This window comes from Aeromonas sobria (genome assembly GCF_050266975.1).
GTDB classification, from domain to species: domain Bacteria; phylum Pseudomonadota; class Gammaproteobacteria; order Enterobacterales; family Aeromonadaceae; genus Aeromonas; species Aeromonas sobria_B.
Map to the genome: position 1 here is coordinate 1 of NZ_JBKISU010000014.1, position 57,671 is coordinate 57,671.

The following is a 57,671-nucleotide window of genomic DNA, read 5'->3' on the forward strand; positions in this document are numbered from 1 at the left end:
ATGTCCAAATGCAGCAAATCACCCGGTTTTTCATATTCATAGCGTTGTACCGGAGCAGCAGGCTCCAGGTTAGCCAGTCGATTAAGTCCCCTTCGTTGCAGGATACGGGCGACTGAACTGTGCCCCACCCCCAAGGATTGGCTGATGTGCCGATAGGTCTGTCGCTGCTTGCGCAGCTCGATAATCCTCTGTTGCCGCTGGTCATCGATGGCATGGGGGCAGGATGCGGGGCGAGAAGAGCGATTGTGCAAGCCATCAGGCCCCTCCTGACGATATCGATTGAGCCACTTGTAAGCGGTTCGGGTACTGACCCCGGCAGCGTGAGCGGCCTCTTCCACACGCAGGCCCTGTTGAAGGATACGCCGGACAAGAAGCTGTCGACCAAAGAGGGTTAATCGGGCATTTTTATGGTTGTTCACTCGGGCACCTCGGATGATTGGTTTGGTTGGCGCCTCCAATTCTGCGGGAATGCCCCGAGTGAACAACCTACAGAGAGATCACACCTAGGCCGGGATCTTTGTTTTCACTCCTGCTCGCCCCTGTTTGGCGAGGCCTCACTGCCCCTGGCGTTGCAGGAAGTCAGTCGAGGGGGCGAAGAAGGCTGCGCCCGTCACCGCCTTGGTGAAGCGCAGCAGGTGGTCGAAGTGGCCGCCCTCCCCCTTGTACATGCTGGCCAGCATGGCATTGAAGTGCGCCTGGGTGCGGCAGCAGGAGATGAAGTAGAGCCCCTGCTCCTTCATGGTGCCCCAGGGCATGCTCTGGCGCAGTATCTCCATGGACTCGCCCTTGGGGGTCTTGAGGTTGACCCGCTTGATGTGGGAGGTCAGCGGCTTGTCGGCGGACTCGTACTCGATGTTGTCCTGCTTGGTGCGACCTATGATGTCCTCCTGCTCCTTCTGCGCCAGTCGCTCCCATTCGCTCATGGCATGCACCCAGCGCTGGACGTGGACGTAGGAGCCCCCCGCAAACTCACCGCCATCCACCAGCGCCACCTCGGCCCTGTGTTCACCCTGGGGATTCTCGGTGCCGTCGACGAAGCCGGTCAGATCCCGGCAATCCTGGTTGCGAAAACCGCGCATCTCCTCCGCCAGTTCCACCAGACCGCCGAGCAGGGCCATCAGCCGCTGGCCGGCATGGTGCAGTACGTCGACCCGATCCGCCCGCAGCTGCACGAACAGATCGAAGGGGGTATGGGGCGCCTGCTGGCCATTGGCCTCCTGGGCCATGAAGCCGCGAAACTGGGGCGGACGCGCCAGCGGGTAGAGGCTGTCCCAGGCTTCGGAGCCGACCGCCAGCAGGCCGGAGAAGCCTGCGTCGGGAAAATCGGCGCTGACGGACTGCCACAGGGTAGGCACCTTGGCGAGGCGGCGGACCAGCTCGGCGCGGTCGCCGACCCGGTTGAACATCAGATAGAGGGCATGCAGGTTAGGCTCTGCGCAGATCCCGGCTTGGGCGTTCATTCATCTCTCCCATGTGTGAGCATCGGTCGATCATAGAGGCGCCCGATTATAAAGCAATGACTGGCTGGATCCTTGACATGGCGCAGGGCCCGCCCCTCATAAGGGGTCGAACAGCACCAGAGGATGCGGCTCCACCTGCACCCGGGCGCGCCCCCGGGTCAGGGGCTCGCTGATGCTGGCCTCCAGGAGCTGTGCGCCACAGGCCAGCTGCACCCGGCAGTGATGGCCGAGGAACTGCTGCTCCACCAGGGTGAGCGGCCCCGCCTCGTCCCCACTGAGCTGCAACTGCTGGGGCCTGAGCATCAGCTGCAGCCGGGCGCCCAAGGGGCGGCCATGGGGCTCGCTGCCACGTATGGTACCGATGGCCGTGCTCAGGCTCCACGCGTCCACCACCTCGGCGTCCAGATAGTTGACCCCACCGAGGAACTCGGCCACGAAGCGGTTCTCGGGACGGCGATAGAGACGCTCCGGCTCCCCCACCTGCTCGATCTGGCCGGCACGAAACAGCGCCAGCCGATCGGCGAAGGCAAATGCCTCCTCCTTGCTGTGGCTGACGAAGACGGCCCCTATCCCCTGCCCCTTGAGCAGGGCGCGGATCTCCAGGATGAGCTTCATCCTCACCTGGGTATCGATATTGGAGAAGGGTTCGTCCAGCAGCATCAACCTGGGCTTGCACACCAGGGCGCGGGCGATGGCGACCCGCTGCTGCTGGCCACCGGAGAGCTGATGGGGATAGCGATCCCCCAGCCCCTGCAGGTTGACCAGGTTGAGGGACGCCTCCACCGCCTCGCGGCGCTCGCGCCGGCCCTGCCCCTCCAGGCCAAAGCCGATGTTCTCGGCCACCGTCAGATGGGGGAAGAGGGCATAGTCCTGGAAGATCATGCCAATGCCCCTGGCCTCCGGCGCCATGGTCACCCCGGGGCCGTCGAGCAACTGATCGCCGAGCAGAATGCGACCCTCTGCCAGAGGCAGCAGGCCGGCGATGGCCTTGAGCAGCGTGGTCTTGCCGCAGCCGCTCGCCCCCAGCAGGCAGACGATCTCGTTGTCGGCCACCGACAGGGAGAGCTGCTCCAGCACATTGCGCCCGTTGTAACGGCAACTGACGCCCTCAATCTGCAAACAAGACACGGCTCATATCCTCTCGTTCCTTGGGGCCGGCTCTGGGCCGGGCCGCCAGATGTAAAGCGGGCTCAATGGCCCTTGCCATCCAGGCTGCGGTTGACCCAGATCAGGGGCACCAGACCGACCAGCACGATGACGATGGCGCCGAGGGCACCCCGTTCGAGCATCTCGTCCGACACGAACTGGTAGACATGGGTGGCCAGGGTCTCGAAGTTGAATGGCCGCAGCAGCAGGGCGGCGGGCAACTCCTTCATGGATTCGATGAACACCAGCATGGCGCCGGCAAACAGGCCGCGCCGCACCAGGGGCAGGTGCACCCGCCTGAGCATGCCACCCGCCCCCTGCCCCAGGGAGCGGGCCGCCATGTCGAGGCTGGGGGAGATCTTGCCAAGGCTGCTCTCCACCGAGCCGATGGCAATCGCCACGAAGCGCACCAGATAGCCGAAGACGATGGCGGTGAGGGTGCCGGTCAGCAGCAGGCCGGGCCCCTGTCTCCCCAGCCACTCGGCCAGATCATTGATGGCAAAATCGAGGGCCGTGAGCGGTACCAGCACGCCGATGGCGAGCACGGTACCCGGCATGGCATAGCCCAGGGCGGCGAGGCGCAGGGGGATCAGGCTCTTGATCCCGCCATCGAGACGGCGGAAGAAGCCGAGCAGCAGGGCCACCCCCATGGCCAGCAGGGCGGTCAGGGTGGCGATGATCAGGCTGTTGCCGGCGAAGCGGACAAACTCCGGCGTCCATGAGAGGCCGAAATAGCGCACCCCGTAATCGAGCAGGATGGCGAACGGCAGTATGAAGCCCGCCACGACCAGGCCCCAGCACCAGCACCCGGCCAGCCAGCGCCCCATGCCCCCGAGGGGATAACGCAGCGGCTGCTCGAAGCCCATGGACTTCTGGAACACCTGCTGACGGGCCCGGGAGCGCCGCTCCAGCGCGATCAGCAAGACCACCGCCAGCAGCATCAGACAGGAAAGCTTGGCCGCCGTGGCCAGGCTGCCATAGCCGAGCCAGGTGTCATAGACGGCGGTGGTCAGGGTGTTGATGGCAAAGAAGTGCACGGTCGCAAAATCCGCCAGCGTCTCCATGGCCACCAGGGAGACGCCCACCATGATGGCGGGGCGAGCCAGGGGCAGGCTGAGGCGGCGAAAACTCTGCCAAGGGCTGCACCCCAGCAGGCGGCTCGACTGGATCAGGCTGACCGACTGCTCCAGGAAGGAGGCCCGTGCCAACAGGTAGACATAGGGAAACAGCACCAGGGCCAATACCCAGGCGGCGCCGCCGAGGGAGCGGATGGCCGGGAACCAGTAATCCGCCGGGCTCTGCCAGTCAAGCAGGGCTCGCAGGCTGGCCTGCACCGGGCCTGAGTAATCAAACAAGTCGGTGTAGACATAGGCCACTATGTAGGAGGGCATGGCCATGGGCAGCATCAGCGCCCACTGCAGGGCGCGGCGACCCGGCACCTGGCACATGGCGACCAGCCAGGCGGTGGGCACCCCGAACAGCAGGCTGAGCAGGACGACCCCCAGCACCAGCAACAGGGTATTGATGAAGTAGGTGGAGAGCACGGTATCGGCCAGATGGGCGAACAGATCCCCATCCGCCGAGAGCGCGGAAAACAGCAGTGCCAGAACGGGCAAAACCAGCAGCAGGGCGCAGGCCCAACCGCTGGCTATCCAACCAAATCGTTTCATGAGTCCACAAAAATGGATGGGGCACCTGGCCCCATCGGATTACAGATCGAACTGGACTTCGTCGAGCAGCGCCAGGGCATCCTTGCGGTGCTTGGCATAATCGCTGACCGGCAGGGCATCGACCTTGAAATCGCCCCAGGACTTGACCATGGCGGACGGCTCGACGCCGGGCTTGACCGGGTATTCGGCATTCACATCCGCGTACATGTGCTGCGCCTTGTCGCCGGCCAGGAACTCCATCAGCTTCTGGGCTTCTGCCTTGTTCTTGGCGTACTTGGTCATGGCCACGCCGCTCACGTTGACATGGGCGCCGCGATTGGTCTGGTTCGGGAAGTTGATCTCGACCGCGTCGGCCCAGGACTGCTGCGCCGGATCCTTCAACATGGCACCCAGGTAGTAGCTGTTGCCGAGGGAGATATCGCAGATGCCATCCTTGATCGCCTTGACCTGATCCCGATCGTTCCCCTGGGGCTTGCGCGCCAGGTTGGCCTTGACCCCTTCCAGCCAGGTCTTGGCGTCCGCCATGCCGTGATGGGCGATCATGGAGGAGACCAGGGCGACATTGTACTCGTGCTTGCCGCTGCGTGTACAAATTTTCCCTTTGAATTCAGGCTTGGCCAGATCTTCGTAGCTGATGGTGTCGAGCTTGCCCAGACGCTCCTTGCTGGAGTAGATGGCGCGCACCCGGGTGGTCAGGGCGAACCACTGGTTGTCCGGATCACGGTAGGCGGCCGGGATGTTCTCCTGCAGCAGCTTGCTGTCCACAGGCTGCACCAGGCCCTTGTCGACCAGATCGGTCAGGCGGCTGATGTCGACGGTCAGCATCAGGTCGGCCGGTGAGAGTTTGCCCTCGCGCTCCAGCCGCTCGTTGAGGCCCTCTTTGGCGAACACCACGTTGACCTTGATCCCCGACTCCTGCTCGAACTGCTGGATGATGGGTTTGATCAGCTCATCCTGACGGCTCGAGTAAACATTCACCTGCTGTGCGGCCAGGGCAGCCGGCGTGGAGATGGCGGTAAAGGCCATGGCCAACAGAGTCTTCTTCATCATGGAGTCAATCCCTTGAGTGGATAGAGTGAGAACTATTGTTGTTTGCATTCTGCCCCAGCAGCTTGCCCCATCGCAAGACGATCCCTTGCGCTGGCTCACATATTTACTCCACGATGAATAAAAAGGGCCGGATGGAATCCCATCCGGCCCTGCATGACAGCCTTCGTTATCAGTGGCTGGCTTTGACCGTCACGAATTCGGGGTAGGCATCCACACCGCATTCGTGCATGTCCACACCCATCATCTCTTCCTCTTCGCTCACCCGGACACCCAGGGTCGCCTTCAGCACTCCCCACACCAGCAGGGAGGCAAGGAAGACCCAACCGAAGATAACCGCGGCGCCGAGCAGCTGGGCTCCGAAGGTGGTCGCCTCGTTGCTGAAGGGCACGACCATCAGGCCGAAGAAGCCGCAGACACCGTGTACCGAGAGGGCACCGACCGGATCATCGATCTTGACCTTGTCGAAGCAGACGATGGCATAGACCACCAGCACACCGGCCAGCACACCGATCAGGCTCGCGAACAGCGGGCTCGGGGAGGCGGGGTCGGCCGTGATGGCCACCAGGCCAGCCAGGGCGCCGTTCAATACCATGGTCAGGTCGGCCTTGCCCCAGGTCAGCTTGGTCACCAGCAGGGCGCCGAGGGCGCCGGTCGCGGCGGCGGCATTGGTGTTGACGAAGACGGCACCGATGGCGGTGGCGTTGGCCGCATCGGACAGCATCAGCTGGGAGCCGCCGTTGAAGCCGAACCAACCCATCCACAGGATCAGGGTGCCCAGGGTCGCCAGGGGCAGGTTGGAGCCAGGGATCGGGTAGATCTCGCCGTTCTTGCCATATTTGCCACGGCGCGCACCCAGGATCAGCACGGCGGCCAGGGCGGCGGCGGCACCGGCGAGGTGCACTATGCCGGAGCCGGCGAAGTCGGAGAAGCCCGCCTCTTTCAGGAAGCCGCCACCCCAGGTCCAGTAACCCTCGACCGGGTAGATGACACCCGTCATCACCACGCAGAACAGCAGGAAGGACCACAGCTTCATCCGCTCGGCGACGGCGCCGGAGACGATGGAGGTCGCGGTCGCCACGAACACCACCTGGAAGAAGAAGTCAGACTCGAGCGAGTGGCTGGCATCTTCGGCCTGGGTGCCGATCAGGGTGCCGAAGCTCGGCAGCCAGCCGCCGGCGCCGTTGTCGACGTACATGATGTTGTAGCCGATCAGCAGGTACATGACGCAGGCGATGGTATACAGCAAAATGTTCTTGGTCAGGATCTCTGTGGTGTTCTTGGCGCGCACCAGACCCGCTTCCAGCATGGCGAAACCGGCGGTCATCCACATGACCAGCACACCGGACATCAACAGATAAAAGGTGTCCAGCGCAAACCGCAGCTCACTGACACTCTTGGCTAACTCTTCCATGATTCTCTCCTACCAGCTCTCTATCTTGGTTGCTTACAGCGCTTCGGCGTCGGTTTCACCGGTACGGATCCGCACCGCCTGCTGCAGGTCGTATACGAAAATTTTGCCGTCACCTATCTTGCCGGTGTAGGCGGCCTTGCAGATTGCTTCGATCACGCTCTCCACGTTGTCGGCTATGGTGGCTATCTCCAGCTTGACCTTGGGCAGAAAGTCGACCTGATACTCGGCGCCACGGTACAATTCGGTGTGTCCCTTCTGGCGGCCAAACCCCTTGACCTCGGAGACGGTCAACCCCTCGACCCCGAGGTTGGCAATGGCTTCACGAACATCGTCCAACTTGAAGGGCTTGATAATCGCAGTAATCAGTTTCATCTGGTTGCTCCCAATCCATGGTGTGTCGATATAGGGCAATCAATTCTTGTGCCAACAATTTTTAGTGTTATTTTTCATACAGATAACTCGTTCCCCTGTCACAGCCTCCGGCCAGGCTCCCCAAGGGAGAGCAGAGCGCCCCACAATGAGGCACCATCCTTAAACAAGGTTAAAAAATGCACCAACTTGGTTCAGTGACCCCATGCTAGTCATCTCCAACAGCGTGACCCTGCCCTGGCACGAGCTGCAATTCCAGGCCATGCGCGCCCAGGGTGCCGGGGGGCAGCATGTCAACAAGACGGATTCCGCCGTCTGGCTGCGCTTCGATTACCGCCACTCCCCCAGCCTGCCGGACCTCTACAAGGAGGGCCTGGACAAGCTCAGCGACAGCCGGGTCCACGACGGCTTCATCCTGATCCGGGTCGAGACCCATCGCAGCCAGGACATGAACCGCAAGGAGGCCATGAACCGGCTGGTCGAACTGCTGACCAAGGCGGCATGGCGCCCCAAGACGCGGCGCCCCACCAAGCCGACCAAGGGCTCCCAGCGCAGACGGGTCGAAGCCAAGAAACGCAAGGGGGACATCAAGTCCGGGCGCGGCAAGATAAACCTGGAGTGAGGCGGTTCGGCCCGAGGCCGGGTACCCATGACAAGAGCAGGGAGAATGAACACAGGATGAAGGGGCTTCTCAGAAGGGCTTCAGGAAGCCGCTGGCATGATGCGGACGTACCTGGTGGCGTACCACCATGCAGGTGCACCCATGTGACGCTTCCGATCTGTTTTCCCGCGCCTCCCCAGAGGCGCTTTTTTTGTGTCCGCCGCCAGCGCCCCGGGAGGCGGCCATAAAAAAGGCCCGCCGAGGCGGGCCATGACCGGAAGGTGCTAGCTTCAGGGGTCAATCAGAGGGCGAGGAACAAGCCTGCCAGCGCGGCGCTCATCAGGTTGGCGAGCACCCCTGCCAAGATGGCTCGCATGCCGTAGCGAGAGATGAAGGCCTTGCGCTCCGGCACCATGGCGCCCAGGCCACCGATCAGGATCGCCATGGAGGAGATGTTGGCGAAGCCGCACAGGGCGAAGGTGACGATTGCCTTGCTCGAGGTGCTCAGGGTCTGATCCTGCACCAGGGCGATGAAGGCGACGAATTCGTTGATGACCACCTTGGTGCCAATCAGGGCGCCAGCCGCCTGGGCCTGATCCCAGGGCACACCGATGAGCCAGGAGACGGGGGCAAACAGCCAGCCCAGGATGATCTGGAAGCTCAGCTCCCAGCCAAACAGAGCGCCACCCCAGCCGAGCAGGCCGTTGAGCAGGGCGATCACCCCGACGAAGGCCAGCAGGGTGGCCCCCACGGCGACCGCGATATTGAGACCGGCCATGGCGCCGTCGGCCGCCGCCTCGATCACGTTGGTGGCACGGGGGATCTCCACGTCCTGATGGTGATCCTGCTCATGCTCGGCCGGGGGCACCAGGATCTTGGCCATGGCCAGACCCGCAGGCGCCGACATGAAGGCCGCTGCAATCAGGTATTTCAGCTCCACCCCCAGGCTGGCGTAGCCCACCAGGGTGCCACCTGCGACCGAGGCCAGGCCGCAGCTCATCACCGCGAAGAACTGGGAGTCGGACATCTTGGCGAGATAGGGTTTGACCACCAGGGGGGCCTCCACCATGCCGACGAAGATGTTGGCGGTGGCGGAGAGGCTCTCGGCGCGGCCCGTTCTCAGCAACCGTTGCAGGCCGCCGCCCAGCAGGGCGATGATCCGCGGCATCAGACCGATGTGGTAGAGGATGGCGATGACGGCGGAGAAGAAGATGATGACGGGCAGCACGTTGAACGCAAAGATGAAGCCCAGCTTGAACTTGGCGAGATCCCCGAACAGGAAGGCGATCCCCTCCTGACCGTAACCGATGACATTGCTCACGCTCTCGCTGACGGCGTTGAGCACCCGCTGCCCGGCCGGCAACCAGAGCACCAGGGCGGCAAAAATCACCTGCAGGCAGAGGGCGCCACCCACTGTTCTCAAGGGAATACGACGACGGTTATCGGAGCAGAGGGCGGCGAGCGCCAGGATACAGAGCATGCCGAGCAAGGCGATCATGGGGGACTCCATCAGGGATTTTCGATGGGCGCGGATTCTGCGCGCCCCTGCCCGGCCCGGCAAGTGCGCCTGCGTTACAGCCCTGTTAGCAAAAACGTTTGCTCCACGCGGGTTTCGCCAACTGCCTGATTTGGCTCGATTTTGGTATCAGGCGAAAACCATCGTTTCTTGATGGAAACGATTATTCCTCCACACCGGACAATTTCCCCCCGACCCAGGGGGCGAGCCGCCGCGCCCAATAGGGCTCCTGGCCAAACCCCTCCTTGAGAAAATCGATGAACAGACGGATCTTGGGATCCAGGTGTTCGCGCCTGGCATAGACGGCGTGCACCGCCATCTTCTGGCTCGGGCGCCAGTCCGGCAGCAGGGGGATCAGGGCGCCCGATTGCAGCTCCTTGTCCAGCAGGTAGTTGGCGATATAGGCCACCCCCAGCCCGGCCAGGGCGGCGTCGCGCACCGCCTCCGCCAGATCGACCCGATAGTTGCCCGCCACCTGCACGCTCTGGCGCTCCTTTCCCTTGCGAAAGTGCCACTCGTGGTAGCGCCGCTCCCGGCTCTGATAGGTGATGCAGTTGTGGTGCAGCAGATCCTTGGGGGTCAGCGGGGTGCCGTGGCCGAGCAGATAATCGGGCGAGGCCACCAGCACGAAGCCGATGTCGGCCAGGCGCTGCCCTATCAGCCCCTCTGGCTTGTCCTCATAGGTGGTGATCCAGAGATCCAGCCCCTCATCCACCAGGTTGGTCCTGTGGTCGAACAGGGAAACTTCCAGCTCCAGCTCGGGGTAGCGCTGCTGAAACGCCTTGAGCCGCGGGATCACGTGCAGGCGACCAAAAGACTGGCCTACCCCGAGGTGGAGCACGCCGCTCACCTTGCCGCGCCTGTCCGCCACCATGGATTCTGCCTCCAGGGCTACCGCCACCAAGGCCCGGCAGTGGCGGGCATACTCCTGGCCCAGCTCGGTCAGGGCGAAGCGGCGGGTGGTGCGCTGCACCAGCTGGGCACCGAGATCGGCCTCGAGCTGGGCCAGCTGCTTGCTGATATGGGACTTGGAGACGCCAAGGCGCCTGGCGGCGGCGGAGATGCCCTGCTCGCGAACCAGGGCATCGAAGATCAACATCTGCGGCAATCGGTGCAGCACGGGGTCACCAGGTTGGGGGGCGGGCCTCCATTATTCCAGAGCCGCCCGGTCGGGGGTAGGGCCGCGTCCCCCTTGCGGGCGGGCGCCCTGCCCCATGCCGCCATGGTTAACCACCCAGGACTCACTACCAGGCCCCCTGAGCCGTGATGGCGAAGGGTCGGGACGCCCTGCCAGCGACCCTGATGGCTAGCTAGCGGCCGAGGGCCCCCTTGAGCTCCCGCAGCAAGGGATCGGCCGCCGGGCTCTGTCTGGCGCCATAGCTGCCAATCAGCTCGCCATCACGGCCCACCAGGTACTTGTGAAAGTTCCAGTTGGGGGCATCCCCGTCGGCCGCGGCGGCCAGCCCCTTGAACAGGGGCGCCGCATCGGCGCCACGTACCGCCACCCGGTTGAACATGGGAAAGCTGACCCCGTAATCCCGGCGACACACCTCGGCGGTCTTGTTCTCGTCATCAGCCTCCTGCCAGAAGTCGTTGGAGGGGAAGCCCAGCACCATCAACCCCTCCGCCTTGTGGTCCTGATAGAGCCGCTCCAGATCCCGGAACTGGCCGCTGTAGCCGCAATAGGACGCGGTATTGACCACCAGCACCACCTTGCCGTCGGTCAGCTGGCAGAGGTTGTGGCGCTGGGTGCCATTGAGCTCCCGCATCTCCACATTGAAATAGTCGGGGCAGGCGGCGGATGCCATCCCGCTCCCCAACAGCAACCACAGGGCACTCCATTTCATCGCCAGCACTCCTCTATCGGTTTATCCGTCATACGCGGCGCCCGCCGGGTTCACTCTCAATAAAGCGCAATGCCGGTCAGCCAGCCATGGCCCCAGAAGATGAGCAGGGCGCTGGCCGCCAACCCCAGGGCCAGCGTCACCAAGGTACCCTGCCAGTTCGCCTCGGGTCTGGCTACCTGGCCCCAGTCACGAAGCGATATCCAGATGATGCTCACCAGCGCCCAGGTGCCCAGGCCGCCGAACAGCACCAGGGAGCGGGCCTCGGCATTGACCAGCAGGTGGGCACCACTCCAGATCAGCACCCCAAGCAGCTGGGGGTGGCGCAACCAGCGCCGAAAATGGTTCGGCCCCTGGCCGGCGAAGAAGAGGATCAGGGCCAGCGGCATCAAGCCCTGGGCGGCCATGGGGCCCCAGGCGGGCAGGAAGTAGAGCGGCATGGGATAGAGGCTGCGCCAGCCGGCGATGATGAGGGCGATGGCCACCAGCAGCAGCAGGGAGAAACAGCCCTTGTAGCGGTTCTCCCCCAGACGCGCCCTGAGCCTGGCGCGATGGGCCCGGGCGAAGCAGGGGTAGAGGTGTACCAGCGTGAACAGCAGCACTCCCAGGATCAGCATCAACATGGTCACCTCCTCGTCGTCAGGCCATCACTATGACGCAAACGGCCCCGCTGGCCTACAGAAACCACTGGGCCCGCTGGGCAGAACAGAGGTGAAAAAAATACCGGCCAGGTGCCGGTATTGGAAAACGCCACACGGGGTGACGACGGGATCAGAGGCCCAGTCGGTAGAGGGCCGCCACATTGCGGGCCGTGAGTTGCACATTGGTGCTGGCGGTGGCCAGGGCCTCGGGCAGGGACATGGCCCGGTTGACCACGGCGAACACCGCATCGATGCCGTGCTCATGGACCAGGCCGCAGTCGTCGGTGAGGCAACCGGCGATGCCGATCACTGGCTTGCCGAACCGCTTGGCGCAGCGGGCCACCCCTATGGGGGTCTTGCCGTGGATGGTCTGGCTGTCGATGCGCCCCTCGCCGGTAATCACCAGATCCGCCCCGGCCACCGCCTCGGCCAGCTTCAGCGCCTCGATGACGATCTGGATGCCGGGTTTGAGTTCGGCGCCGAGCAGGCCGACCAGGGCGGCCCCCATGCCACCGGCGGCCCCGGTGCCCGGGATCTCCTTCACCTGGCGGCCCAGGGCCTGCTCGATGCAATCCGCGTAGCGGGCCAGATTGGCATCCAGCTCGGCCACCATCTCGGGAGTCGCCCCCTTCTGGGGACCGAACACGGCGGAGGCCCCTTTCGGGCCGCACAGCGGATTGTCCACGTCGCAGGCCACCTCTATGGTGAGCCCGGCCAGACGGGAGTCCAGCCCGCTCAGGTCTATGGTGGCGAGCTCGCCGAGACCGGCGCCCCCCGGTGCTATGGGGGTACCATCTGCTTTCAGGAGCTTGCCGCCGAGGGCCTGGATCATGCCGGCGCCGCCGTCATTGGTGGCGCTGCCGCCGATGCCGAGGATGAGGTGGTTCACCCCCAGATCCAGGGCCGCCAGGATCAGCTCCCCGGTGCCGATGCTGGAGGTGAGCCGCGGATTGCGCCGCTCGGGCGCCACCAGATGCAGGCCGGAGGCGGCCGCCATCTCGATGACGGCGCGCTTGCCATCCCCCAGCAGGCCGAGGAACCCCTCAACCCGCTCCCCCAGGGGCGCCGTCACTTCGACGGTGACGATGCGTCCTCCGGTGGCGTCCACCAGGGACTGCACCGTCCCCTCGCCGCCATCGGCCATGGGCAGCTTGACGTAGGTGGCATGGGGAAATACCTGCCTGAAACCGGCCTCGATGGCATCGGCCACCGCCATGGCGCTCAGGCTCTCCTTGAATGAATCCGGGGCGATCACAATGTTCATATCAGTTCCTCAGGCGAGACCAAACACGCCAAACATCAGGGTGGAGACGGCGGCAATGGTCAGACCGACCGCGGTTTCGTAGGGGATCAGCTTGAGGCGCTCACCGACGCCCATGTGGACGCTGCCCCCGGTGGCGTGGAAGAAGGAGCCGTGGGGCATGTGGTCGAACACGGTGGCACCGGCATGGATCATGGCGGCCCCCGCCAGACCGCTCACCCCCAGCTCCATCAGGGTAGTGCTAAACACGTTGGACGCCACCACGGTACCGGCCGTGGTCGAGGCGGTGGCCAGCGACATCAGGGCGCCCGAGATGGGGGCCAGCAGGTAGGAGGGCAGACCGGAGGCGGTCAGGCCGCTGATGAGCACATCCTTCAGACCCGAGTTCGCTATGATGCCCGCCAGGGTGCCCGTCCCCAGCAGCATGATGGCCACCGGCGCCATGCGGGCCAGACCCGAGACCGCAAACTGGTTCACCTTGCGAAACTTGCCCATCATGAGGGCGCCAACCAGGCCGCCGAGGGGCAGGGCGATGAGCGGGTCCACCACTATGCCGGCCACCGGGCGCAGGGCCAGCAGCAGTATGGCCACCAGGGGGGCGCTGATGGCGGCGGCAAAGCCCGGCAGCTTGCTGCCATTGAAGCTCACCACCTCGTCGGCGGCCACCTTGCTGCCCCGGCTGTTGAGGCGCTTGGCGAGCCAGTAGGCCATCACCAGCCCGAACAGGCCCGGGATGATGCCGGCCGCCATCACCGAGGTGAGGGGCAGGTGGAAGGCGTCCGCCGCCGCGATGGCGTTGGGATTGGGAGACATGACGTTGCCCGCCTTGCCGCCCCCTATCATGGCCAGCAATATGGCCGGTTTGGAGAGATCGGCGCGCCGGGCGATGGCCAGCGCGATGGGGGCGACCGTGATGACGGCCACGTCCACGAAGACGCCGACCGCGGTCAGGATCAGGGTGGCCAGGGCCAGGGCCAGCAGGGCCCGGGTCTCACCGAGTTTGCGGACTATGGTCTCGGCGATGGTGGTGGCGGCACCCGATTCAATCAAGACGCCCGCCAGCACCCCGGCCGCCAGGATCCGCATCACCGCCGTGGTGATCCCCTGGGCGCCGCCGATCATCAGGGCGACGGTCTGGGTCAGATCGGCGCCGCCGATCAGGCCGCCGGCCAGGGCGCCGACTATCATGCCGTAGGCGGGTGGGACCTTCTTCAGGATGAGGAAGATGGCGATGGAGAGTGCCGCGAGGGCACCAAGGGCGGTAACCGGGATCATGACGAGCACCTTGAGCTGTGAAGATGGTCGCCATTATCGGGATCCGGCGCGGGAAAGCTTTGTAATAAATGCCAAAAAAAACAGCTGTGAAAGGATGGTTTTTTGTCTGAACAGACAAATCAGTCGCCGAGATTGAGCCCGAGATAGAGCAGGAACTTGTCGTCTAACTTGTTGAAATACAACCCAGTTATCTGTTCTATCCGGCTCAGTCGATAGCGCAGGGTATTGGGGTGGATGAAGAGCGCCTCGGCGCAGGGATGCAGATCACAATCTTGCAAGAAATAGTGGCGCAGCGTCTTTTGCAGCACCCCCTTGCTGTCCGCCTGCGCCAGTTTTTGCAGCGGCGCCCGCAGCTGATCCGCCTGCCAGGAGTCCGCCAGGCTGCCGAGCAGCACCGGCAGACGGTAATCCTCGAAGAAGTAGACCTGCTTGCGCGGCGCCTGGCCCATGCCACGGCGCAGGGTATCCCGCGCCGTCTGGTAGGAGAGCGCCAGCCCTTCGATCCCGGCGAAGTAATCACCCACCCCGATACGCACCTTGAAGTGGGGGATGCGGGCCAGCAGCTGCCGGATGCGGCTGCGCTCCTGGGACGATTGCCAGACTCCCTGCTCCAGCTGGGCCGGCTTGAGCACCACTATCTCGTCCAGGCCGTTGATGGCCACCAGGTTGTCCCGCTGCGGATTTTCCAGCAGCTCCACCAGCTCCCGCAGGCGGGCGGGCTCGGCCTCCTCCAGCGCCAGCACGGCCACCACCCTGGGCTGGACGAGGTCCAGCCCGAGGAAGCGGGCCGCCTGTTGCAGCCGATCCACCCGCCCCTCGCCGCGGATGAGCTGCAACACCAGCTCCTCCTTGTGGCGCTTGTCCCATTGCAGCTGCTCGGTGAGCGCCGCCTGCTCCAGGATGAGCTCGGCGGTCATCCGCACCAGCTCGGCGTAGGCGCGCACTATGTCCGGATCCCCCGAGATGCCGATCACCCCGAGCAACTCCCCCTGATAGGCGATGGGCAGGTTGATGCCGGGTCTCACCCCCTTGAGCTCCCGGGCGGTGGCCTCGCTTATCTCCACCACCCGGTTCTCGGTCAGGGCCAGCACGGCCCCCTCGTGGCGCTGATGGAGCCGCTCCGGGTTGCCGGAGGCGATGATAAGCCCCCGTTCGTCCATGACGTTGACCGAGAACGACAGTATCTTCATCGCCCGGCTCACTATCTGCCTGGCGAGCTGTTCATTGAGCTGCACATTGGACTCCTGTGACGCGTCCCCCTGTTCGCCTCGCCACCCTGAGCGTCACATCATCAAGACAAGCGAGGAGGGGATCGCTAGAATAGGCCACTTTACTCCAAGTGACGCCGGAATCGGTATCCGCGCCGTCCCCTGGGGAGCCCGCTCCTGTCGAGCGGGCATCCAGCCGCGAGAACACCTCTATGGATTATGAATTTCGCCGCGATCCCTTCGGTGGCTATCGCGCCCGCTTCTCCATGGGCCATGAGGCCATCGGCCAGTGGCTGATCGACGAGGTGGGCAAGGACGAGGAGAAGCTCGACGAGCTGTTCGGTGTCATCGACCAGCTATCCAATCGCAGCCTGGCGGAGTACAGGCTGCTGGGGGGCGACTATTCGCTGCTGCTGACGGTAGAAGAGGCCGAGGTCAAGGCCAACGTGCTCAACATAGCGTTGGATGAGGATCTCAACGATCTCGCCTACTACGATGATGAACAGCTGGCCATGTGCGGGCTGGAAGACTTTGCCCAGGTATTGACCTCCTGGCGTGCCTTTATCCGCAACGAGGATATGGGCTGACACATTTCGGGCACAGTGCCCATCGCAACCAACAGGATTGACCATGTCCATTTACGATTTTGACGACGAACTGCCGGAAGACGAAGAACAGGAATCCAGCCAGAAAGCCGCCGTGCCTGCCAAGAAGAAGGGCAAGCAGGTGATGAACACCCAGGTGAACCTGAGCCCGCGCGATGCCAGCCGCCTCAACGGCCTGCACGTCGAAGCCATCACCACCCTGGACGATGTCAGCCTGCCGAAGAACGTCATCTTCAAGGCCGGCCTCATCGCCCTGGGGGAGCTGGAAGCGAGCAAGCGTGCCGACATCATAGCCCGGGTCATCGCCGAGTCCGGCCGATAAGCCTCCGGGCCATAAGCACCTGGACGAACCGGCAGCCTGCAAGCGCATCGATACCATCGCCCGGGTCATCGCCGAATCCGGTCGATAAGCCTCCGGGCCATAAGCACCTGGACGAACCGGCAGCCCGCAAGCGCATCGATACCATCGCCCGGGTCATCGCCGAGTCCGGTCGATAAGCCTCCGGGCGAGTCGGCAGCAAACGGGCCGATATCATCGCCAGGCTCCTCGCGAGTCAGACCCGATCCCAAAGCCGGAGCCTCAGCTCCGGCTTTTTATTGCCCGGCGCGCGCCGCCGGGAGCAGACGAGAGGCGAAAAGGGATCCGACCAGTTCCTCCCGCCTTGTGCCGGGGACGAAGGATCGCTAAGGTGCGCCCCTCGCACAAGGAGACTCAATGCTGCCACTACCCGACACTCTCATCTGGGGCGCCCTGGGGCTGGCCGTGCTGCTCTGCCTCGCCCGCCAGCGCCTGTCCGGCCTCATGCTGCTGGGGGTATCCCTGCTGCTGGCCCTCTGGCTGGAGCGCATCACGCCCCCGGCCCTGCTGTTTACCCTGGTGGGCCTGGTGCTGGCCTGGCCCGCCCTGCTCGGCCCGGGTGGCACTATGCGCTGGCGACCGCTGGCCCTGCTCATACTGCCGCTGGCGGCCCTGCTGATCACAGCCTGGCAGCTGGAGGCCCTCAGGCCCGAAGCAGGGCTGCCCCACTGGTGGTGGCTGTTTGCGTTCAACAACCTGCTGTTCACCTGCGTGGCGGAAGAGGCGCTGTTTCGCGGCCTGATCCAGCAGGGGATAGCGGCACGCAGCCGGGTCTGGCTCGGCGTGCTGGTCGCCAGCCTGCTGTTTGGCGCCGCGCACTTGGCCGGTGGCCCGCTGCTGATGCTGTTTGCCGCCCTGGCGGGGGCCTGCTACGGTCTGGCGTTCCAGCTGAGTGGCCGCCTCGCCGTCGCCATCGTCCTCCATTTCCTGTTCAACTTCGCCCACCTGGCCCTGTTCACCTACCCCCTGGCCAACCGCTGATCCCCGGCGCCCTCTGCCCCTATCTTGATGGCGACCCCTGCTCCCTATGACGCGGCCCTTGGCCTGGCTGCGGCGCGCGCAGCCTGACGGGTCACCGAGCAAACCTGCTTGGAGTGCCCTGGGTTACTTGCCCTTGAACTGCTTGACGCTGCGCTTGGCCTGGGTGCGGCGATTCGCCTGCTTGTCCCGCGGGGGGCGCTTGCCCTCTCCGCTCGCAGGCTGGTCGGTGACCGGGAAGCCTTCAAGCTCGGCCAGTGGCAGGGCGCGACCGGTCAGGGTGCGGATGGCGGCGAGGGTCTGGGCCTCCCCATGGCAGACCAGGGAGAGGGCGAGGCCTCTCTGCCCGGCGCGGGCGGTGCGGCCGATGCGATGCACATAGACGGGGGCATTGGCGGGCAAGTCCAGGTTGATCACCACGGGCAGCGCCTCCACGTGGATGCCGCGCGCCATCAGATCCGTGGCCACCAGCACCCGCACCTTGCCCGCCTTGAAATCGGCAAGCGCCTGCTCCCGCACCCCTTGTTCCTTCTCCCCGTGCAGGGCCGCCACCGCTATGCCCGCCTTGGCGAGCTTTCTGGCCACGGCGTCGGCATCGTCCCTGGCGCTGATAAACACCAGCACCTGGGGCCAGGCCTGCCCCTTGAGCAGGCTGATGAGCGCCGGCACCTTGCTGCTCTTGTTGACCAGATGGAGCCGCTCCTCGATCTCGCTCACCAGGCTGTTGAGGGGATTTGCCTCGATGCGCACCGGATCCTTCAGCAGATCTGTGGCCAGTGTCTCGAGCTCGGGGGGCAGGGTGGCGGAGAACAGCAGGGTCTGGCGATCGGTCGGCATGGCGTTCATCAGCCACTGGATATCGGGCCAGAAGCCCATCTCCAGCAGGCGATCCGCCTCATCCAGCACCAGGGCGCGCAGGTTGCCGAACCCCAGCCGTCGCTGGGCCAGCAAGTCCCGCAGCCGCCCCGGGGTCGCCACCAGCAGTTGCGGCCCCAGGGCCAGTGCGGCCTCTTGCTGCTCCTGGGCCACGCCGCCGCACAGGGTCAGGAGACGCAGCCCTAGCGCCTCGGCACCGCCCAGCAGCGCGGCGCTCACCTGGGTCGCCAGCTCCCGGGTCGGCACCAACACCAGCCCCTGCACCCGGTCGGAGGCCCCATCCAGCCCCTGTAACAGCGGCAGGCCGAAGGCCAGGGTCTTGCCGCTGCCGGTCTGGGCCAGGGCCAGCAGATCCTGGCCCATCAGCGCCGCCGGAATGGCCAGCTGCTGGATGCGGGTCGGGGTGTGCAATTCGGCAGGCAAGGTGGCCAGCAGGGCGGGATCGAGGTGGAGTTCGTCAAAGGTCATGGGGCTACGCGGCAGGAAGAAGTGGGAGGCGAAGTCTAGCCAGCCTGACCCCATAAGTAAAAGGCCGGTGAGAAGAAGTGGGGGTATATGGGCCAGCGAGTCTGATCACCTCAACCTTGAGGGCCACGGCGCCCGCAATAAAAACGGCCTGCATCAGCAGGCCGTCGGCAATCAGGGCAAGACGAAACTTACAGGGCGGCCAGGGCGGCGGCGTAGTTCGGCTCGTCGGCCACTTCGGCCACCAGCTCGCTGTGCAGCACCTTGTCGTTTTCATCCAGCACCACGATGGCACGGGCAGCCAGGCCCACCAGGGGACCGGAGGAGAAGGCCACGCCGTAGTCCTGCAGGAAGGAGACGCCACGCAGGGTGGAGAGGTTCACTACCTTGTCCAGACCCTCGGCGCCGCAGAAACGAGCCTGGGCGAACGGCAGATCGGCGGAGATGCACAGCACCACGGCGTTGTTCAGGGCGCTGGCCTGCTCGTTGAACTTGCGCACTGAGGTGGCGCAGGTCGGGGTATCGACGCTCGGGAAGATGTTCAGGATCTTGCGCTTTCCGGCGAAGGTCGCCAGGGTCGCATCGGACAGATCGCCAGCAACCAGGGAGAAGGGCTTGGCCTGCTCACCGGCAACGGGGAAATGGCCGGAGACGGAGACGGGGTTGCCTTGCAGGGTGACGGTATTGCTCATGTTAGGTCCTTGATTATCGATGGGGGATCCAGGGTTCCCAGTATAGGCCCAGCGGCGGGGGACAAACACCCGCTAACAAGAGGGATTTGTTGCCGCCTTGTCTCGCCCGTCCCGCTGAGATGGTGCAAAGAGGGGCTTGACCTTGGACTTAACACCAAGGTTTACACTGGCCTCAGACATAAGGGATCCCGCAGGGGCGGGATCCACTCAAGAGGGACTCATCATGAGCAAATCCTGCTGCAGCCATTCCCATGCCGCCCCCATCAAGGCCATCGACAAGGCCGCCCCCCATCGGCACGAGCATGACAGCCACTGCTGTGACAACAAGGCCCAGGCCAGTGACTGTGCCAGCCCGGCGCCCCAGGATCACCAGGCGCAGGGGGGCGACGAGGGCTCCCGGGATGAAGACCCCCCCAGGGGTCGTGACGCCGAGCCGGCTCACCCTCACGGCCATGACCATCACCCCCATGGAAAGGCGGCCGACGGTCCCCTGCCCTCCCCGACCCGGGACAGTCGCCGCCACAGCTGGCAGGTGCTGGGCATGGACTGCCCCAGCTGCGCCCGCAAGATAGAGACGGCCGTCGGTCGGGTGGCCGGCGTGCAGCAGGCCCGCGTGCTGTTTGCCACCGAGAAGCTGGTGGTGGATCTCGCCCCCGGCCTCTCCCCCGACCCCGTCACCGCCGCCGTGCTGGCCGCTGGCTTCCGGCTCAAGGGCGAGGCCAGTGCCAAGGCCGCCGATGACAAGCATCGCAGCCCCTGGCTGACGACACTGGGCAACTTGTTTGGCAAGTATGGGCAACCCCTGTCGCTCGCCGCCCTGATGTTGGTGGCCGCCCTGCTGCCGAGCCAGCTAGGCCAGCCGCTCTTTACCCTGGCGACACTCTGGGGGCTCTGGCCCGTCGCTCGCAAGGCCTGGGCATTGACCAGAAGCGGCTCCCCCTTCGCCATCGAGACCCTGATGACGGTGGCGGCGCTCGGTGCCCTCTTCCTCGGGGAGACCGCCGAGGCGGCCATGGTGCTGCTGCTCTTCATGCTGGGGGAACAGCTTGAGGCCTACGCCGCCGGCCGTGCCCGCGCCGGGGTCACCGCCCTGATGGCACTGGTGCCCGACCAGGCGCTGCGCATTCGTACCACAGCAGAAGGTGAAATACGGGAAGAGGTGGCCGCCGATGCACTGCGCCCGGGCGACATCATCGAAATCGCCCCTGGCGCCCGGCTGGCCGCGGATGCCCGATTGCTCGACCCGCTCGGGGCCTTTGACGAGAGCGCCCTGACCGGCGAGTCCATCCCGGTGGAGCGCCGCCAGGGGGACAAGGTGCCCGCCGGCAGTCTGGCGGCGGATCGGGTGCTGCGCCTCGAGGTGGTCTCAGAGCCCGGCAACAATGCCATCGACCGCATCCTGCACCTCATCGAGGAGGCCGAGAGCCAGCGCGCCCCCATAGAGCGCTTCATCGACCGCTTCAGCCGCTGGTACACCCCGGCCATGATGCTGGTCGCCCTGCTGGTGATGCTGGTGCCCCCGCTCGCCTTCGGCCAGGGCTGGGACGAGTGGATCTACCGGGCCCTGGCGCTGCTGCTCATCGGTTGCCCCTGCGCCCTGGTGATCTCCACCCCGGCGGCGGTCACCTCGGCCCTGGCGTCGGCCACCCGGCAAGGGGCATTGATCAAGGGGGGCGCCGCGCTGGAGCGCCTCGCCCACATCGATACCGTCGCCTTTGACAAGACAGGCACCCTGACCCTGGGCCAACCGCAACTGACCGAGCTGACAAGCCTGGATGGCCGGCCACAGGACACGCTGCTGGCCCTGGCAGCCGCCATAGAGCAGGGTTCCCACCACCCCCTGGCCCGCGCCGTGGTGGCTGCCGCGAGCGAGCAGGGGCTGACCCTGGCCAAGGCCCGGGATCTGCGCGCCCTGCCCGGCATGGGGGTGGAGGGGCACATCGACGGCGCCCTCTGGCAACTGCTGGCCCCGAGCCGGGTCACCACTCTGGATGACGCAACACGGGCCCAGGTCGCCACCTTGGAGCGCCAGGGCAAGACGGTGGTGGTGCTCGGTCAGCCGGGCGCAGCGCCGGCTGCCCTGCTGGCCCTGCGGGATCAGATCCGGCCCGAAGCGGCAGCCGCCTTGGCGGAGCTCAAGGGGCTGGGACTGAGCAGCATCATGCTGACCGGGGACAACCCCAACGCCGCCGAGGCGATCGCCAACGAGCTCGGCATGGAGTGGCGCGCCGGCCTGCTGCCTGAGGGCAAGGTGGAAGAGATTGCCAAGCTGGCCGAACAGCAGAAGGTGGCCATGATAGGGGATGGCATCAACGACGCCCCCGCCATGAAGCGAGCCAGCATCGGCATCGCCATGGGAGGCGGCACCGACGTGGCGCTCGAGACCGCCGATGCGGCCCTGACCCACAACCAGCTGGGTGGCCTGGCCGCCATGATCCGGCTGTCCCGCGCGGCGCTCGCCAATATCCACCAGAACATCGCCCTGGCGCTGGGGCTGAAAGCCATCTTCCTGGTCACCAGCCTGCTCGGCATCACGGGTCTGTGGATTGCCGTGCTGGCCGATACCGGCGCCACCGCCCTGGTGACGGCCAACGCCCTGCGCCTGCTGCGCAGGCGCTGAGGTTCAGCCAGCAACACAAAGCCGTCACCTCGGGTGACGGCTTCTCTCTTTCTCTTTCCCTTCCCCTGCACCAGCAATAAAAAAGCGCGGCTGCCGGTTGGCAGTCGCGCTTTGCTTGCTCTCTCGGCGTTATCCCACCCTTGGCAAGGTGGAATTCAACCCCGGGCTGCCGAGCCAGCCCGGAGGCGCTATCGCCTTGCTTATGGGGTAGGCGCGGTGAAGCTGACGCTCAGAGTGGGTTTGTCCTTGCTCATGGCGGTGAAGACGAACTGGTAACTGCCCGCCTTGTCCAGCGCCAATCCGACGTTACCGGTTGAACCACCGGCGCACAGGGTCAGCGGCGTGCCTACCACCAGCTTGTCACCGGCGTTGCAGGTGCCGTAGTTGACCGGCCCCCAGCTGGCGTCCGCAATCTTGACCTCGGTGTTCCCCAGCTGATCCGCCGCCACCTGGGCGGTGAACTCGTACATGAAGTTGCCAGTGAAGAGCATCTGATTGACCTCGCCCCATTCGCCGAGCAGCCCCTTCAGATAGACGGCCGTGTTGCCAAACGGCGGCACAGTGCTGAGATCCGTCTTCTTGCCCACCGGCAGACCCGCGCCCTGGGCGCCACTCTGGGGCTTGACGAACACGGCGGCAGACCAGGCCCCCAGGGTCAGCTGGTCCCCATCCACGGCGGCGCCACTGGCGATGCTGTCACTCCCGCGATGGGCCGAGCTCAATACCATGCCGGAGAGATCGATGGGCTGATCCTTGCCGTCACGGAAATCGCCGATGCGCTGGGGCGCATTGGTGGCGTTGATCATCACCACCAGGCCGTCGATGGCCGTATCCAGATCCGCGCCTGCCCCCACACCGTCATCCACGCTCATCACGATGAGACCCGGAGTCTGATCCGGCCCGGTATTGCGAAAATCGACCCGCTTGATCACCTCAGACCCGCTGCCCAGACGCAGCAGACGGGAGGATTGACGCAGCTCGGCCAGTTCCTGGTAGAAGCTCACCATCTGCGCCATCTCGGCCGGCCCCGGCTGGGCGTGCTTGCCGAGCACCAGATCGATCAGCGGGTAGTTGTCGCCATCCTTGTCCTTGCGCGGCATCCCTTGGTCGAAATTATTGTCACTCAAGCCGTAATCGACCCGGTTGTACCAGTCGCCGGAGTCATAGCTGTCCCGCTCCATGGACTTGGAACGCAGCAGCTCGCTGCCCGCATGGGTGAAGGGAATGCCCTGCCCCAGCATGGCGGTTGCGAGCGACACCCCCTGCATCCGCACCAGGTCGGCCCCCATCGGTGCCTTGTAGACGTTGATGTCAAACAGGGTCTGGTTGTCATGCTTGGAGACATAGTTCTGCACTTCGACCGGATCCTGGGCATAACCGGCGGCCTGGCCGTTGTAGTCGATGTCGGCGCCCTTCTTCGGGATGCCGTCCTTGTCGGTCAGCACGAACTCCTTGAGGTTGCCGGCCATGCCGAGGCGCACCAGATCGGACTGGTGCAGGGCGGTGGCGAGATCGACGCCATCCAGCTCGTTGGCACCCACCAGGGCGCCGTTGCCAAAGCCCTGGGTCTTGCGAATGGCTTCGCCGCCATCGAACGGACTGCCGCCGCGCACCGCGTCCCGCAGCCGATCGGAGAAGGAGCCGATGCCGGTGCCGGCCAGGTGTTTCTGGGTCGCCTGCACGAAGCGCTTGTCATTCTCCACCTCGCCGAAGTTCCAACCCTCGCCGTAGAAATAGACCTCGGGGTTGGCCTGTTTCACCGCGGCCAGGGCCTGCACCATCTGATCTTTCGGGTGGTGACCCATGAGATCAAAGCGGAACGCATCTATCTTGTAGTCCCGCGCCCAGGTCACCAGGGAGTCATCCATCAGCTTGGCGAACATGGCGTGTTCGGGCGCCGTGTTGGAGCAGCAGGTGGAGTTCTCGACCGCGCCCGTCTCCGGATTGAGGCGCTGGTAGTACCAGGGCACTATCTTGTCGAGCACCGACTTGGAACCCAGACCCGCCTCGTTGGTGTGGTTGTAGACCACGTCCATCACCAGGTTCATGCCGATGTCCTGCTTGATGGCCTTGACCATCTCGCGCAGCTCCAGGATGCGCTGGCTGCCCTCGGCGTCGGTAGCGTAGGAGCCTTCCGGTGCCGTGTAGTGGTAGGGGTCATAACCCCAGTTGAAGGAGTCCACACCGCGCAGATAGCCATACAGCTCCTGCACCACAGGGTTATCCTTGCTGTCGCTGGCTTGCAGATCTTCCAGCACCGCCGCAATGGTCTCACCGCCGCCGCAGTGGCTGGCAAACCTGGAGTTCTTGACCTCGGCATTGACCTCGCACAGCTTGCTGAAGTCGTCGTCGATGTTGGCCACCTTGGCCGGATCCTCGTTGACGGTGGCGATATCGAAGATGGGCAGCAGGTGCAGGTGGCTGACGCCGCTCTTGGCCAGGGATTTGAGGTGGGTGACGGGTACGCTGTCGCTGTCGGTCAGCCCGAGGAACTTGCCCCTGTGCTCGGGGGGCGTGGATTCGTCATTGCCGGTGAGGTCTCGCACATGGGCCTCATAGATGACGATGTCGGCGGGGTTCTGCTGGCTGTGGGGCGCCTTGAGGCCGTCCCAGCCCTCGGGTTTGAGGGCCGGATCGTCGAGATCCACCACCTGGCTGAACTCCGAGTTCATCGCCAGGCTCAGGGAGTAAGGGTCGGTCACCTGGTAGGATTCCAGCTTGCGGCTGAGCGGATGATAGACCTCGATGGCATAGCGATAGTACTTGCCGACGAGATCGCTGCCCCCCAGCAGGCTCCAGCTGCCACTGGCGCCGTCCAGCACCATGGCGCGCTCGCCGAGAGGCTTGTGCTGCTCGTCGAACAGCGCCAGCTTGACCGACTTGGCGGTCGGCGCCCAGAGCCGGAAGGTGACGTTGCCCCCCTCCATGATGGCGCCGTAGTCGAGCTGGGTGGCGGCATCGGCGTAGAGGGCATCGAGGGCACCGGCGCTCTGCACCAGGGTGGCACCCTGCAGGATGCCGTCGGCATCGGTGCCAATGGCCACCAGTTCCCCCTTGAGCAGGGGTTTGAGGTCTTTACCCGATGGCAGGGCGAAGGCGGCTGCATCCTTGAGATGCGGGTACTTGGCCTGCTGCTCCGCCGTCAGGCTGGTCGGGGTCAGCTTGAGGTAGGGGAAGTCGAATACCCCTTCGCCATTGGCGCTGATGGTGCCGGACTCTGTGTAGTAGAGGCGCACATGGGGCTTGTCCTTGCCCCCTTGCCAGATCAGGGTGTTGTCGTCGATGAGGTGGGCGCTGGCCCCCGCCACACCGAAGGCGGCGGTGAAGGCTTCGGCCCGGCTGCCGAAGATCTCGTTCTTGCCCGCGACGATGGCCACGGTGCGATCCGGGTGCTCGCTGAAGATAACCTTCATGTCGGCGCCGGTCAGATTGGCCAGATCACCGTTGCGCGCGATGAAGTTGATGCAGCCCTCCATCTTGGAAAGCGGCACCACCCAGGCCGGGCCGAAACTGTCAGCCTCCGCCGGGGTCTTGCTGCCGTCATCCCAACCGGTATTGAGGCCGCTGTCGGCGGTCGCGTTGCAGGCATCGTTGTTCCACAGATGCAGGCTGTGGTTGGCGAAGGGGCCGGTGGCCCCGCGCGCCGCCGCCGTCTGGGTATCCACCAGGGCGACGACAGCTTCATTCGGGCCAGCCACCAGCAACTCCTTGGGCGGATCCACCTGTGGCAGACGCGCCACAGGATCGGCGCTGCTGTCGTTGTCGTCAGATCCGCTGCCGTTGCAGCCGGACAATAGGGCGAGCAGTGAGGCCGCTACCAGCGCCACCTTGGTCATCTTCATATCCATATTTTTATTATTCCCGCTGTGTGAGTCCCGAGGGTCGAGACGTTCAGGCCCGGTCGGTGCCGAGCCGGTCCATATTAATCAGCGACTCAAGGGCTAAATGTGAGCGGTTGTGCATAAAAACCATACACTTTCAACAAGATAACGTTTTCATAACAGAAATTGGATCGGGCTCACAGACTCACCAGCCGAACCGGTTCATACCGGTCAAGGACCCGGTTATCGGGTGGGTGCAGGGACGGATCGGGAACAGCGCGGGGAGAAACGGATGAAATCCATCGACGAACAGGCCAGGCGGCTGGATCGGGAGTATCTGGCCATCGGCCAGCTGTTTGACCAATTCTGCCAGCAGGGCGGGGCGCTCGCCGAGCAGTATCACTTCTTCAGCTGGCCAGACTATGAGGAGACGCCCCCCATGAGCCGCGCCTTCACCCTGTTGGGGGAGCCGCGGGAGCTGAGACTGCGTTGCCAGCCCGGCGAGCGGGGCGCCCTGCAGGGCCTCATCCAGGTGATGGGAGAAGGGGAGATACGGCACGCCAGCCTGGGCTTTCGCGCCGACGGCCATCTGCTGCTGGAGTCTGGCCGCTTGCTGGACAATCCCCCCGAGCTGCTGCTCAAGTTGTTGCTGGGGGCCATCTGGCAGCAACAACCGCACGAGGAAGAGGGCAAGCATCCCTGAGGCGAGCGACGAGCCGGGGCGCCCTCCTCATGGCATGGCGTGCGGGTCACGCATTCATGGCCGGGCAATTTCGATGGTGACGTGCACCAGCTCCTCGTGGATGGCGAGCCGCTCGCGGATCTGCTGGGCAGGCACCGGGGCCGCCATCAGCAGGGAGAGCACGCAGGCATACTGCACCTGACCCACCCGCCAGACATGCAGGTCACGGATCTCGGTATCCGGCAGCTCGGCTATCAGCTCGCGGATCTCCGCCACCAGGGGAGCGTCCATCTCCGCATCCAGCAGCACCCGCCCGGTGTCGCGCAGCAGGCCCCAGGCCCAGACCGCCACCAGCACGGCCCCCACTATGCCCATCAGGGGATCCAGCCAGTCGGCCCCCCACAGCATGCCCCCCACCAGCGCCAGGATGGCCAGCACCGAGGTGGCCGCATCCGCCAGCACGTGGAGGTAGGCGGCCCTCAGGTTCAGATCCTGATGGCCGTGATGGTGATCCTGGTCGTGACCATGATCATCTTGGTGGTCGTGATGATGACCGTGGTGATGATTGTGGTGATGATCGTGGCCATGGTGATGACCGTGGTCGTCCCTGAGCAGCCAGGCACAGGCCAGGTTCACCGAGAGGCCGACCAGGGCGATACCGATCGCCTGCTGATAGTGGATGGGGCTGGGATCCAGCAACCTGGCCACCGATTCGAACAGCATGAGTCCGGCCACCCCCACCAGCAGCAGGGCGCTGGTGAAGCCCCCCAGCACCTCTATCTTCCAGGTGCCGAAGCTGAATCTGTGGTCGCGGGCAAAATGACGGGCGGCGCGATAGGCCAGTACCGACAGACCCAGCGCCAGGGCGTGGGAGCTCATGTGCCAGCCGTCCGCCAGCAGCGCCATGGAGTTGTAGAACCAGCCGCCGCTTATCTCCGCCACCATCATGATGACGGTGAGCAGCACGGCCCAGCGGGTCTTGCGTTCCGCCAGGGGATTCCCCTGGTGCACTATGGCTTGATGACAGTGAGACGAGGCGAGGGATGACATGGATTTCTCCTGAGGACGACGATGCAATATACTATACCCCAGTATAGTTTTGATGGGCGAGAGGATCCTGCATGTCACATACCGTTCACGACAAGAAGAAGCTGCTGACCCGGGTCAGGCGCATCAAGGGACAGACAGGCGCCCTGGAGAGCGCCCTGGAACAGGAGACCGACTGCGCCGCCATCCTGCAACAGATCGCCGCCATTCGTGGCGCCGTCAACGGCCTGATGCTGGAGGTGCTGGAGGGACACATGCGCGAACACCTTGGCGCCGAGGAGGCCACCCATGCCGAGCGGCTGGAAGATCTGGATCAGGTGGTGCGGGTGCTGCGCTCCTATCTGAAATGAGTGCGCCCGGGCAAGCCGGGCGCAGCGGTCAATCGAAGTCCGCGTAAGGGGTCAGCGGCTGTGGCGGCAGGTCGAGATCCCCCTGCCACGGCTTGAAGGTGTAACGCAGATAGAGCAGGAAGTGGCTCGGCGCGTAGTCATCCGCCTGCTGGATGTCGACCCGCCCGCCGACCCGCCAGTGCTCGGTCAGCCGATGCTCCACCAGGGCGTTGAGGGTATAGCCGAAGCCGGTGCTGCTGCTCCCCTCCTCCAGCGCATCCCGATCCGGCAGTGTCTCGGGGATCAACCCCTGCAACGGATAACGCAAGCCGTCATCGGTCTTGGAGGCCGACCAGGAGACAGAGCCCCCCAGCTCCCACGACCAGTCCGGGGTTCGCTGCCGGTAGTTGACCGGCACCGCCAGCGAGAAGTAGCGCTGCGGGCTGTAGTAGCCCCCCTGCCCCAGGGTGTAGGCGCTCAGGTCGTGCTCGAAGCGCCACAACATGCTGCTCAGGCCGACGCTGACCCGGCGATGTTCCTCGTTGACCACCTTGTAGTAGGTGCCCCCCATCAGGCGGGTACGCCAGTTGTCCTCTACATTCTTGCCGGTCAGCAGATGCTGTTGCAGGCTGCCCCAGTAGCCGACGGCCCCCCCCAGATCGTGACTGGCATCGACGCGCACACCATTGGCCCTGACCCCGCCCCAACGGATGCCGGTGCCGGGATCGACGGTGCCGGCATAGGAGAGCAGCGAGCTGCTGACCGGCCGGCGCGAGGCCGTGAGGGTAAAACCAAAATCGTGCCAATCGCTCTTGACGCTGGCACCGCCGACCCAGTCAACCACCTCAAAGCCAAGCGGGGTGGTACCGAGATCGAAGGCGAATCGTTCGTTGGCCCAGCCGGCCGCCAGCGTGACGCCGTCGCTCCTCTGTTGCCGTTCGCCGTAACAGTCACGCTGGTCGCAGGTGCCGAACTTCTCCCGATAGGGGGAGTCCGGCAGCGTCCCGGCATCCAGATGCACCCACTCCAGACGACCGAAGGCGCGACCCGCCGCCAGCGGGGTATCGAGCTGCAGCATCTGGGTCAGGGCCCGCAGATCCGAGACCCCGCCCGTGCCCTTGTCGCCCCAGTAATCGCTGTCGAGCGACACCGTGGTCTGACTCTGGCGGTAGTGTTTGTCGAGATCGCTGCGCAGCCCGGCGCCGAGCCACCCCTCCCCGTCACGGGCGCGGCCGATCCGGGTCAGGGAGCCATCGTCGATATCCTCGCCCGGCGCCAGCCCAGCGGCGGTCAGCGCCTTGCGATCCAGCGCCAGCGCCCCCTCGTTGTCCCCTTGCGCGAAGCGCTGACGGGCGGCATCGCGCCAGAACAGGGCCGACGCCTCGGAAGCCGGTTGGCGCGCTACCTCGGTCGAGAGGGCGTCGAAGATGGCGCTCGCCGTCTGCTCATCCCCCAATTCATGGTAGAGGTTGGCTACCTGCCGATAGAAGTTGGCTTGGCCAGCCGGCAGCGGCGAGGCCGGCCAGGCCGGCAGATAGGCGCGCGCACCCGCCCGATCCCCCTTGGCAAGCAGCAGCTCGGCCATGCCGAGGCGGGTCTGCGGATCATCCGGATCCTTGGCCAGCAGGATGCGGTAATGCTGCTCGGCCACCTGCCAGTCACCCCGCTCCTGGGCCCACTCGGCCAGCATCCGCAGTGCCTGCTCATCTGGCAGCAGCTCGGCAAGCAGCCTCTCGGCCGCCGCCTCGTCCCCTGCGGCGCGCAACCGCCGCGCCTCGTTGAAGCTGACACCACGAACCAGCCTGGCATCGAGTTCGCGCATGTCGTCGCTCCAGCCACTGGCAGGCTCACCGGCCAGCAGGGTACGAGCCTCGCTGTCCTTGTCCTGCCCGGCCAGATAGAGCGCGGTGGCGTAACGCAGTGTGGTGTCGCGCGAAGTGGCGGCGAGGCGATCGCGCAGCAGCTTCTCGCCCTGCTCGGGATGGCCGGTCGCCGCCAGCAGGTTGGCGGTGCGATAGGCCAGCCAGACATCCTGCGGCGCCATGGCCAGCGCCTGCTGGCGCTTGGCCAGGGCGGCGTCCAAATCCCCCTGCTGCTCCAGCAGGTCGGCCTCCTGTTGCAGCAGTTCAGCCTTCAAGTCGTGGCCGAGTGAGGCCAGGTTGCGACTGCGGGTCTGCGCGATGAAGGCCAGCGCCTTGGCCGGATCCTCTTCCCGGTAGAGATCAAACAGTCGACGCAAGGCCCGCTCATTGCCGGGGGCGAGGGCGAGCACCTTGCGATAGGTGCGCTCGGCCTCCGCCTTGTTGCCGCGGGCGAGCTGGGCATCCCCCACCCCGAGCCACCCTTCCGGCTCACGGCCATCGAGGCGCACCGCCTGCTGATAGAGGCTCTGGGCGCGGGCAAGATCCCCCTTCTGCTGGGCCTTGTCCGCCTGCTCGAGCAGCAACCAGTAGCGGTTGGTATCGAGCAGCCCCTGCCACTTCTGACGATCACTGACATCGGGCTGGCGCAGCACCTTTTCGAACTGGGCGATGGCCAGTGCGCGCTGGTTGTTGCGGGAATAGGCCTCGCCCAGTGCGCCCATCAGCTCGGTATCGCTCGGATTCTGGGCCAGGGCTCGTTGCAGCTCGGACAGCGAGGCGGTGCCGCTCTCGCGCCGCGCCAGCGCCTGCTGACGGGCGCGGAAGGCCGGCGACGCCCACTGGCGTTGATGATCGGCCAACAGGGTCTGGGCCTCATCAACCTCATCCCCGCTACCGAACGTAACGATGTACTGCTCGAGGGCCTGGATGCTCTGCGGCCCGACCGGCATCGACTTGATGGCGGCCAGCCAGATGTCAGAGGCCTCACTCCGGCTGCCCGGGCTCTGCGCCATCTTGCCCAGGATGGTGAACGCCTCCTGGCTGCGCCCATCATTGAGCAGGTGGCGTGCCAGACCGGCACGCACCCCGGATTGACCGGGGTACTGTTGCTCCAGCGCCTGCAGCGCCATCATCCCCCTGGCATGCTGGGCGGGGATCCTGGCTTGCAGCAGGGCATATTCGACCGCCACCTCGAGATTGGGTGGCTGACCATCGGCAAAGAGCCCCCGATAGAGGGTCAGCGCTTCCTCCAGACGGCCGGCACTGACAAACAGACGAGCCTGCTGCAACTGCTGGCGCTTGGCAGGCTCATTGAGCGCCAGATTGGCCATCCCCTGCCGATAGAGCAGCGAGTCTGGCGCCACCTGGCCGAGCTGGGCCAGCAGCCGCTTGGCCTCCTCCACCTTGCCCTGGCGCAGGGCCAGCCTGGCCTGGGCGGCCAGCAGATCGGGGTGGGCCTCGTCGATGAGGGAGAGGGAATAGAGCGAGTTGCTGACCAGATCCTCACGACCGGTCGCCTCGCCAATGCGGATCTGCTCCAGCAGCCAGCTCACCGGCTCCACCGCGCCATGGGCGGGAAGGCCGGTCAGCAATACGCCAAGCAGCAGGCTGGCGGTCAGTGTGCGTCTTGGCATGTTGCGTTCCAATTCGGCACCAGGGTACCGTCGGCGGCGAAACGATAGCGTCCTTGATCCCAGCCAGACCCGAACAGGGTCAGCACACTGCCATAGTAGGCATCGGCATCCATGCCTTGCTGGCTCACCTGCTCACGCAGCGTCTCCAGCCCCGGTTGCCCCTGCATCAGGGGGAGCAGGGCGGCGGCGAAACCGGCGCCACCCCAGCTGCTGACCTGGCCCGTCTGGGTATCGACCTTCTCAGGCACTTTGCCCTCGGCCAGCAGGGTACGCATAGGCGCGTAATGTTGCAGCAGCGCCGCCTTGGCCGGATCCTCATCGCTCAGCATGCCGAGCCACAGATAGACCCGGATGGCATCATAGCCCCCCACTGTCCCCTTCCCTTCGCTGACCTGCCAGCCGGCGGTGTCGCTCCAGTCGATCCAGTCGGGGGCAAACCCCTGCGGCGCACTCTCCATCAAGAAGCGGGGCAGCAGGGCCCGCATCTCCTTCCAGGGGCCGAGCATGGGCTCGAAGCGGGCCAGCAACTGGGGCGGCAGATAGCTGGGGTTGAGCGTCCAGCGCCCCTCTGCGGCGAAGCCGCGCGGACCCGGCAGGGCGATGGGCCCCAGCCCGGGCAGCCTGGCCACCTCTTCACGGGCCACCCGACGCAGCAGCAGGGTGCCAATGGATTCGTAGCTGTGGTTGTCCCACAGGCGGCCGGCCTCGAGCAGGCTGTAGGCAATCCACATGTCTGAATCGGAGGCGCTGTTGTCATCCTGCACGCCCCAGCTGCCATCCGGGCGCTCACCCCACTGCCAGGCCGGCAGGAAACCGGTCAGATCGCCGCGTGAGAGCTGGATCTCGGTCCACTGCAGCAACCGATCGAAGGTCTCCTTGTCGTGATTGACCAGGGCAAAGAAGAGGCCGTAACTCTGCCCCTCCGAGGTGGTGAACCGTTTGCCGCCCGCCGGGTCGATGACCCGGCCATCCTCGCTGATGTAGTCCTGTTTGAAGCGCTGCCACTCGGGCCAGTCGCAGCCGGCCATGGCCGGCAGCATGGAGAGGGCCCACAGCAACAGGCCACCAGATACGGTTTTCATCGCGTTCATTATTGCTCTTCCTTCAGGCGACGGCGGCTGATGCCGGCCAGCAGAACCCGCAGACCCCAACCCAGCAACAACATGCTGGCCAGGGCCACCATGGCGAGGTAGACGGGATGATTGGCGAAACGGTGCCACAGCTTCTCCCACCAGGGCAGGTTGCCGACCTCATAACGCTCGCCCACATCCAGGCTGGTCACGCCGGACTCACGGACGATGGCGACCGAACCCGCCACCCGTTCGCGCAGGGCCGGGGTCTGCATCGCCTCGTTGAGCAGGTCGGCACCGCTGCCGCTGTCGGCCAGCAGGGCCACCACGCTGCGCTGCTCATGGCTCGGTGACTGCAAGCCGAGGATGGCCGCGATGGCGGTGTTGCCGCGCATCCCCACCCGGGCCTCGGCCCTGCGATCCTCCAGGGTGCGCAGGAACTCGTTGCCAAGGGGCTGCATCGGCTGGTTGACCCAGCTGCGGGTCATCTCGAGCAGGGTGTCGGGCTCGGCATCACCACGAAACTCGGCGGGCAGCGAGCCGATCAACAGGGTATCGAGATCCGCGTCCCGCACCTTGGTCCAGTCGTCGGCCAGCCGCAGCGCCAGGGTCGGGTAGCCGGTCTCGGCACCGATGGCACCGGCCGTATCGAGCAGGGTGGTGATCTGCGCCGGCAGCGGCCTGGCCGGCATCACCACCTGGGTCTCGGAGAGATCGGCCATCCGGCTGAACGGGAAGCCGGCGCCGGCGAAGGCGCGCAGGTTGGGCATCTCGAGGAAGTGGCGATAGCCGGTGACATCGATGGTGGAGTTGTCATCGATGCGCACCTGCTGGCCCGTGGGCATGGTCATGTTGCAGCTGCCGTCTGAACTGCCCCCCATGTACTGCCGGGCGTACTCGAAGGCGAAGCCGAGGCGGTTGGGCTGCCCCGTCTTGAGACCCGGCATGCGCAGCACCCGCTCGTCACCATCCCCGAACAGCCACAGCGGCAGGCTGATCAGCTGCTCGCCCTGGATATCATCGGGCGGCAACGAGTAGGACTTCATGAACTGGTCGTTGATCGAGACGTCCAGCCGCGAACCATCGCGGCTGGACGGTGAGGTGTAGTGATACTTCAGATCCAGCCGCAGCCCCTGGGAGCCGATGATGTAGAGATCCGGCGGCAGGCGCAGGGTCAGGCTGAGCGGCCACAGGTTGCGGCCGGTCGCCTGCAGCTGGTTCGGGTAGTCAATGAGTTCGCCGAGGCGCACCGGCCGGTCGAGACGCACCCAGTTCGGCGCGTCATAGGGCTGGCGCGGTGCCAGCGGCTTCAACTCTTCGACCCGCACGCTCTGGCCGCGCAGCAGCACATTGCCCTGGGCCAGGGCCCGGCTCGCCATCAGCAGATCCTCGTCATTGCGCCCCAGCACCAGCAGCAGCTTGATATAGGGGTTGTCCGGGGCGCTGATCATGTCGATGGTCGGCCCCTTCACCTCGGGGTAATCCGCCAGGAAGTCGGGGCGCGCCGCGTTGGTGGCGAACACCACGCCGTTGCGCTCCGGCACCCGATTGAAGGCGACCGGGAAGTGCTGCCCGCGCCACTGGGCCTGCACCCCGAACCAGGAAGCCAGCACGGCCGCGGCCTGCTGCCCGGTCAGGGAAGGCTGGCCGGCAAACACCATGGGCAGCTCCAGCTTGCCGTGATCCTGGCTATCGAGGAAGGGCATGGGGAAGAAGGAGAGCTCGTTGCGCACCGGCAGCGTCTGTAGTTGCAACGTCAACTTGCTATCGCGGTTGACGTTGAGCCAGAGCGTCTCGCTGGCCGGGTTCTCGCACACCTTCTGGTAGTGGCCGATGAAGTTGAACTTGAGGCGGTTGAAGTCCTTGGCGTAGCGAGGATCCAGCGCGAAGCTGGCCTGACTGAGCTGCCCCATCTGCTCCTGGTTGAAGGCGGTCACCCCCATCAGCTCGTCATTGAAATAGACCTTGAGCTGGGAGATGAGCGGCAGCAGGGAGGGGGACGGCGTGTAGTCGACGGCCAGGTCGGCGCGGGTGACCACCTCGTCACGGCGCACGGTGAAATCGGCCAGGCCATCCGGCACCACGCCGCTCAGGGAGAGGGTGCCCGGGGTGGCGGCCAGCTGCTCCAGGGTCAGCGCCTGGGTGCGGATCGGTGCGGGAAAGGGCGGCAGCGGTCCTACATCAGGCGCGGTCAGTTGCGGCTCGGCCGCGACCGCACACTGGGTCATCAGCAGGATAGGGACTAGATAGCGTTGTGGTTTCATCATCCTTTCACTGTCTGTGAGGTCGGAGCCTGATACCGGAAATCCGGTGAGACGCGACGTGGAACAAACGAGAACAGCCAGCGACCCAGCCTCTCGCAAACGAAGCAAATGCCGCCAAACGGCGAATCGCGCAGCAGGCGCCAGTAAGCGCTCCAGCCGAGCAGAGTAATATCGAGCAGGCTGTGGAGCGGGCGATCCTGGCCGAGCCGCTGCTGCCACAGGGACCAGGTATCGGCGCGGGCGAAGGTGCACTGGATAAAGGCGATGTGCTGCGCCTTGTCCATGGGGTCGAGCTCCAGCCCCAGCTTGTCCCCAAAGGCGCGCTGTACCCTGGCCGGGAAGGCCGCCTCGCGCTGGCCATGGTGCAGCAGCAGCCAGACTTGCTCCTTGCCCTGCAGCGGCAGCCGGGTGGCGAGCTCGATGCCCACACCGCCGTTGGAGTAGTCCTTCAGGGTGCAGGGATAGATATGGCCGTCGGCGAGCATGATGGCGGCCGGCAAGCTCATCTCGACCCTGGGGTTGGTGCGCACCTGACGCGACTCGAAGGCCACCGCCAGCGCCCCCCCCAGAATGGTCAGGTTGTAGAGGGTCCAGAGCATGCTGAGCAGCACGGTGGGCACCTCGTCCACCAGTCCGGTGTTGATGCGCCAGATACCGAAACCCAGGCCGAGCAGATTGAGCAGGATCAGCACCAGATAGGGGCGGGAGACCCCCAGGTCCAAATAAACTTCCTCGGTCAGGCCCCCCTTGGCGGTCACGTTGAAGGTGCCCTTATGGGGTGCGAACAGGGCCACCGTGGTCGGCCGGGCGATATACCAGGCCAGCACCGTCTCGTAGACCTCACCCCAGAAGGAGTGGCGCACCTTGCCCTGCAAGCGGGAGTTGGTGATGGCGCTGTGGAAGATGTGGGGCAGCATATAGAGCGCGATGGCCGCCGCCGGGGCATAGATGATGTAGGCGTGCAGGATCAGGAAGGCGAGCGGCGCGGTCAGGAAGATGAGGCGCGGGATCCCCGACAGGAAATGCAGCATGGCGTTGAAGTAGCACAGCCGCTGGCCCAGGTTCATCCCCTTGCCGAACAAGGGGTTGTCGAGGCGCAAGATCTGCACCATGCCGCGCGCCCAGCGGATACGCTGGCCTATGTGGGCGGAGAGGCTCTCGGTCGCCAGCCCCGCCGCCTGGGGAATGCGAATGTAGGCCGAGGTATAGCCGAGCCGGTGCAGCCGCAAGGAGGTGTGGGCATCCTCGGTCACCGTCTCCACCGCAATCCCGCCGATCTCGTCGAGGGCCGAGCGCTTGATGACGGCGCAGGAGCCGCAGAAGAAGGTGGCATCCCACATGTCGTTGCCATCTTGCACCAGGCCGTAGAAGAGCGCCCCTTCGTTGGGCATCTTGCGAAAACGCTTCAGGTTGCGCTCGAACGGATCGGCCGAGAAGAAGTGGTGCGGGGTCTGAACCACCCCGAGCTTCGGATCCTTGAAGAACCAGCCCACCGTCATCTGCAAGAAGGATCGGGTCGGCAGGTGGTCACAGTCGAAGATGGCCACCAGATCGCCGCTGGCCTGACGCAGGGCGTTGTTGATGTTGCCCGCCTTGGCGTGCTCATGGGTGGTGCGGGCCACGTAGCGGATCCCGGCCTCCTCGGCAAACTGGCGGAACGCCTCGCGACCGCCATCGTCCAGCAGCCAGATGGTGAGCTTCTCCCTGGGCCAGTCCAGCGCCAGCGCCGCATAGACGGTGCCCTTGACGATGGCGAGGTCCTCGTTGTAGGTGGGGATCATCAGATCCACGCTCGGCCAGGTGGCAGGATCGTCCGGCAGCCGGGCGGGGGAGCGGTGTAGTGGCCACGCGGTCTGCCAGTAACCCAGGATCAGCACCACCCAGGCGTAGGTTTCGGCAAACAGCAGCAACATGCCGCAAAACAGGCTCATGGGGTCGAGCCAGTCCAGGGTGGAGGTGTAGCGCCACCAGATGTAGCGGCAGGAGACGGTGAGGGAGAGCACCATCATCATCAGCATGGGATAACGACCCGGCACGGCGCGCAGCACCCAGGCCATGGCGGCCAGCAGCAGCACGAATACCAGCTGCTGCTCGAGATCGAAGGGTTGGGTGATGCAGAGCAGGGAGAAGAGGCCGGCCACCACGCAGAGCAGCACGCTCTGCCAGCGAGCACTGCGAGGCGCCTTCCGTTCGACCTCGACCCCCACTTCCTCGGGCTTGCGCAACTGCTCGGAGAGCGCCCTGGTGCCCCAGCGCCAGGCTCGACGCCAGGAGGCGGGCCACTGGAAGGGTCTGGGCTCGGGACGGCAGATCAGCAGCCAGACAACCTGCAGCAGTCCCCGCAGCGGATCGCCGAAACGGGGGCGGTCCATGTGGGGGAACAGCTCGCGACCATGGACCAGCACCAGTTGCCAGTTGGATCGCTCCAGCGGCAACAGCAGCCAGGCCAGCAACCAGGCCAGGGTCAATCCTGTGGCGCCAAGGCGCGAGGCCCCACGCCGACGCAGCCAGCGGTAGCGTAGCCGCAGCCAGTGTCCGGCGGGGGGCGTCAACCAGCGAAAGGCATTCATGCGGGCTCCAGACACCAGCGGGCCAGCGCCACCAGTTCACTGGCGATCAGGCTCTCTGGCTGGTATTGACCGACCGGCTGCTTGGCGGCCAGGGACTCCGCCATGGCCTCATCCCGGTGCAGCCGGATGCTGAGCAGGGGCGCGCCCCCATCCTGCCAGAGTTCCAGCAGGTCCTGCTGCAGGGCCCGACCGCTGGCAAACTGGGTGACCAGCAGCTGCTCCTGCCGCGCGAATGTGTGCCGATAGAGACGTACATGGCAGTTGGCATCGGCATGGATCACCGTCAGCTGGCGATCGAGGTGAGGCACCTGCAAGGACCGGGGCAGATCCAGCAGCAACAGATCATAACCCTCCACCAGCTCCAGCCAGTTGAAGGCCCCCTCTCCACCACCGTGCAGCAGCAGATCCAGGCCATGCTGACAGTGGTGCAGTCCCTGGCGCCACTCCTGATCGGGGCGGCGCAAGGTGCTCCAGCCGCCGGGGGTGTCGTACGATAGGCCGAAGTGCAGCCCCAGCTGCCCCTGCGGGCAGAGATCCACCACCAGCACCCGGGCCCCCTGTTGCCAGGCGGCATAGGCCAGACCCGCCACGATGGAACTGGTTCCCACGCCATCGCGCAGCCCCTGCAAGCCAATTCTCATCATGATGCCACCCCCTTGACCGACAGCTCCGCCAACAGCGGGAAGCGACGACACAGGGCCACCAGATGCTCCTGGCGGGCGATGTCATGGTAGGGCAGCGTCACGCCGAAGGTCTTCTGCAGCAGCTCGATATCGGTTGCCGCGAAGTCTTCGACCCTGACGTCCAATGACGCGCCTGGGGTTTGCGGTTGCTGTTTCACGCTCATGGCCTCGCAATTCACTGGGGATAGGGAACCCAGTCCCCCTTGCCCAACAGGATGTGATACTTGTCCTGATACTCGATCACCACGGACCCACTGTTCTCAGAGACGGCCTGCGTCTGTGGCAACCCCTGCAGCAACCGGGGCCAGTCGATGGTCTCGCTGCCAAACAGATCCCCTTTCACCAGACGGGAGACCAGCTCCGAGATGGCCAGATAGCTGCTCGGCGCATCGATGATGCGGGTCTGCTCGTGCTTGGCCTTGGTGCCAAGCAGTGCCACTCCCACGGGTACCTGAGTGATGGTGGGGCTGGGAATATCCCGCAGCCCCGACATCTGCATGCGATCCCCCGACAACGCCGCACCGTGTTCCGGCACCAGGATCACCGCTACCTTGCGGCCGGAGGACTCCAGCTCGCTCATGAAGTGATCCAGCTGATCGAGCAGGGTCTTCAGGCGCGGTTTGAAGGGGGCGATCTGCTTGCTGGCCGCGAAACGGTTGCCGTCATGCAGGGCGATCAGATTGAAGAAGGTGGTGTTGCGGACGGCATCGCTTTGCGCCCGCTGCTCGACCCAGCGCGCAAACAGCGCATCGCCGCGGAAGATGGGCTCCCCATCGAACGAGGCGATGTCATGGGGCAGCCCCTGCTGGTTCATGAGAGCCACGTCCAGCCCGGCATTGGCGTTCAAGTCCTTGAGGTAGTTGCCGAAGGATCCGGAGTGATCCATGGCGACCTGTTTCTCGAAACCGAGGGTCGCGAGGTTTTCCATCAACAGGCACTGACGTGGTGCCACCGCATAGAGCCCCTCATGGCTGGGCTGGCCACAGCTGGCGCGCAGCAGACGGATGGAGGCCGGGCCGCTGTAGGAAGTCGCCGAGTTGAAGTGGGTGAAACGCAGGTCGAAATGCTGCCACACGGGGTGTTCGACCAGGCCGCTCGCCTCCACGTCGCTCCAGGCCAGCGAGCAAATGTTGATGATCAGCACGTCGAAGGGGGTGGCCTGTACCGGCAATTCGCTGGGAAAGATGACCCTGCGCCCCCTCTCCTCGTTGTAGAAGTCGTTGAGGTAGGCGGTCAGATTCTCATTGGTGGGGGGGGGCGCTCTGCTCCAGTTGCAGCGTCAGCGCCTCGTCCTCCACGGCGGCAGGCTCCTGGCGCTCTGCCTGGACAGCGGAGGAGAGCGCCGTCGCGGCCGAAAGCAGGCCATGGAAGGGGTTGCCCAGGATGGGCACCAACCACAACCAGAGCAGGGCGATCACTATCCAGGGGGTGAAGCGCAGCCACTGGGCCAGGAACAGGTAGAGGCAGATCATCACGAAGGCGGCGCCCACCATCTCCCAATTGATGAAGCGCGACAGCAGGTCGAACCAGTAATCCAGGGTAAAGGAGAAGATCTGGCTGCCCTGGCTCATGATGCTGTCGATGCCCGGCAGCCAGGTGTCGTGATAGAGCAAGGCCAGCCCCGCCGGCAGCGCCAGCCAGTGGCACACCCTGCGCAAGCCTGGCCTGCGCAGCGGCAACAGCAGGGCGCAGGCAAACACCAGGTTGGGCAGCGGATGAAAGTTGAGGTACCCGGCCCAGAGCAAGGCCAGTTTGAAGAGGAAATAGATATTCCAGCCTCCCAGTCCTTGCCAGTCCAGCCAAGGAGAAGAGGGGATGTCGGTGCGTCTGGTCATCGAAAATGGGTCACTTCTCATCAGCGTCATTGCGAAGGCGCCGGACATGACCGGCTATTGACAATAGTAATCGTCTCATTATGCAACTGTATCTCGTGACACCGTTACCCCAGCAGACGGCCCGTCCCGTGCAGAAAGGTGCCACAAGGAGCCAATCATAGCACCGGCACCCGAACAAATCCTACCCTCCCGCAGCGGTCGACGGCCCTCCTGGCGGTGGGAGAAATGGATCCGGCACGTCTCTCAGGATAGCCACAAGGCGACAATAGCTGTCACACCGAGGGGATTTCTCATCACTTGAGGGGAACTAAAGATTACGCCATGATGTCAACCCCGGCCCATGCCGGCGAAATTGGACAGCCAACCTCAAGGACCCCCCATGTTTGAACACGTCGATGCCTATGCTGGCGACCCCATACTGACCCTGGTCGAGACCTTCCACAAAGACACCCGTGAGCAGAAGGTGAACCTGGGGATAGGCCTCTATTACGACGAGCAGGGCCGCATTCCGCTGCTGCCCTCGGTGCAGCAGGCCGAAGCCCAGCGTGCGAGCGCCCCGGCGCCGCGTCCCTACCAGCCGATGGAAGGCGCAGCCAACTACCGCACCGCCGTGCAACACCTGCTGTTTGGCGCCGATCACGAGGCGGTGAAAGCCGGCCGCATCGCCACCATCCAGACCATAGGCGGCTCCGGCGCCCTGAAGATCGGGGCCGACCTGCTCAAGCGCTACTTCCCGAGCTCCGAGGTGTGGGTCAGCAATCCCACCTGGGACAACCACAAGGCGATGTTCGAAGGGGCCGGCATCAGGGTCCATGACTACCCCTACTACGATGCGGCCTGCGGCGGCGTGCAGTTCGACGCCATGATCGACTACCTGGGCCAGCTGCCGGCGAAAAGCATAGTGCTGCTGCACCCCTGCTGTCACAACCCGACCGGGGTGGATCTCTCCCGCGCCCAGTGGGACCAGGTGATCGCGCTGGTGGTGGACAAGGGGCTCATTCCCTTTATGGACATCGCCTATCAGGGCTTCGGTGACGGGCTGGAAGAGGATGCCTACGCCATCCGCGCCATGGTGGCCGCCGGGGTCAGCTTCTTCGTCAGCAACTCGTTTTCCAAGAACCTCTCCTTCTACGGCGAGCGCTGCGGCGGCCTGTCGGTCGTCTGCAAAGACGCCGAAGAGGCGAGCCGGGTACTGGGTCAGATGAAGGCCACGGTGCGCCGCAACTACTCCAGCCCCCCCACCCACGGCGGCCAGGTCGCCGCGGCCGTGATGAGCCAGCCCGAGCTGCACGCCATGTGGGTCGAGGAAGTGGCCGAGATGCGCACCCGCATCAAGGCCATGCGCGAGCAGCTGTTCGAGGTGCTCTGCGCCAAGGTGCCGGGCCGCGACTTTGGCTACTTCATCAACCAGCGCGGCATGTTCAGCTACACGGGGCTGACCCCGAGCCAGGTGGATCGCCTGCGGGAAGAGTTCGCCGTCTACCTGGTGCAATCGGGGCGCATGTGCGTGGCCGGCCTCAACAGCCGCAACGTGGAATACGTGGCCGACGCCTTCGCCGCCGTGCTCAAGGGGTAAGGCACCGGCTCCCGGCTGCCCGCCACAGGCGCCGAATGGAGCTCAAGCAACAAAGAAAACGGCAGGCCCATGGCCTGCCGTTCTGCTGTCTGAAACCCGGTTCCGTCAGGGGTGGATGACGATGGGGGTGCCGGGTTCGATGGCGTCCCACACCTCGTCCATGTCCTTGTTGAGCAAGGCGATGCAGCCATTGGTCCAGTTGGACGGCTGCAGGCTGGAGCCATTGCCGTTGCGCTGACCGTGGATCATGATCATGCCCCCCGGCCTGACCCCGAGCTCGTTGGCCGTCTGGATGTCGTCCAGGTTCGGGTAGTTGATGTGGATGGCCCGATAGAAGTTGGAGTCACTCTTCTTGTAATCCAGGGTATAGCGTCCCTCAGGGGTGCGCTGATCCCCCTCCCGCTGCTTGTGACCCTTGGGGGCCGGCCCCAGGGCTATCCAGTAGCGTTTCAGCTCCTTGCCATCCTTCATCAGGCTCAGGCTGTAGGAGGACTTGTTCACGACAACCATGTCCGCGCTCATGCCCAGACTGGCGAAACTCAATGCGGGCCACAGGCCCAGTACACACAAGAATACGGCTCTCATTCCATCCCTCGACGAGCCTCTGTGCGGGCTCCTGATATACGTCATCTGAATGCCGCCCCTTGGCGGCGAGCGCCATGATATTGGATCGCCATCAATACTCAATATACCCAGCAAAACATATCTGTCGCCATCATGTAGCCACCTCGGCGATCAATTCGGAAACCATAAACAAATCAGATTGGTAGCCAGGATCTCGTCCAGGGGGACGGCGATGCCGGCCTGCGGCCAGGATGGCGAGATGACGAAGCGGAGGAGCAGGCGGGGTGGATACGCGAGTCGAGCGGGTCAGACAAGCGGCATGCAGTATGGTGCTCCCCGACGACGTGACGCGGGAACATCAGATGAAAGCGCCGTGCAGCCCAGGGCGGCACGGCGCTTTGACTCAATCAAACAGCACAGTGACCGGCAGTCCCTCGACCAGCAAACCGGGCGGCAGCTTTTCATCCAGTGACAAGGCGACCTTGAGCGTCGCCTTCTCCCCTTCGAACGGGGCGGCGAGCTGCGCCGGCAGCTTGTCGGCCAGTTCGACCGGTCTGGCCACCCTGGCCGCCAGCCGCTCTCCGCTCGGCAGCTTGACGATGGCCCTGTGGCCCGTCTCCATCGAGGACAAATATTTGGGCAGCACATAGGCAATGACCAAGGGATCCTCATGCTTGGAGATCAAGGCAAGGGGGGCGCCCGAAAAGACCCAGTCGCCCTCTTGCACCAATACGTCAGAGACCCTTCCCGTTGCCGGAGCCTGGGGCTGTTGCTGCCTGGAGATGGCTTCCATCTCCGTCAGCTCCTGTGCCAGCAGGTGGCGGGCACTGGCCAGTGGCCCCGTCAGGTGATCCTCCAGGATCTGCAACTCTTGCTGGGTCTTCTCCGACCTGGCTCTTTGCAGGGCGATACGGGATTGAGTCCAGCTCAGCAGCACGCTGGCATACTCGGCGCTGGATACCAGCTTCTCCTTCCTGTAGCCCGCATACTCCTGGTAGATACCCTCCTGTTCACGGGAGCCCCGTTCGGGCATGCCTATCTGCTCATTCAGGTTGCGCAATATCTCGTGCTCTGCACTCTCCTTGTTCAGCTCGATGGCCTTCAGACGCGACCTGCGCCCTTCAATGTTGGCTTGCAGCGTCGGCGACTCAAACTGCATCAGGGCATCGCCTCTGGCGACGGATTGCCCGGGGGAGGCATAGATGTTGCGAATAAAACCATCGCCATTGGCCACCACCAGTTGCGGCTCGGTGGTGATGACGGCCGGCGCCTGGGTCAGCCACCACTCTCGTCCCAGATACCAGAGCAATATGATGGCAGGACTGAAGGCCAGCAGCAGGAGCAGGTACCAGCGTGCCCGAAAGGCGATGCGCCTGGCGGGGGCATACAGGACGCGGATCCCCTCATCCGAGGTGGCATCCTGTTTCTTGGGGGGATTGAATGTCACTTTCATCAGAATTTGTTTCCTCGTTTTAATACCCACCAGGGCGCCATGCTGCTCTCTTCGTGGCCACGCCGGAATAGTTCATTGAGCAATGCCACCGCGCACCACAGGCGCATCAGCAGCGTATAGACAGGGTACAGACACACCCAGGGCAACAACCGCAGATCGGCCCAGGGCCGCTCGGAGATCGCGAGCAGGAACACCAGAAAATTGACCAGGGTGAGAAACAGGTAGGCCAGATAGAGGCAGAGCATCAAGGCCGCCACAAACTGGCCAGGATAGCTGAGCACCAGCCACCAGCTGTAACCCATGACCAGCAGCGGCAACACCACGTTTTGCGCCACCCCGTAGACCAGGGTGAACAGGAAGGTCTTCCATCCCAGGATACGGGGGGTCAGCGACAGCTTGTGTTTGCGCAGATAGAGAAAAAGCAGGTCACCATCCCAGCGCAGCCGCTGATTGGCCAGGGTGACCAGATCCGCTGGCGCATCGGTGTGGCCGATGGCGCGGGGGGCGAAACCGATCTTCAGGCGGGGATGACGCTTGAGGTAGTGCTTTATCCGCACCGTCAGATCCAGATCTTCGGCCGTATGGGTATCCCAGCCTCCGATCTGGCGCAGGAAATCTCGGCGAAACGCCCCGAATGCCCCCGAGATGTTGTTGATCAGATTCCACTCGCTCAGTCCCGTCTTGCCCCCCTGCATGGAGATCATGTATTCAATCCCCTGCATCCGGGTCAGCAGTCCATCCCGCAAGTTGCGCACCCGCAGCGCCCCGCCGACGGCGGGCACATCGGGATCGTCGAAACAGGCGACGATCTCATCGATCATGTTGTTGTCAAATGAGGTATCCCCATCGGCATTCATCACTATCTCACCGGTCGCCGCCGCCAGGCCCGCGTTGAGGGTCGATACCCGCCCGCCACGCTGCCACTTGGGCAGCAACACCAGCGTCCGTCTCTCGCATCCCTGAAACGCCTCGACACAGCTCAGGGCCGCCCGATAGGTATGCGCGTTGGCGTTGGCGCCATCGATCACCGCAATGATCTCCATGTGCCCTCGATACAGCTGCTCCTTGAGGGTCAGGATGGTGGAGCGGATGGCCTCCCCCTCCCCGTAGCAGGTGATGATGCAGGAGACCCTGGGGCAGCGTCTGGATAGCGGCAGATCGGAGGTTCTGGGCACCTGACGGGCATACCACTTGAGGATCCCGATCAGGGTCAGCGCCATCAGCGGCACCTCCATCAGCAGCAACATGGGCAACAGCTGCAGGATCATCCCGGGGGAGAATTGCAGGCTGCCCAGCATCTCCATCAGGATATAGTGCACCGTGTTCATCCAGCCATGCATGCGGGATGCCCCCATCCAGCCAGCGGCTCAACCACTGGCCTGTCTCTTCACCCAGGGTCATGGGCAGGGGCTGCACCTTCACATCGAGCCTCAGGGAATCGAGCCCCTCTATGTGGTTCAGTGCCTGGATCCGGCCCTGCAAGATATGCCAGTCGTCCTCGTCCGTGTATGGCAACAGCAGCAACAGCTGATCGTCGGCATATTGGCAAACCACATCGGTATCCCGAAACAGCGCCTGCAACCGGGCGAGCAAGGCCGCCAGCCGTTGCTGCGTCTTCAGCAGCCCCAGCTCGGCCCGCAGATCGGCCAGATGTTCAACCCGGATCGCCAGCAGGGTATGGCTGCCACCGTGGCGCTGCAGCAGGTTGTTATTCCACTGCAACAGCCAGGGGAAGTGATCCATGGCCATGGGCGTCCCCCAGGCCAAGGGGAGATGCAACTGCTGGGTGCCCTCGCGGGCAATATGGCGCGCCAGCTTGCCGATACGGTATTCATAGATGGGCGACACCATCAGATCATCGGGCTTGTGCACCTGACCGCATTCGTGACAGCGAGCCTGCACCACCGCCTCCATGAAACGGGCGTGACAGGAGAGGCAGCGATACTTCTCCAGCGGCCGATCGTAGTCCACGCCGATATGGCGCAAGGTGGTCACACACTTGGGGCAGCGCAGCATCCCCTGCTTCATGAAGACATCCTGATCATCCACATGCCCGCAGGTGAAACAGTGCACGGCAGGCTTGGCCTGGATGGCGATGTGGGAGCACTCTGGGCACACATCAACGAAGTTGAGATGGGCCGAATGACAGCCGTTGCACAGACGCACCCGATCCACCAGTTGCTCGTTTTGCAGCAGGCGCTCCGCCACCAGCTGCGGCAAGGAGGCCTCGGCCTCGCTGCCCAGCAGGCAGTCGAGCAGCGGATAGCCGTACCCCTGGCGACATCCCGCCTGCCAGCGAGGCAACAGGCGGAAATGCGCGCGGGGCCAGCTGTAGCGCGCCAGTTTTTCCAGCTCGTCCGGATGCTCGCGCGGCGTCAGCAGCGCCAAACGTTCCAGTATGTCGGGCACTCGCTCATCCAGCTGGGGCAGGAGACCATCGGCCAGCATGGGCGCAAGCGGGCTCTTCGCCACGCAGAAGACAGGTTGCAAATAACGGGAGGGATCGCGGCGAACCGCCTGCAATACCCGATCTTGCTCTTCGGCCGGCAGGTTGAGCAATAACACCGGCTGTTGCTCTGCATTCCATTGAGACCAATCGGCAAGAGGCTGGGTGGCAACATCCACCGAGCCTCCCAGCAACGCGATCGGGCAGGGTTGTTCACTCGTACTCATCATGGGACATAGCCTCTTCCATAGACTAAAAAACAGGCACCGACTCAATGAAGGAACCGGCACCTCAGCATCAACTATGGCTGGTAAAGAGGCATCGCATCTGCGCGCATCCCCCTCGGCCAGGTTTGATGCCGACGGCATCGTCGACTCTCTCGACGAAGGTCATGAAAATGGCGAACGCTATGAAGGGGTTGGGAGCTGGCGCCATGTTTCATGTGCGGTCCAGCCGTCTCTGAAATGAGACCTGCGACTTTCCGAGCCCGACTCGCGTCGGGGGTGGCGAGGGGGCCGATTCTGGGTCTGGCCGGGAAATAGTCAACGGCAGGGCCCAGGGGGCAGAGGAGCCGTCCCGAGGATGGGACGAAGTAATTTCACGGTAGAAAAAATGAGTGGGGAAGGGGCCGAACCAGGTCGCCATTGGACGGGGATCACCTTCTCGCCGTCACATAGGCTGGCTGGCGCAGATTATTCACGATAAGAATTAACAAATAGACATGTTCTCATCGCGACATTCGATGTCGCCATGGGATCGCGGCATGCCTGTCCGCCCAGATCACCCGAGGCAGGCGGCGATCCCCCTCCCTCACGCCATCCCGAGGCATCGCCCCTCAGACAAAAAGAGCCCCTTATGGAGCTCCTTCAACGATATGACACCGGACTCAGGCAAGGGATGGCGCCGGATCTGCGGTCTCCAGGCGCCGGATCCAGGCCTCGAAGTCCGCCAGCATGCGCGCCTCCGACTCGCTGTTGTCGGCGATAAGCTCGGCCCCGTGCACCACCCGGATATGGGCGTCGAGCGGTGCCCCTTCCCCTGCCGGCGGGCGCTGGTGCGCCGCCGCCATGCACGCCTGGGCCTGCTGCCACGCCTCGTCGGCGCTCCGGTTGCACGCCTCGGCCAGGGGCGCCGCACTGAAGCCCTCGCCGGTGAGGCTCCTGAGCGTCTCGTCGTGGGTCATGCCGTTGCCCGGCCCCCAGTAGTGGGCGGCGAGATCCGGCCCGATGCGCGGGTTGTCGGTGAGGTAGCCGTCGCGCCCCAGGAAGTAGGCGCGGGTCTGCTCCACCGCCATCAGCGCCAGCAGGTAGCCGTGATAGGCGCAGGCCGACTCCTGGTTGAGCAGGTGCGGAATGGCCAGCAGCGGGCGCGGGCTCTCCACCCCCAGGATGGGGCGCTCCCACTTGCGGGCCAGGGCCAGCACGGCGTCGGAGGTGCGCTCGCTCTCTGCCATGGCGTAGAGATCCCGCTCGAAGTAGGCCACCAGGGCTATCTGGCGCTCATTGAAGGCGCGAAACGGCTGGCGCGCCGCTATCATGGCCTGGATGAGTGCGTCGGGGATGGGCTCCCCCGCCCCGTTCCTGGCGTAGCGTTTGAGCCAGTCGGCGTCGTCCAGCAGGCTGTCGCAGAACATGGACTGGGTCTCGGCATAGGCCATGGAGGTGGGGGGAAACTCCTGGGAGAAGCAGGGGGCGTTGCCGGTGACGTTGGCAAAATGCGCCGCGTGGCCCCCCTCGTGGAACAGGGTGTTGAGCCCGCTCCAGCCGCTGCCCACCTGGGCAGGATCCGCCAGACTGGTGAAGTTGACCACGGCGGGGACCCACTGCCCCTCCTGCCAGAAGCTCGGCACAGGGCCGTGGCAGAAGCCGTTCTCGTATTTCCCCTCCCGGGTCAGCAGATCCAGGGTGAGGCTGGCGCCGCGATACTGGATGCCGAGGCGGCGGAAGCTCTGGACCCAATCCTTCAGCGCCCGGGAGAAGGGCACATAGGGGTCGAGCTGGCGGGTCACGTCGCCGCTCACGCTGTAGCGCAGGTTGTGGGGCAGCAGCGCCGCCTCCCCCTTGGCGGCTTTCAGCTCCGCCAGGCTCTGGTGCACCCGCTGCTCGGTGCGGGCAATAAAGTCGTCAAGCACGGCGAACAGCTGCTCCGGGCTCATCTGCTCGTTCTTGTGCACCTTGTAGTCGAAGTAGTCGTTATAGCCCATGGCCCGGGCGAAGCGGTTGCGCAGGGCCACCACCTCGAGAAAGCCGTTGTCGACAACCCACTGCTCCAGGGAATGGAACATGGCCAGCGCGCTCTGGCGCACCTGCTCGTCGCTACTTGCGGCCAGCGCCGTGCTGGCGGCGGGCAGACTGCCGGGCACCTGATGGCCTTGCTCGTCCAGCAAGGTGAGTTTGAGCCCCTTGCGGCGGGCAAAGAGATCCGCCTCGGCGGCCACCAGCTCGTCCATCAGGGCCGAGGCTTTGGGATCCTCGATGACGTTGCACTCGAAGAAGGCAATCCAGCCCTCGAGACCACGTTTGAGATCCGTCTCCTCGGCCTGGGCCAGCATCTCCCGCAAGGCGGGCAGCCTGGCCGGATCGGCGCAGAACCCCTTGTAGGCCTGCTCGGCGGCCGTGAAACCGGCCTGATCGTCGCTGGTGCCCATATAGGTGGACCAGAACAGATCCTCCTTGTGCCTGTGTACCCTCAGGTAGTCGGCGTTGAGCTGGTTGAGATAATTCCTGGCAATGGAATTCATAAGTTCCCTCTTGTTGTTATGGGGTCAATCCGGGTCGGCCCCTTGTCGATGTGCGCAGGGATGCGCCAAGCCAAGCTAGCAGAAGCCCGCTTTCCTGTCTTCGCCCACCCGGCGTTCCCTGCTTGATTATCGTTGTTTCAAGCCAGTGGCAACGAGGCGCCGCCGGGGCGAGCATCCCGACCCCCACCAGCATGGGCGGGGGATTGGATACCCTGGTCAGGGCGCCTGGATCCAGCAGTGAGTCGCCACGCCAGCACTGTGTAAACCCGGGTGGCAGCATGTCAGACCCAGGCCGTCATGGCCTCGCCAGGAGCTGAAATAAAAGAGGCGTCCCTGATAGGGGACGCCTGAAACGTCAAGCCTTGTGGCTTGCGGACAAACGGAACCAATACTTCACACACTGCACACTATCGGTACTGTCTCGGGTCAGGCTCAACCCTGCCACTTGCCCCCTTCCACTATCACGTCGTTGGGGTCGGTATCGGCGCTCAACTTGTCGCGCACATACTGGTCATAGAGTTTCAGCAGGTACTTCTCTTCACCCAGCTTGGCGAGGCGGTCGTTGACCCAGTCCCTCAGCTCGACGTTGCCCTTCTTCACCGCTGGCGCAATGGGGTCTTCCGCCCCCAGCTTCTCGGGCAGCACCCGGTAGCCCGGATTCTCCTTGGCCCAGCTGAAGAGCACTAGGTTGTCCTGGGCGTAGGCATCGCCTCGGCCCTGGGCCAGAGCCTGCAGGGATTCGCTGTTCTTCTCGAACTTGAGCACCTTCCAGTCCGGGTGGTTGCGAGTCAGCCAGACGTCCGCCGTGGTGCCCGTGGTGACGATAAGCCGCTTGCCCGCCAGATCGTCGAGTTTCTTGGCGGGGCTTCCTTCCGGCACCAGCACCTGCACCGCGACCTTGAGGTTGGGGTTAGTGAAGTCCACCACTTCGCGCCGCTCCGGGGTCACCGTCATGTTGGCGAGGATGAGATCCACCTTGTCGCTCTGCAGGAAGGGGATGCGGCTGGCGGGCTCCACCGCCACGAACTCGACTTTCTTCTCGTCCCCCAGCAGATCCTTGGCGAAGCGGCGACCGAGATCGGTGTCAAAACCGACGTAGTTGCCCTTCTCGTCCACATAGCCAAAGGGGGGCTTGTCGGTGAAGACGCCAACGATGAGCTTGTCCCGCGCCTTGATCTTGGCAAGGGATCCCTCTTCTGCCTGGGCGGTGCCGCTGGCGAGGCCCAGACCGATCACGGCGCTAAATAGAACTGAGGTGATTATTTTCATGCTGACTCCTTTCGTTTGATGACAGTGGTATAAGAAAACTTGGCGAGGAACTGGCGCGCGCGCTGACTCCTGGGGTTGTCGAAGAACTGGTGGGGGCTAGCCTGCTCCAGGATCTGGCCCTTCTCCATGAAGATGATGCGATCCGCCACCGCTCGGGCGAACGCCAGCTCGTGGGTGACGATGAGCAGTGTCATGCCGCTGCCGGCGAGATCCCGAATGACCTCCAGCACCTCCTGCACCATCTCGGGGTCGAGGGCGGCGGTCACCTCGTCAAACAGCATCACCTGGGGATTCATGCACAGGGCCCGCACTATGGCGATGCGCTGCTGCTGGCCACCGGAGAGCTCGCGGGGGTAGGCGTGGCGCTTCTCCCAGAGGCCAACCCGGGTCAGCAACTGTTCCGCCTGCAGCAGGGCCTCCTGCCGCTCCCGTTTTTGCACCTGCAGGGGGCCCAGCAGCACGTTCTCCAGCACCCTCAGGTTGGGGAAGAGGTGATAGCTCTGGAACACCATGCCGATGCGCTGGCGCAGCCGCTGCCAGTCGGTATTGGCATCCAGCAGCACGCCGTCGAAGCGGATGTCGCCGCCCTGAATCGACTCGAACCCGTTGAGGGTGCGCAGCAGGGTGCTCTTGCCGCAGCCGCTCGGCCCCAGGATAACGATCACTTCCCCGGGGTTCACCGTGAGGCTGATCTCGTCCAGCACCCGGTTTGGGCCGAATTGTTTGCTGACAGTATTGAGTTCAATCAGAGGTGTCATACCGCATTACCCCATTTTTGCTCCAGCCGGCGCGAGGCGAGCGAGAGCGGATAGCAGACCAAAAAGAAGAACAGGAACAGCAGGCCATAGATGAGCAGCGAGGCATAAGTGCGCTCTATGATCTGCTGACCCACCTTGATCACCTCCACCACCCCGATCAGCACCGCCAGCGAGCTGGTCTTGATGATGCGGGTATGGATGTTGATGGTCGGCGGCGTCAGCCGTTGCAGTGCCTGGGGCAGCAGCACGTGGCGATAGAGCTGCCAGCGGGAGAGTCCGAGGGCCAGCCCGGCCTCCTGCTGACCGCGGGAGAGCGACTTCAGGCCGCCACGCACCACTTCCCCCACCTCGCTGGCTCCCCAGAGAGAGAGCACCAACACGGCACACCAGAAGGCCGGGATATCGAGCCCGAAGACGATGGGCAACCCGAAGAAGAAGAGGTAGAGCCACACCAGCACGGGCACCACCCGAAACAGCTCCAAATAGACTCGAAGCCCCCCCCTGGTCAGCCTGCCTCCCTGGTGGGCCAGCACGCCGTAACCCAGGCCACCCAGGGTGGAGGACAGGATGGCGAGCAGCGAGATGGCGAGGGTCTGACCCGCACCCACCGCCAGCAGGGGCAGGGCCTGCGTCAGCTGCTCAGTGATCGAATTGACCATATTGAACCCTCCATTCCAGTGCATCGGTGGCGAGTGACGGCGGCAACCGGAAGATAAGTACCCACATCGGGATCAGCGTCTGAATCAGCGATTCAGTGACCGAACTGACCATATTGCAGCCTCCTTTCAACGACGCGCAGGGCAAAGGACAGCGGCAGAAAGATCAGCACGCACACCAAGGTCAGCACCGCCAGCATCTCGTAGGTCTTGTAGTAAAGGGCGATGTAGTTCTTGGTGGTGTAGAGGATCTCGGGCACCGCCACCGCCGAGGCCACAGTGGTCTCTTTCAAGAGGAAGATGAAGTTGGCAAAGAGCGCCGGCAGGCTGGCAAGCCAGGCCTGGGGAAGCTGCACGTGGCGCAGCAGTTGCCAGCGGGAGAGACCTATGGCACGCCCCGCCTCAAGCTGGCTGAGAGGCACAGCCTGAATACCCGCCCGCAACGCTTCCGTCAGATAACCACCGCCGAGGAAGGTCATGGCGATCACCGCTGTGGCAAAGCCGGAGAGCGACAACCCCAGCGCCGGCAATCCGAAATAGAGAAAAAACAGCTGGATCAGCAGCGGTGTGTTGCGGGCCAGCTCCACATAGCTGCGGATCACCTTGTTCAACCAGGGCTTATGCAGGCCGAGCAGCGTCACGTTGAGCAGCGCCACCCCAAGGGCGGTGAGGATCACCAAGGTGCCGAGCTGCAAGGTGACCCAGACCGACTTGCCAAAGGCTGGCAGCGTGGTGAGGACAAAGGACCAGTCGAAGATCATGCGGGGATCCTCCCGTCGCGGCGCAGCCGCTGGGGCAACACAGTGATGGCGTCCGGGTACTTGATGCCGGCGCCGGTGTTGAGCACCACCACCCGCTCACCCCCCTGGATCCAGCCACTTTCCCGCAACTGGCGAGCGGCGGCGAAGGCGGCCGCCCCTTCCGGACAAACGAAGCTGCCTTCCTGGGCGGCGAGCTGGCGAATCTCTGCCTGGATGGCGTTGTCGTCGACTGCTATGGCGCAGCCCTCGGTGCGATAGAGGGCGTCCAGCACCAGGAAGTCCCCCAGCGCCTTGGGCACATTGATGCCAAAGGCCAGGGTCTGGGAGTCGGGCCAGAAGCGCGATTCGCGCTCTCCCTGCTGCCATGCCTGGACTATGGGGGCGCAGCCGCTCGCCTGGACCGCCACCAACCTGGGCAGGTCGCCCTTGACCCAGCCCAGCTCCTGCAATTCCCGCAGCGCCTTGTAGATGCCGATGAGGCCGACCCCGCCGCCAGTGGGATAGAGGATCACGTCCGGCAGGGTCCAGCCGAGCTGCTCGGCGATCTCCAGCCCCATGGTCTTCTTGCCCTCGATGCGATAGGGCTCCTTGAGGGTGGAGGCATCGAACAACCCCTGCTCCGCCACCGCCTGGGCCACCTGGCGACCGGCGTCGCTGATGAGGCCATCCACCAGATAGAGGCGGGAGCCGGCCAGCGAGGTCTCCAGCCTAGTGATGGCGGGGGCTGCTTGCGGCATGACTATGGTGCTGCGCAGCCCGGCGCGAGCGCCGTAAAGCGCCCAGGCCGCACCGGCGTTGCCGTTGGTGGGCATGGCAAAATGGGTGACGCCGAGCTCCCGGGCGCGGGAGACCCCGACCGCGGCGCCGCGGGCCTTGAAGGAGCCGGTGGGGATGACGCTCTCATCCTTCACCCAGAGATCCGGAATGCCGATCTGCTTGCCCAGGGTGGGCAGGGGCAGCAGGGGGGTGAAGCCTTCCCCCAGGGTGACCACCCGGGCGGGGTCACGCACCGGCAGCAACTCGTGATAGCGCCACAGACTGGCGGGACGACCCAGCAGGGCGGCCGGGTGCCAGGCCTGCTTCAGGGCGTCGAGATCGTAGCTGGCCAAGAGCGGCGCGCCCGCCCGGCTCAGTTGCCAGGGCTGGTCGGCATCATGGGTCTCGCCGGTCTTGCTGCAGCGCAGATGTGAGAGGTAACTATGGGGCATGGGTTATCCTGAATATGTCGTCTGTTGTCAGTTACTTATTCCATCCTGTAACCAAAGCGCCTGATAACAAACGAAATAAAGCGGCAAACTTAAGCAGAAAAGCACATATGAAGCCTGTCATGCCGAGTCCGCCATCAACGAACCCCCTTCCTCTCCAGCAACAAAACGGGGAGCCAATGGCTCCCCGTTTTGCCTCTCCTTGCCAGGCTCAGATCTGATAGTCGATGGCGGGCTCTCCCCCCATGGCGCGGGCCTGAATGTCCGCCAGCGCCAGCTCAGGGTTGCAGAGCTGGATAAACTGCCAGGCGAAGTTGTGCTGGAACTGCCCCTGCTTGAGCCCGATCCAGGCGGTGTGAGGTGCGAACAGCCGGCTGCCGTCCAGCTGCACCAGCCCCTTGTCCCGCTGGGGATCGAACGCCATGTCCGCCAATATGCCCACCCCCATCTCCAGCTCGACATAGGTCTTGATGACGTCCGAATCCTGGGCGGTCAACAGGATCTGCGGCGTGATGCCGGCTTCGGCAAACGCCTCGTCCACTCGCGCCCGCCCGGTCAAGCCGGCCTGATAGGTGATGATGGGCCAGTGGGCCAGCGCCGCCAGGGTCAGCTCCCGCTCGGCACTGAGCGGATGCTGCTCCGGCACCACTATGTTGTGATGCCAGCGGTAGTAGGGAAACGCGACCACACCTTCGCTCGTGTCAAGCTGCTCGCTGCTGATGCCGATGTCCACCTCACCAGTCTGCACCAGCCGCACTATCTCCTCCGGGCCGCCCTGGCGCAGCTCCAGCTGCACCAGCGGAAACTGCTCGCGAAACGCCTTCACCACCCGGGGCAGGGCGTATCGCGCCTGAGTGTGGGTGGTCGCCACCAGTAGCCTGCCCGACTCGCGGTTGGCGAAGGCACTGGCCAATTTACGGATGTTGTCGGCGTCACCCAGGATACGTTTGGCGATCGCCAAGAGCTCCTTGCCTGGCTCCGTCATGCCGAGCAGTCGCTTGCCGTAGCGCACGAACAAGGCGATGCCGAGCTCCTCCTCCAACTCGCGGATATGGCGGCTGACCCCGGACTGGGAGGTAAATAATGCATTGGCCACTTCGGTCAGGTTGTAGTCGCGCCGAGCGGCTTCCCGGATGATCCGTAACTGCTGAAAATTCAATTCATCGCCTCCTGCGCTGGCGGGTCTAAGTGTCGCCCGCCGCCCCGTGCTTGCTGGTCTCTGTACAGCCTCTCGCGAAGGCCATTCCCATGACGGCCTCGGCCTCAGATCTGGTAGTCCGGGTAGAGCTGGGCCTGTCTGGCCACCAGCCTCACCCCCTGGCCGGGGGCGAAGGAGCGGGCGGCCTCCTTGCTCAATTCGGCCTCGAAGTGTGCACCGTTTGTGTCTCCAATGCCACGTAACTCCACCCGGATGCGCGGCCCCATGGGCAACAATCGGGTGATGGTGGCGCTGATGCCACCCGGCGCATCCGCCGGCAGTATCTCCAGCTCGTGGGGACGCACATAGGCGACGGCCGCGCTGCCCTCTGCCAACTGGGAGGGGATGGGCCCGCCCAGCAGCTGCTCGCCGATGCCGAGCCCCTGCCCGGCCACCCGACCACGGAACAGGTTCACGCTGCCGAGGAAGCTGTGCACAAAGGCGCTGGCAGGCTGATCATAGACCTCGGAAGGGGTGCCGATCTGCTCGACCCGGCCGGCGTTCATCAACACCACCCGATCCGCCACCTCCAGCGCCTCTTCCTGATCGTGGGTCACGAACAGACTGGTGACGTGCAACTCGTCGTGCAATTCGCGCAGCCAGCGGCGCAGCTCCTTGCGAACCTGAGCATCGAGAGCGCCGAACGGCTCGTCCAGCAGCAGTACCTTTGGCTGTACCGCCAGGGCGCGGGCCAGGGCGACTCGCTGGCGCTGGCCGCCGGAGAGCTGAGTCGGGTAGCGCTCGGCCACGTGACTGAGCTGCACCAGGTCCAGCAACTCTCTGACCCGGGCGCGGATGGCCGTCTCGACCGGGCGCTCGCCACGCGGCTTGACCCGCAAGCCAAACGCCACGTTCTCGAACACCGTCATGTGGCGAAACAGGGCGTAGTGCTGGAACACAAAGCCGACGTTGCGCTCGCGCACGTGGAGATCCGAGGCATCCTCGCCGCGGATGATCACCTGGCCAGCGTCGGCCTGCTCCAGCCCGGCGATGATCCGCAGCAAGGTGGTCTTGCCGCAGCCGGAGGGGCCGAGCAGCGCCACCAGCTCACCGTCGTGAAAGTCGAGGTTGATGTCGGCCAGCGCCGCGTACTGGTTGAAATGCTTGTTGAGTCCTTGTACCTGAATGCTCATGGCAGCCTCTTGAATTCGGTGATCAGTGAGAGTGAACGGGCTGGGCACGCAGCCGGGCCAGCAGGGTTTCCCCCAGCAGGGTGAAGATCCCGAACAGGGCCAACAGGCTTGCCACCGCAAAGGCGGCGCCGGTCTGGTACTCGTTGTAGAGAATTTCGATGTGCAGCGGCAGGGTGTTGGTCTGACCGCGAATGTGGCCGGAGACCACCGACACGGCGCCGAACTCCCCTACCGCCCGGGCGGTACAGAGCAGCAGGCCGTACATCAGGCTCCAGCGAATGCCGGGCAGGGTGACGCGCCAGAACATCTGCAGGCCGCTCGCCCCCAGCATGATGGCCGCCTCCTCCTCTTCCGGGCCACGGGCCTCCATCTGGGGCAGCAGCTCGCGCACCACGAAGGGCACAGTGATGAAGGTGGTGGCCAGGATGATGCCAGGGGTGGCGAAGATGATCTTGATGTCGTGCTCGCTCAGCCAGTCGCCAAACCAGCCTCGGCTGCCAAACAGCAGCACCAGCATCAGGCCTGCAATCACCGGCGACACCGAAAATGGCAGGTCGATGAGGGTGATGAGCAGCTGGCGACCCGGGAAGCGGAAGCGGGCGATGGCCCAGGCCGCGGCAACCCCGAACAGCAGGTTCAGCGGCACGGCGCACAGCGTGACCAGGGCGGTCAGCCCCAGGGCACTCAGGGCGTCCGGCTCGCTGATGGCGCGCCAGAAGAAGGCCAGCCCCGGGCTCAGTGCCTGAATAAAGACGGTGGCCAGGGGTAATAGCAGCAGGGCGGAAAACCAGCCCAGACCAACAGTGACCAGCAGCCACTTGACCCAGATGGGTTCACGGGTGACGGCAGGGTGGCGAGCCAGGGGGACCGATACCGCTTCCTGTGCCAGCTCCAGTGTCGAGTTGGATGCCGTCATACGCGAGACCCTCCTATGCGAGCCCAGCTCCAGGCCTGCAACTTGTTGATGAGTAATAACAAAACAAATGAGATCAGCAACATGACCACGGCGATGGCGGAGGCGCCAGCATAGTCGTACTCCTCCAGGTGACTCATGATCATCAGGGGCGCAATCTCGGAGACCATGGGCAGGTTGCCGGCGATGAAGATGACGGAACCGTACTCCCCCACCCCCCGTGCAAAGGCCAGGGCAAAACCGGTCAGCAGGGCTGGCAGCAGGGTCGGCCACAGCACCCGCGTGAAGGTCTGCCAGCGGTCGGCGCCCAGGCTGGCGGCAGCCTCCTCCTGCTCGGTTTCGGTCTCCCGCAGCACCGGCTGCAGGGTGCGTACCACGAACGGCAGCCCGATAAAGGTAAGCGCGATCACCACGCCGATTGGGTTGTAGGCGAGCTCTATACCCAACGGCACCCCCCACTGACCTATCCAGCCGTTGGGGGCAAAGATGGCGCACAGGGCGATGCCGGAGACGGCGGTCGGCATGGCGAACGGCAGGTCGATGAGTGCATCCACCAGCCGGCGACCGGGGAAGGTGTAACGTACCAGCACCCAAGCCAGGATCAGCCCGAACAGGCTGTTGAGCAGGGCGGCGATAAAGGCGGCCCCGAAGCTGAGGCGAAAGGAGGCGAGCACCCGGGGGGAGCCTATCACCTGCCAGAACTCGGCGGCCGTCAGGTTGTTGACCGCGAACAGCACCAGCGCCGAGAGCGGCAGCAGCACCAGGATGCCGAGGTAGAGCAGGCTGAAGCCCAGAGTCGGGCCAAAGCCAGGTAAGACGGAGTAAGAACCAAATCGCATAACGCTTCCATTTGTTATGAAAAACATTCGATACGGTGATTCTGCTCACGACCGCAAGAGACAACAAACATCAATAACACCTTTACTAAGCACTTTTTTATCTAACCAGAGCGGTACAGGCCTTTAGAGCCATAAAATAAAAAAAGGTCTTTTATATACATAAAAGACCTTAAAAGGAGCGTCATGCCATGTGCCAAGTGACCCAAGAATGATTGCCATCTCTCCTTCTGACAGGGAATTACGCGGGGGGCCCCTCTAGGGAGGGCAATTTGCACTCCCATGAAGTCGGGGCAGGCTCGACCACCAGCTCGGCCCGG

The 57,671-nt window shown here is 64.4% G+C and carries 48 protein-coding genes and 1 pseudogene (1 of these 49 running past the window's edge); 8 read left to right on the forward strand and 41 right to left on the reverse strand.

Annotated elements, in window-relative coordinates:
• From ACLHZ1_RS09665 to glnK, 7 genes are all read right to left on the reverse strand, one after another.
• On the reverse strand, nt 1-419 hold a 419-nt coding region (locus tag ACLHZ1_RS09665), incomplete at its 3' end, for a leucine zipper domain-containing protein (RefSeq protein WP_427261911.1).
• A gap of 135 nt (nt 420-554) precedes the next feature.
• Nucleotides 555-1,460: a Dyp-type peroxidase gene (locus tag ACLHZ1_RS09670; RefSeq protein ID WP_408793651.1), complete on the reverse strand. Its 906-nt coding sequence runs from the start codon at nt 1,458-1,460 to the stop codon at nt 555-557.
• Between the two features lie 96 nt (nt 1,461-1,556).
• Nucleotides 1,557-2,588, reverse strand: coding sequence for an ABC transporter ATP-binding protein (locus tag ACLHZ1_RS09675; protein ID WP_427261912.1), 1,032 nt, complete (start codon nt 2,586-2,588; stop codon nt 1,557-1,559).
• 62 nt (nt 2,589-2,650) lie between these two features.
• Nucleotides 2,651-4,276: an ABC transporter permease gene (locus tag ACLHZ1_RS09680; protein WP_427261913.1), complete on the reverse strand. Its 1,626-nt coding sequence runs from the start codon at nt 4,274-4,276 to the stop codon at nt 2,651-2,653.
• Nucleotides 4,277-4,315: 39 nt separating this feature from the next.
• A complete protein-coding gene (locus ACLHZ1_RS09685; RefSeq protein WP_427262002.1) occupies nt 4,316-5,323 on the reverse strand; it encodes a Fe(3+) ABC transporter substrate-binding protein in 1,008 nt (335 codons plus the stop codon).
• Nucleotides 5,324-5,495: 172 nt separating this feature from the next.
• Nucleotides 5,496-6,737, reverse strand: a complete 1,242-nt coding sequence (locus ACLHZ1_RS09690) for an ammonium transporter (RefSeq protein WP_427261914.1) — start codon at nt 6,735-6,737, stop codon at nt 5,496-5,498.
• Between the two features lie 33 nt (nt 6,738-6,770).
• Nucleotides 6,771-7,109 carry a P-II family nitrogen regulator gene (glnK, locus tag ACLHZ1_RS09695; protein WP_041995187.1) on the reverse strand — a complete coding sequence of 113 codons (339 nt, stop codon included), beginning with the start codon at nt 7,107-7,109 and terminating at the stop codon, nt 6,771-6,773.
• 202 nt (nt 7,110-7,311) lie between these two features.
• Between glnK and arfB the strand changes: the two genes are divergently transcribed.
• Nucleotides 7,312-7,728: an alternative ribosome rescue aminoacyl-tRNA hydrolase ArfB gene (arfB, locus tag ACLHZ1_RS09700; RefSeq protein ID WP_408793644.1), complete on the forward strand. Its 417-nt coding sequence runs from the start codon at nt 7,312-7,314 to the stop codon at nt 7,726-7,728.
• Between the two features lie 280 nt (nt 7,729-8,008).
• Here arfB and ACLHZ1_RS09705 read toward each other — a convergent pair whose 3' ends face one another.
• The 7 genes from ACLHZ1_RS09705 to ACLHZ1_RS09735 all read right to left on the reverse strand — a co-directional run bounded on the left by ACLHZ1_RS09705 (nt 8,009) and on the right by ACLHZ1_RS09735 (nt 15,479).
• Nucleotides 8,009-9,205: a NupC/NupG family nucleoside CNT transporter gene (locus ACLHZ1_RS09705; RefSeq protein ID WP_427261915.1), complete on the reverse strand. Its 1,197-nt coding sequence runs from the start codon at nt 9,203-9,205 to the stop codon at nt 8,009-8,011.
• Nucleotides 9,206-9,386: 181 nt separating this feature from the next.
• On the reverse strand, nt 9,387-10,322 hold the full coding sequence (locus tag ACLHZ1_RS09710; RefSeq protein ID WP_427262003.1) for a LysR family transcriptional regulator: 936 nt from the start codon (nt 10,320-10,322) through the stop codon (nt 9,387-9,389).
• A 211-nt stretch (nt 10,323-10,533) separates the two neighbouring features.
• Entirely contained in the window at nt 10,534-11,070 is a 537-nt protein-coding gene (locus tag ACLHZ1_RS09715) for a glutathione peroxidase (protein WP_427261916.1), read from the reverse strand.
• A gap of 56 nt (nt 11,071-11,126) precedes the next feature.
• Nucleotides 11,127-11,690 carry an NnrU family protein gene (locus ACLHZ1_RS09720; RefSeq protein ID WP_427261917.1) on the reverse strand — a complete coding sequence of 188 codons (564 nt, stop codon included), beginning with the start codon at nt 11,688-11,690 and terminating at the stop codon, nt 11,127-11,129.
• Nucleotides 11,691-11,838: 148 nt separating this feature from the next.
• Nucleotides 11,839-12,972: a glycerate kinase gene (locus ACLHZ1_RS09725; protein ID WP_427261918.1), complete on the reverse strand. Its 1,134-nt coding sequence runs from the start codon at nt 12,970-12,972 to the stop codon at nt 11,839-11,841.
• 9 nt (nt 12,973-12,981) lie between these two features.
• Nucleotides 12,982-14,244 (reverse strand): GntP family permease, encoded by a 1,263-nt coding sequence (locus ACLHZ1_RS09730; RefSeq protein WP_427261919.1) that lies wholly within the window; start codon nt 14,242-14,244, stop codon nt 12,982-12,984.
• Between the two features lie 119 nt (nt 14,245-14,363).
• Nucleotides 14,364-15,479, reverse strand: a complete 1,116-nt coding sequence (locus ACLHZ1_RS09735) for a sugar diacid recognition domain-containing protein (RefSeq protein ID WP_427261920.1) — start codon at nt 15,477-15,479, stop codon at nt 14,364-14,366.
• 185 nt (nt 15,480-15,664) lie between these two features.
• Here ACLHZ1_RS09735 and ACLHZ1_RS09740 point away from each other — a divergent pair, with 185 nt between their 5' ends.
• The 3 genes from ACLHZ1_RS09740 to ACLHZ1_RS09750 all read left to right on the forward strand — a co-directional run bounded on the left by ACLHZ1_RS09740 (nt 15,665) and on the right by ACLHZ1_RS09750 (nt 17,396).
• Complete coding sequence (locus tag ACLHZ1_RS09740; RefSeq protein WP_427261921.1) at nt 15,665-16,039, forward strand: YacL family protein; 375 nt, start codon at nt 15,665-15,667, stop codon at nt 16,037-16,039.
• Between the two features lie 43 nt (nt 16,040-16,082).
• Nucleotides 16,083-16,379, forward strand: coding sequence for a hypothetical protein (locus ACLHZ1_RS09745; protein ID WP_025325671.1), 297 nt, complete (start codon nt 16,083-16,085; stop codon nt 16,377-16,379).
• Between the two features lie 393 nt (nt 16,380-16,772).
• Nucleotides 16,773-17,396, forward strand: coding sequence for a CPBP family intramembrane glutamic endopeptidase (locus ACLHZ1_RS09750; protein ID WP_427261922.1), 624 nt, complete (start codon nt 16,773-16,775; stop codon nt 17,394-17,396).
• A gap of 123 nt (nt 17,397-17,519) precedes the next feature.
• Here the strand turns inward: ACLHZ1_RS09750 and ACLHZ1_RS09755 are convergent, their stop codons facing one another.
• Nucleotides 17,520-18,737, reverse strand: coding sequence for a DEAD/DEAH box helicase (locus ACLHZ1_RS09755; RefSeq protein WP_427261923.1), 1,218 nt, complete (start codon nt 18,735-18,737; stop codon nt 17,520-17,522).
• Between the two features lie 188 nt (nt 18,738-18,925).
• Nucleotides 18,926-19,426, reverse strand: a complete 501-nt coding sequence (gene tpx, locus ACLHZ1_RS09760; RefSeq protein WP_394294830.1) for a thiol peroxidase — start codon at nt 19,424-19,426, stop codon at nt 18,926-18,928.
• A 223-nt stretch (nt 19,427-19,649) separates the two neighbouring features.
• Between tpx and ACLHZ1_RS09765 the strand changes: the two genes are divergently transcribed.
• Nucleotides 19,650-22,046 carry a zinc/cadmium/mercury/lead-transporting ATPase gene (locus ACLHZ1_RS09765; RefSeq protein ID WP_427261924.1) on the forward strand — a complete coding sequence of 799 codons (2,397 nt, stop codon included), beginning with the start codon at nt 19,650-19,652 and terminating at the stop codon, nt 22,044-22,046.
• Between the two features lie 200 nt (nt 22,047-22,246).
• On the opposite strand, the gene pulA is transcribed toward ACLHZ1_RS09765, so the two are convergent.
• Nucleotides 22,247-25,894, reverse strand: coding sequence for a pullulanase-type alpha-1,6-glucosidase (pulA, locus tag ACLHZ1_RS09770; RefSeq protein WP_427261925.1), 3,648 nt, complete (start codon nt 25,892-25,894; stop codon nt 22,247-22,249).
• A 265-nt stretch (nt 25,895-26,159) separates the two neighbouring features.
• On the opposite strand from pulA, the gene ACLHZ1_RS09775 reads away from it, so the two are divergent.
• The gene (locus tag ACLHZ1_RS09775) at nt 26,160-26,570 is read left to right on the forward strand and encodes a hypothetical protein (RefSeq protein ID WP_427261926.1); all 411 of its coding nucleotides are present in this window, start codon (nt 26,160-26,162) and stop codon (nt 26,568-26,570) included.
• Between the two features lie 54 nt (nt 26,571-26,624).
• Here ACLHZ1_RS09775 and dmeF read toward each other — a convergent pair whose 3' ends face one another.
• Entirely contained in the window at nt 26,625-27,599 is a 975-nt protein-coding gene (dmeF, locus tag ACLHZ1_RS09780) for a CDF family Co(II)/Ni(II) efflux transporter DmeF (RefSeq protein WP_427261927.1), read from the reverse strand.
• Between the two features lie 71 nt (nt 27,600-27,670).
• Between dmeF and ACLHZ1_RS09785 the strand changes: the two genes are divergently transcribed.
• The gene (locus ACLHZ1_RS09785) at nt 27,671-27,946 is read left to right on the forward strand and encodes a metal/formaldehyde-sensitive transcriptional repressor (RefSeq protein ID WP_427261928.1); all 276 of its coding nucleotides are present in this window, start codon (nt 27,671-27,673) and stop codon (nt 27,944-27,946) included.
• Between the two features lie 28 nt (nt 27,947-27,974).
• Here ACLHZ1_RS09785 and bcsC read toward each other — a convergent pair whose 3' ends face one another.
• From bcsC to bcsG (ACLHZ1_RS09825), 8 genes are read right to left on the reverse strand one after another with little or no spacing between them, the layout of a single operon-like run.
• Nucleotides 27,975-31,421 (reverse strand): cellulose synthase complex outer membrane protein BcsC, encoded by a 3,447-nt coding sequence (bcsC, locus tag ACLHZ1_RS09790; RefSeq protein ID WP_427261929.1) that lies wholly within the window; start codon nt 31,419-31,421, stop codon nt 27,975-27,977.
• Nucleotides 31,403-32,512, reverse strand: coding sequence for a cellulose synthase complex periplasmic endoglucanase BcsZ (gene bcsZ, locus ACLHZ1_RS09795; RefSeq protein ID WP_427261930.1), 1,110 nt, complete (start codon nt 32,510-32,512; stop codon nt 31,403-31,405). Before bcsZ ends, bcsC begins: the two co-directional genes overlap by 19 nt.
• Nucleotides 32,512-34,755 (reverse strand): cellulose biosynthesis cyclic di-GMP-binding regulatory protein BcsB, encoded by a 2,244-nt coding sequence (gene bcsB / locus ACLHZ1_RS09800; protein ID WP_427261931.1) that lies wholly within the window; start codon nt 34,753-34,755, stop codon nt 32,512-32,514. The genes bcsZ and bcsB overlap by 1 nt, the downstream gene beginning before the upstream one ends.
• On the reverse strand, nt 34,755-37,325 hold the full coding sequence (gene bcsA / locus ACLHZ1_RS09805) for a UDP-forming cellulose synthase catalytic subunit (protein ID WP_427261932.1): 2,571 nt from the start codon (nt 37,323-37,325) through the stop codon (nt 34,755-34,757). Before bcsA ends, bcsB begins: the two co-directional genes overlap by 1 nt.
• Nucleotides 37,322-37,969 carry a cellulose synthase operon protein YhjQ/BcsQ gene (locus ACLHZ1_RS09810; RefSeq protein WP_427261933.1) on the reverse strand — a complete coding sequence of 216 codons (648 nt, stop codon included), beginning with the start codon at nt 37,967-37,969 and terminating at the stop codon, nt 37,322-37,324. The genes bcsA and ACLHZ1_RS09810 overlap by 4 nt, the downstream gene beginning before the upstream one ends.
• Complete coding sequence (gene bcsR / locus ACLHZ1_RS09815; protein ID WP_427261934.1) at nt 37,966-38,172, reverse strand: cellulose biosynthesis protein BcsR; 207 nt, start codon at nt 38,170-38,172, stop codon at nt 37,966-37,968. Before bcsR ends, ACLHZ1_RS09810 begins: the two co-directional genes overlap by 4 nt.
• 11 nt (nt 38,173-38,183) lie before the next feature.
• Nucleotides 38,184-39,245, reverse strand: coding sequence for a cellulose biosynthesis protein BcsG (gene bcsG / locus ACLHZ1_RS09820; protein ID WP_427262004.1), 1,062 nt, complete (start codon nt 39,243-39,245; stop codon nt 38,184-38,186).
• Between the two features lie 4 nt (nt 39,246-39,249).
• Entirely contained in the window at nt 39,250-39,843 is a 594-nt protein-coding gene (gene bcsG / locus ACLHZ1_RS09825; protein ID WP_427261935.1) for a cellulose biosynthesis protein BcsG, read from the reverse strand.
• A 379-nt stretch (nt 39,844-40,222) separates the two neighbouring features.
• Between bcsG (ACLHZ1_RS09825) and ACLHZ1_RS09830 the strand changes: the two genes are divergently transcribed.
• Complete coding sequence (locus ACLHZ1_RS09830; protein ID WP_427261936.1) at nt 40,223-41,419, forward strand: aromatic amino acid transaminase; 1,197 nt, start codon at nt 40,223-40,225, stop codon at nt 41,417-41,419.
• Nucleotides 41,420-41,524: 105 nt separating this feature from the next.
• Here the strand turns inward: ACLHZ1_RS09830 and ACLHZ1_RS09835 are convergent, their stop codons facing one another.
• The 15 genes and pseudogenes from ACLHZ1_RS09835 to ACLHZ1_RS09905 all read right to left on the reverse strand — a co-directional run.
• Nucleotides 41,525-42,004: a L,D-transpeptidase family protein gene (locus ACLHZ1_RS09835; protein WP_427261937.1), complete on the reverse strand. Its 480-nt coding sequence runs from the start codon at nt 42,002-42,004 to the stop codon at nt 41,525-41,527.
• 382 nt (nt 42,005-42,386) lie between these two features.
• Complete coding sequence (locus ACLHZ1_RS09840; protein WP_427261938.1) at nt 42,387-43,436, reverse strand: HlyD family secretion protein; 1,050 nt, start codon at nt 43,434-43,436, stop codon at nt 42,387-42,389.
• Nucleotides 43,436-44,776, reverse strand: a complete 1,341-nt coding sequence (locus ACLHZ1_RS09845) for a glycosyltransferase family 2 protein (protein WP_427261939.1) — start codon at nt 44,774-44,776, stop codon at nt 43,436-43,438. The genes ACLHZ1_RS09840 and ACLHZ1_RS09845 overlap by 1 nt, the downstream gene beginning before the upstream one ends.
• A 178-nt stretch (nt 44,777-44,954) precedes the next feature.
• Nucleotides 44,955-46,250 (reverse strand): annotated as a pseudogene (locus tag ACLHZ1_RS09850) (hypothetical protein); the annotation flags it as partial.
• A 518-nt stretch (nt 46,251-46,768) separates the two neighbouring features.
• Nucleotides 46,769-48,622, reverse strand: a complete 1,854-nt coding sequence (locus ACLHZ1_RS09855; RefSeq protein ID WP_427261940.1) for a M3 family metallopeptidase — start codon at nt 48,620-48,622, stop codon at nt 46,769-46,771.
• 432 nt (nt 48,623-49,054) lie between these two features.
• Complete coding sequence (locus ACLHZ1_RS09860; protein ID WP_427261941.1) at nt 49,055-49,891, reverse strand: transporter substrate-binding domain-containing protein; 837 nt, start codon at nt 49,889-49,891, stop codon at nt 49,055-49,057.
• Nucleotides 49,888-50,649 (reverse strand): amino acid ABC transporter ATP-binding protein, encoded by a 762-nt coding sequence (locus tag ACLHZ1_RS09865; RefSeq protein ID WP_427261942.1) that lies wholly within the window; start codon nt 50,647-50,649, stop codon nt 49,888-49,890. Before ACLHZ1_RS09865 ends, ACLHZ1_RS09860 begins: the two co-directional genes overlap by 4 nt.
• Complete coding sequence (locus ACLHZ1_RS09870; protein ID WP_427261943.1) at nt 50,646-51,308, reverse strand: amino acid ABC transporter permease; 663 nt, start codon at nt 51,306-51,308, stop codon at nt 50,646-50,648. Before ACLHZ1_RS09870 ends, ACLHZ1_RS09865 begins: the two co-directional genes overlap by 4 nt.
• A gap of 92 nt (nt 51,309-51,400) precedes the next feature.
• Nucleotides 51,401-52,066: an amino acid ABC transporter permease gene (locus ACLHZ1_RS09875; protein WP_427261944.1), complete on the reverse strand. Its 666-nt coding sequence runs from the start codon at nt 52,064-52,066 to the stop codon at nt 51,401-51,403.
• Complete coding sequence (locus ACLHZ1_RS09880) at nt 52,063-53,274, reverse strand: threonine synthase (protein WP_427261945.1); 1,212 nt, start codon at nt 53,272-53,274, stop codon at nt 52,063-52,065. Before ACLHZ1_RS09880 ends, ACLHZ1_RS09875 begins: the two co-directional genes overlap by 4 nt.
• A gap of 208 nt (nt 53,275-53,482) precedes the next feature.
• Nucleotides 53,483-54,430 (reverse strand): HTH-type transcriptional regulator Cbl, encoded by a 948-nt coding sequence (gene cbl / locus ACLHZ1_RS09885; protein WP_427261946.1) that lies wholly within the window; start codon nt 54,428-54,430, stop codon nt 53,483-53,485.
• Nucleotides 54,431-54,534: 104 nt separating this feature from the next.
• A complete protein-coding gene (locus ACLHZ1_RS09890) occupies nt 54,535-55,602 on the reverse strand; it encodes a sulfate/molybdate ABC transporter ATP-binding protein (RefSeq protein WP_427261947.1) in 1,068 nt (355 codons plus the stop codon).
• A 22-nt stretch (nt 55,603-55,624) separates the two neighbouring features.
• Nucleotides 55,625-56,518, reverse strand: a complete 894-nt coding sequence (cysW, locus tag ACLHZ1_RS09895; protein WP_427261948.1) for a sulfate ABC transporter permease subunit CysW — start codon at nt 56,516-56,518, stop codon at nt 55,625-55,627.
• On the reverse strand, nt 56,515-57,354 hold the full coding sequence (cysT, locus tag ACLHZ1_RS09900) for a sulfate ABC transporter permease subunit CysT (RefSeq protein ID WP_427261949.1): 840 nt from the start codon (nt 57,352-57,354) through the stop codon (nt 56,515-56,517). The genes cysW and cysT overlap by 4 nt, the downstream gene beginning before the upstream one ends.
• Nucleotides 57,355-57,592: 238 nt before the next feature.
• Nucleotides 57,593-57,671 carry the 3' end of an RBBP9/YdeN family alpha/beta hydrolase gene (locus ACLHZ1_RS09905; protein WP_427261950.1) on the reverse strand. It continues 506 nt past the right edge of the window, so 79 of the gene's 585 nt are visible here — the last part of the coding sequence; the start codon falls outside the window, past its right edge; the stop codon is at nt 57,593-57,595.

Coding starts and splice junctions, on each gene's coding strand:
- ACLHZ1_RS09670 (WP_408793651.1), bottom strand. CDS start 1,460: ATGAACGCCCAAGCCGGGATCTGCGCAGAGCCTAACCTGCATGCCCTC.
- ACLHZ1_RS09680 (WP_427261913.1), bottom strand. CDS start 4,276: ATGAAACGATTTGGTTGGATAGCCAGCGGTTGGGCCTGCGCCCTGCTG.
- ACLHZ1_RS09685 (WP_427262002.1), bottom strand. CDS start 5,323: ATGAAGAAGACTCTGTTGGCCATGGCCTTTACCGCCATCTCCACGCCG.
- ACLHZ1_RS09690 (WP_427261914.1), bottom strand. CDS start 6,737: ATGGAAGAGTTAGCCAAGAGTGTCAGTGAGCTGCGGTTTGCGCTGGAC.
- glnK (WP_041995187.1), bottom strand. CDS start 7,109: ATGAAACTGATTACTGCGATTATCAAGCCCTTCAAGTTGGACGATGTT.
- arfB (WP_408793644.1), top strand. CDS start 7,312: ATGCTAGTCATCTCCAACAGCGTGACCCTGCCCTGGCACGAGCTGCAA.
- ACLHZ1_RS09705 (WP_427261915.1), bottom strand. CDS start 9,205: ATGATCGCCTTGCTCGGCATGCTCTGTATCCTGGCGCTCGCCGCCCTC.
- ACLHZ1_RS09710 (WP_427262003.1), bottom strand. CDS start 10,322: ATGTTGATCTTCGATGCCCTGGTTCGCGAGCAGGGCATCTCCGCCGCC.
- ACLHZ1_RS09715 (WP_427261916.1), bottom strand. CDS start 11,070: ATGAAATGGAGTGCCCTGTGGTTGCTGTTGGGGAGCGGGATGGCATCC.
- ACLHZ1_RS09720 (WP_427261917.1), bottom strand. CDS start 11,690: ATGTTGATGCTGATCCTGGGAGTGCTGCTGTTCACGCTGGTACACCTC.
- ACLHZ1_RS09725 (WP_427261918.1), bottom strand. CDS start 12,972: ATGAACATTGTGATCGCCCCGGATTCATTCAAGGAGAGCCTGAGCGCC.
- ACLHZ1_RS09730 (WP_427261919.1), bottom strand. CDS start 14,244: ATGATCCCGGTTACCGCCCTTGGTGCCCTCGCGGCACTCTCCATCGCC.
- ACLHZ1_RS09740 (WP_427261921.1), top strand. CDS start 15,665: ATGGATTATGAATTTCGCCGCGATCCCTTCGGTGGCTATCGCGCCCGC.
- ACLHZ1_RS09745 (WP_025325671.1), top strand. CDS start 16,083: ATGTCCATTTACGATTTTGACGACGAACTGCCGGAAGACGAAGAACAG.
- ACLHZ1_RS09750 (WP_427261922.1), top strand. CDS start 16,773: ATGCTGCCACTACCCGACACTCTCATCTGGGGCGCCCTGGGGCTGGCC.
- ACLHZ1_RS09755 (WP_427261923.1), bottom strand. CDS start 18,737: ATGACCTTTGACGAACTCCACCTCGATCCCGCCCTGCTGGCCACCTTG.
- tpx (WP_394294830.1), bottom strand. CDS start 19,426: ATGAGCAATACCGTCACCCTGCAAGGCAACCCCGTCTCCGTCTCCGGC.
- ACLHZ1_RS09765 (WP_427261924.1), top strand. CDS start 19,650: ATGAGCAAATCCTGCTGCAGCCATTCCCATGCCGCCCCCATCAAGGCC.
- pulA (WP_427261925.1), bottom strand. CDS start 25,894: ATGGATATGAAGATGACCAAGGTGGCGCTGGTAGCGGCCTCACTGCTC.
- ACLHZ1_RS09775 (WP_427261926.1), top strand. CDS start 26,160: ATGAAATCCATCGACGAACAGGCCAGGCGGCTGGATCGGGAGTATCTG.
- dmeF (WP_427261927.1), bottom strand. CDS start 27,599: ATGTCATCCCTCGCCTCGTCTCACTGTCATCAAGCCATAGTGCACCAG.
- ACLHZ1_RS09785 (WP_427261928.1), top strand. CDS start 27,671: ATGTCACATACCGTTCACGACAAGAAGAAGCTGCTGACCCGGGTCAGG.
- bcsC (WP_427261929.1), bottom strand. CDS start 31,421: ATGCCAAGACGCACACTGACCGCCAGCCTGCTGCTTGGCGTATTGCTG.
- bcsZ (WP_427261930.1), bottom strand. CDS start 32,512: ATGAACGCGATGAAAACCGTATCTGGTGGCCTGTTGCTGTGGGCCCTC.
- bcsB (WP_427261931.1), bottom strand. CDS start 34,755: ATGAAACCACAACGCTATCTAGTCCCTATCCTGCTGATGACCCAGTGT.
- bcsA (WP_427261932.1), bottom strand. CDS start 37,325: ATGAATGCCTTTCGCTGGTTGACGCCCCCCGCCGGACACTGGCTGCGG.
- ACLHZ1_RS09810 (WP_427261933.1), bottom strand. CDS start 37,969: ATGATGAGAATTGGCTTGCAGGGGCTGCGCGATGGCGTGGGAACCAGT.
- bcsR (WP_427261934.1), bottom strand. CDS start 38,172: ATGAGCGTGAAACAGCAACCGCAAACCCCAGGCGCGTCATTGGACGTC.
- bcsG (WP_427261935.1), bottom strand. CDS start 39,843: ATGACCAGACGCACCGACATCCCCTCTTCTCCTTGGCTGGACTGGCAA.
- ACLHZ1_RS09830 (WP_427261936.1), top strand. CDS start 40,223: ATGTTTGAACACGTCGATGCCTATGCTGGCGACCCCATACTGACCCTG.
- ACLHZ1_RS09835 (WP_427261937.1), bottom strand. CDS start 42,004: ATGAGAGCCGTATTCTTGTGTGTACTGGGCCTGTGGCCCGCATTGAGT.
- ACLHZ1_RS09840 (WP_427261938.1), bottom strand. CDS start 43,436: ATGAAAGTGACATTCAATCCCCCCAAGAAACAGGATGCCACCTCGGAT.
- ACLHZ1_RS09845 (WP_427261939.1), bottom strand. CDS start 44,776: ATGCATGGCTGGATGAACACGGTGCACTATATCCTGATGGAGATGCTG.
- ACLHZ1_RS09855 (WP_427261940.1), bottom strand. CDS start 48,622: ATGAATTCCATTGCCAGGAATTATCTCAACCAGCTCAACGCCGACTAC.
- ACLHZ1_RS09860 (WP_427261941.1), bottom strand. CDS start 49,891: ATGAAAATAATCACCTCAGTTCTATTTAGCGCCGTGATCGGTCTGGGC.
- ACLHZ1_RS09865 (WP_427261942.1), bottom strand. CDS start 50,649: ATGACACCTCTGATTGAACTCAATACTGTCAGCAAACAATTCGGCCCA.
- ACLHZ1_RS09870 (WP_427261943.1), bottom strand. CDS start 51,308: ATGGTCAATTCGATCACTGAGCAGCTGACGCAGGCCCTGCCCCTGCTG.
- ACLHZ1_RS09875 (WP_427261944.1), bottom strand. CDS start 52,066: ATGATCTTCGACTGGTCCTTTGTCCTCACCACGCTGCCAGCCTTTGGC.
- ACLHZ1_RS09880 (WP_427261945.1), bottom strand. CDS start 53,274: ATGCCCCATAGTTACCTCTCACATCTGCGCTGCAGCAAGACCGGCGAG.
- ACLHZ1_RS09890 (WP_427261947.1), bottom strand. CDS start 55,602: ATGAGCATTCAGGTACAAGGACTCAACAAGCATTTCAACCAGTACGCG.
- cysW (WP_427261948.1), bottom strand. CDS start 56,518: ATGACGGCATCCAACTCGACACTGGAGCTGGCACAGGAAGCGGTATCG.
- cysT (WP_427261949.1), bottom strand. CDS start 57,354: ATGCGATTTGGTTCTTACTCCGTCTTACCTGGCTTTGGCCCGACTCTG.